Annotated in this window: 52 protein-coding genes (2 of these 52 cut by a window edge); 30 read left to right on the top strand and 22 right to left on the bottom strand. The window is 61.4% G+C overall.

All coding sequences use genetic code 11. From position 1 onward, the window contains the following. The 6 genes from LMTR21_RS38015 to LMTR21_RS37990 all read left to right on the top strand — a co-directional run. Positions 1–27: the 3' portion of a LysR family transcriptional regulator gene (locus LMTR21_RS38015; protein WP_065752351.1), read on the top strand. It extends 909 nt beyond the left edge of the window; only the last 27 of its 936 coding nucleotides appear in the window; its start codon lies beyond the left edge, outside the window; the stop codon is at positions 25–27. Next, positions 24–758, top strand: coding sequence for a peroxiredoxin-like family protein (locus tag LMTR21_RS38010; RefSeq protein WP_065752350.1), 735 nt, complete (start codon positions 24–26; stop codon positions 756–758). The genes LMTR21_RS38015 and LMTR21_RS38010 overlap by 4 nt, the downstream gene beginning before the upstream one ends. A gap of 15 nt (positions 759–773) precedes the next feature. After that, the gene (locus LMTR21_RS38005) at positions 774–1,055 is read left to right on the top strand and encodes a GNAT family N-acetyltransferase (RefSeq protein WP_246174985.1); all 282 of its coding nucleotides are present in this window, start codon (positions 774–776) and stop codon (positions 1,053–1,055) included. 226 nt (positions 1,056–1,281) lie between these two features. Continuing rightward, positions 1,282–1,857: a cytochrome P460 family protein gene (locus LMTR21_RS38000; protein ID WP_065752348.1), complete on the top strand. Its 576-nt coding sequence runs from the start codon at positions 1,282–1,284 to the stop codon at positions 1,855–1,857. Positions 1,858–2,024: 167 nt separating this feature from the next. Continuing rightward, entirely contained in the window at positions 2,025–2,570 is a 546-nt protein-coding gene (locus tag LMTR21_RS37995; protein WP_084030556.1) for a DUF1993 domain-containing protein, read from the top strand. Between the two features lie 243 nt (positions 2,571–2,813). Beyond that, positions 2,814–3,140, top strand: coding sequence for an MFS transporter (locus LMTR21_RS37990; RefSeq protein WP_141688242.1), 327 nt, complete (start codon positions 2,814–2,816; stop codon positions 3,138–3,140). A 360-nt stretch (positions 3,141–3,500) separates the two neighbouring features. On the opposite strand, the gene LMTR21_RS37985 is transcribed toward LMTR21_RS37990, so the two are convergent. Next, positions 3,501–4,832, bottom strand: coding sequence for an MFS transporter (locus LMTR21_RS37985; protein WP_246174984.1), 1,332 nt, complete (start codon positions 4,830–4,832; stop codon positions 3,501–3,503). Between the two features lie 512 nt (positions 4,833–5,344). Between LMTR21_RS37985 and LMTR21_RS37980 the strand changes: the two genes are divergently transcribed. The 5 genes from LMTR21_RS37980 (at position 5,345) to egtD (ending at position 10,073) form a co-directional block, all read left to right on the top strand. Further along, positions 5,345–5,869, top strand: coding sequence for a hypothetical protein (locus LMTR21_RS37980; RefSeq protein ID WP_084030555.1), 525 nt, complete (start codon positions 5,345–5,347; stop codon positions 5,867–5,869). A 133-nt stretch (positions 5,870–6,002) separates the two neighbouring features. After that, complete coding sequence (locus tag LMTR21_RS37975; protein WP_065752346.1) at positions 6,003–6,920, top strand: NADP-dependent oxidoreductase; 918 nt, start codon at positions 6,003–6,005, stop codon at positions 6,918–6,920. 171 nt (positions 6,921–7,091) lie between these two features. After that, entirely contained in the window at positions 7,092–8,528 is a 1,437-nt protein-coding gene (locus LMTR21_RS37970; protein ID WP_065752345.1) for an MFS transporter, read from the top strand. A gap of 90 nt (positions 8,529–8,618) precedes the next feature. Further along, positions 8,619–9,026: a cupin domain-containing protein gene (locus LMTR21_RS37965; RefSeq protein WP_065752344.1), complete on the top strand. Its 408-nt coding sequence runs from the start codon at positions 8,619–8,621 to the stop codon at positions 9,024–9,026. A 33-nt stretch (positions 9,027–9,059) separates the two neighbouring features. After that, positions 9,060–10,073 carry an L-histidine N(alpha)-methyltransferase gene (egtD, locus tag LMTR21_RS37960; protein WP_246174983.1) on the top strand — a complete coding sequence of 338 codons (1,014 nt, stop codon included), beginning with the start codon at positions 9,060–9,062 and terminating at the stop codon, positions 10,071–10,073. A 90-nt stretch (positions 10,074–10,163) separates the two neighbouring features. On the opposite strand, the gene LMTR21_RS37955 is transcribed toward egtD, so the two are convergent. The 6 genes from LMTR21_RS37955 to LMTR21_RS37930 all read right to left on the bottom strand — a co-directional run bounded on the left by LMTR21_RS37955 (position 10,164) and on the right by LMTR21_RS37930 (position 14,871). Beyond that, positions 10,164–10,445 carry a DUF427 domain-containing protein gene (locus tag LMTR21_RS37955; RefSeq protein ID WP_065752342.1) on the bottom strand — a complete coding sequence of 94 codons (282 nt, stop codon included), beginning with the start codon at positions 10,443–10,445 and terminating at the stop codon, positions 10,164–10,166. Positions 10,446–10,692: 247 nt separating this feature from the next. Beyond that, entirely contained in the window at positions 10,693–11,238 is a 546-nt protein-coding gene (locus tag LMTR21_RS37950) for a carboxymuconolactone decarboxylase family protein (RefSeq protein ID WP_065752341.1), read from the bottom strand. 34 nt (positions 11,239–11,272) lie between these two features. Continuing rightward, positions 11,273–11,908, bottom strand: coding sequence for a nitroreductase family protein (locus tag LMTR21_RS37945; RefSeq protein ID WP_065752340.1), 636 nt, complete (start codon positions 11,906–11,908; stop codon positions 11,273–11,275). 183 nt (positions 11,909–12,091) lie between these two features. Then, positions 12,092–13,009 (bottom strand): NADP-dependent oxidoreductase, encoded by a 918-nt coding sequence (locus LMTR21_RS37940; RefSeq protein ID WP_065752419.1) that lies wholly within the window; start codon positions 13,007–13,009, stop codon positions 12,092–12,094. Positions 13,010–13,650: 641 nt separating this feature from the next. Beyond that, on the bottom strand, positions 13,651–14,142 hold the full coding sequence (locus LMTR21_RS37935) for an OsmC family protein (RefSeq protein WP_084030554.1): 492 nt from the start codon (positions 14,140–14,142) through the stop codon (positions 13,651–13,653). Positions 14,143–14,229: 87 nt separating this feature from the next. Beyond that, positions 14,230–14,871 (bottom strand): hypothetical protein, encoded by a 642-nt coding sequence (locus tag LMTR21_RS37930; RefSeq protein ID WP_141688241.1) that lies wholly within the window; start codon positions 14,869–14,871, stop codon positions 14,230–14,232. 130 nt (positions 14,872–15,001) lie between these two features. On the opposite strand from LMTR21_RS37930, the gene LMTR21_RS37925 reads away from it, so the two are divergent. The 7 genes from LMTR21_RS37925 to LMTR21_RS42120 all read left to right on the top strand — a co-directional run bounded on the left by LMTR21_RS37925 (position 15,002) and on the right by LMTR21_RS42120 (position 24,591). Next, positions 15,002–16,162 carry an efflux RND transporter periplasmic adaptor subunit gene (locus tag LMTR21_RS37925; protein WP_430642613.1) on the top strand — a complete coding sequence of 387 codons (1,161 nt, stop codon included), beginning with the start codon at positions 15,002–15,004 and terminating at the stop codon, positions 16,160–16,162. Beyond that, positions 16,159–19,338 carry an efflux RND transporter permease subunit gene (locus tag LMTR21_RS37920; protein WP_065752336.1) on the top strand — a complete coding sequence of 1,060 codons (3,180 nt, stop codon included), beginning with the start codon at positions 16,159–16,161 and terminating at the stop codon, positions 19,336–19,338. Before LMTR21_RS37925 ends, LMTR21_RS37920 begins: the two co-directional genes overlap by 4 nt. Positions 19,339–19,497: 159 nt before the next feature. Continuing rightward, the gene (locus tag LMTR21_RS37915; RefSeq protein WP_065752418.1) at positions 19,498–20,010 is read left to right on the top strand and encodes an isoprenylcysteine carboxyl methyltransferase family protein; all 513 of its coding nucleotides are present in this window, start codon (positions 19,498–19,500) and stop codon (positions 20,008–20,010) included. Positions 20,011–20,061: 51 nt separating this feature from the next. Next, the gene (locus LMTR21_RS37910) at positions 20,062–21,096 is read left to right on the top strand and encodes an adenylate/guanylate cyclase domain-containing protein (RefSeq protein ID WP_065752335.1); all 1,035 of its coding nucleotides are present in this window, start codon (positions 20,062–20,064) and stop codon (positions 21,094–21,096) included. Positions 21,097–21,697: 601 nt separating this feature from the next. Continuing rightward, positions 21,698–23,293: a GMC family oxidoreductase gene (locus LMTR21_RS37900; RefSeq protein WP_065752417.1), complete on the top strand. Its 1,596-nt coding sequence runs from the start codon at positions 21,698–21,700 to the stop codon at positions 23,291–23,293. A 222-nt stretch (positions 23,294–23,515) separates the two neighbouring features. Further along, positions 23,516–24,031 (top strand): Dps family protein, encoded by a 516-nt coding sequence (locus tag LMTR21_RS37895; protein WP_065752334.1) that lies wholly within the window; start codon positions 23,516–23,518, stop codon positions 24,029–24,031. Positions 24,032–24,279: 248 nt separating this feature from the next. Then, positions 24,280–24,591 (top strand): DUF3095 family protein, encoded by a 312-nt coding sequence (locus LMTR21_RS42120; protein ID WP_084030551.1) that lies wholly within the window; start codon positions 24,280–24,282, stop codon positions 24,589–24,591. Here LMTR21_RS42120 and LMTR21_RS37885 read toward each other — a convergent pair. The 4 genes from LMTR21_RS37885 to LMTR21_RS37870 form a co-directional block, all read right to left on the bottom strand. Continuing rightward, positions 24,528–25,457, bottom strand: a complete 930-nt coding sequence (locus tag LMTR21_RS37885) for an AraC family transcriptional regulator (RefSeq protein WP_246174982.1) — start codon at positions 25,455–25,457, stop codon at positions 24,528–24,530. The genes LMTR21_RS42120 and LMTR21_RS37885 overlap by 64 nt on opposite strands. A gap of 639 nt (positions 25,458–26,096) precedes the next feature. Further along, positions 26,097–28,304, bottom strand: coding sequence for a xanthine dehydrogenase family protein molybdopterin-binding subunit (locus tag LMTR21_RS37880; RefSeq protein WP_065752332.1), 2,208 nt, complete (start codon positions 28,302–28,304; stop codon positions 26,097–26,099). Next, positions 28,297–28,764, bottom strand: coding sequence for a (2Fe-2S)-binding protein (locus tag LMTR21_RS37875; protein WP_065752331.1), 468 nt, complete (start codon positions 28,762–28,764; stop codon positions 28,297–28,299). Before LMTR21_RS37875 ends, LMTR21_RS37880 begins: the two co-directional genes overlap by 8 nt. 348 nt (positions 28,765–29,112) lie before the next feature. After that, complete coding sequence (locus LMTR21_RS37870) at positions 29,113–30,090, bottom strand: LysR family transcriptional regulator (RefSeq protein ID WP_065752330.1); 978 nt, start codon at positions 30,088–30,090, stop codon at positions 29,113–29,115. Between the two features lie 230 nt (positions 30,091–30,320). Here LMTR21_RS37870 and LMTR21_RS37865 point away from each other — a divergent pair, with 230 nt between their 5' ends. The 6 genes from LMTR21_RS37865 (at position 30,321) to LMTR21_RS37840 (ending at position 37,872) form a co-directional block, all read left to right on the top strand. After that, the gene (locus tag LMTR21_RS37865) at positions 30,321–31,550 is read left to right on the top strand and encodes an ABC transporter substrate-binding protein (protein ID WP_065752329.1); all 1,230 of its coding nucleotides are present in this window, start codon (positions 30,321–30,323) and stop codon (positions 31,548–31,550) included. Next, positions 31,526–32,254 (top strand): nitroreductase, encoded by a 729-nt coding sequence (locus tag LMTR21_RS37860; RefSeq protein WP_065752328.1) that lies wholly within the window; start codon positions 31,526–31,528, stop codon positions 32,252–32,254. Before LMTR21_RS37865 ends, LMTR21_RS37860 begins: the two co-directional genes overlap by 25 nt. Before the next feature lie 14 nt (positions 32,255–32,268). Next, positions 32,269–32,808 (top strand): 4-hydroxylaminobenzoate lyase, encoded by a 540-nt coding sequence (locus LMTR21_RS37855; protein ID WP_065752327.1) that lies wholly within the window; start codon positions 32,269–32,271, stop codon positions 32,806–32,808. 611 nt (positions 32,809–33,419) lie between these two features. Beyond that, on the top strand, positions 33,420–34,409 hold the full coding sequence (locus LMTR21_RS37850) for an AAA family ATPase (protein ID WP_065752326.1): 990 nt from the start codon (positions 33,420–33,422) through the stop codon (positions 34,407–34,409). A gap of 7 nt (positions 34,410–34,416) precedes the next feature. After that, positions 34,417–36,678: a S8 family peptidase gene (locus LMTR21_RS37845; protein ID WP_084030550.1), complete on the top strand. Its 2,262-nt coding sequence runs from the start codon at positions 34,417–34,419 to the stop codon at positions 36,676–36,678. Between the two features lie 48 nt (positions 36,679–36,726). Beyond that, entirely contained in the window at positions 36,727–37,872 is a 1,146-nt protein-coding gene (locus LMTR21_RS37840; protein WP_065750743.1) for an IS630 family transposase, read from the top strand. Between the two features lie 610 nt (positions 37,873–38,482). On the opposite strand, the gene LMTR21_RS37835 is transcribed toward LMTR21_RS37840, so the two are convergent. The 4 genes from LMTR21_RS37835 to LMTR21_RS37820 form a co-directional block, all read right to left on the bottom strand. Further along, positions 38,483–39,583 carry a L,D-transpeptidase family protein gene (locus LMTR21_RS37835; protein WP_065750871.1) on the bottom strand — a complete coding sequence of 367 codons (1,101 nt, stop codon included), beginning with the start codon at positions 39,581–39,583 and terminating at the stop codon, positions 38,483–38,485. Between the two features lie 45 nt (positions 39,584–39,628). Next, a complete protein-coding gene (locus tag LMTR21_RS37830; RefSeq protein WP_065750870.1) occupies positions 39,629–40,306 on the bottom strand; it encodes a nitroreductase in 678 nt (225 codons plus the stop codon). Between the two features lie 355 nt (positions 40,307–40,661). After that, positions 40,662–41,300: a 2-dehydro-3-deoxy-6-phosphogalactonate aldolase gene (locus tag LMTR21_RS37825; protein WP_065750869.1), complete on the bottom strand. Its 639-nt coding sequence runs from the start codon at positions 41,298–41,300 to the stop codon at positions 40,662–40,664. A 113-nt stretch (positions 41,301–41,413) separates the two neighbouring features. Further along, entirely contained in the window at positions 41,414–42,328 is a 915-nt protein-coding gene (locus LMTR21_RS37820; protein WP_065750868.1) for a 2-dehydro-3-deoxygalactonokinase, read from the bottom strand. A 269-nt stretch (positions 42,329–42,597) separates the two neighbouring features. Here LMTR21_RS37820 and LMTR21_RS37815 point away from each other — a divergent pair, with 269 nt between their 5' ends. Next, the gene (locus LMTR21_RS37815; protein ID WP_065750867.1) at positions 42,598–43,590 is read left to right on the top strand and encodes a Bug family tripartite tricarboxylate transporter substrate binding protein; all 993 of its coding nucleotides are present in this window, start codon (positions 42,598–42,600) and stop codon (positions 43,588–43,590) included. Between the two features lie 48 nt (positions 43,591–43,638). On the opposite strand, the gene LMTR21_RS37810 is transcribed toward LMTR21_RS37815, so the two are convergent. The 3 genes from LMTR21_RS37810 to LMTR21_RS37795 all read right to left on the bottom strand — a co-directional run bounded on the left by LMTR21_RS37810 (position 43,639) and on the right by LMTR21_RS37795 (position 50,399). Beyond that, positions 43,639–46,185, bottom strand: coding sequence for a VCBS domain-containing protein (locus tag LMTR21_RS37810; RefSeq protein WP_246174980.1), 2,547 nt, complete (start codon positions 46,183–46,185; stop codon positions 43,639–43,641). A gap of 204 nt (positions 46,186–46,389) precedes the next feature. Then, the gene (locus LMTR21_RS37805; RefSeq protein WP_246175988.1) at positions 46,390–49,605 is read right to left on the bottom strand and encodes a VCBS domain-containing protein; all 3,216 of its coding nucleotides are present in this window, start codon (positions 49,603–49,605) and stop codon (positions 46,390–46,392) included. A gap of 152 nt (positions 49,606–49,757) precedes the next feature. Further along, on the bottom strand, positions 49,758–50,399 hold the full coding sequence (locus LMTR21_RS37795) for a hypothetical protein (RefSeq protein ID WP_148636048.1): 642 nt from the start codon (positions 50,397–50,399) through the stop codon (positions 49,758–49,760). A gap of 261 nt (positions 50,400–50,660) precedes the next feature. Between LMTR21_RS37795 and LMTR21_RS37790 the strand changes: the two genes are divergently transcribed. Together LMTR21_RS37790 and LMTR21_RS37785 are read left to right on the top strand one after the other, a co-directional pair. Next, positions 50,661–51,317: a FecR family protein gene (locus LMTR21_RS37790; protein WP_065750864.1), complete on the top strand. Its 657-nt coding sequence runs from the start codon at positions 50,661–50,663 to the stop codon at positions 51,315–51,317. Between the two features lie 5 nt (positions 51,318–51,322). After that, the gene (locus LMTR21_RS37785; protein ID WP_246174979.1) at positions 51,323–52,285 is read left to right on the top strand and encodes a tetratricopeptide repeat protein; all 963 of its coding nucleotides are present in this window, start codon (positions 51,323–51,325) and stop codon (positions 52,283–52,285) included. A gap of 56 nt (positions 52,286–52,341) precedes the next feature. Here the strand turns inward: LMTR21_RS37785 and LMTR21_RS37780 are convergent, their stop codons facing one another. The 3 genes from LMTR21_RS37780 to LMTR21_RS41680 form a co-directional block, all read right to left on the bottom strand. After that, complete coding sequence (locus tag LMTR21_RS37780; protein ID WP_246174978.1) at positions 52,342–53,322, bottom strand: Bug family tripartite tricarboxylate transporter substrate binding protein; 981 nt, start codon at positions 53,320–53,322, stop codon at positions 52,342–52,344. 235 nt (positions 53,323–53,557) lie between these two features. Next, positions 53,558–54,799 (bottom strand): glycosyltransferase family 87 protein, encoded by a 1,242-nt coding sequence (locus tag LMTR21_RS37775; protein WP_246174977.1) that lies wholly within the window; start codon positions 54,797–54,799, stop codon positions 53,558–53,560. Between the two features lie 574 nt (positions 54,800–55,373). Further along, the gene (locus LMTR21_RS41680) at positions 55,374–55,607 is read right to left on the bottom strand and encodes a hypothetical protein (protein ID WP_347339152.1); all 234 of its coding nucleotides are present in this window, start codon (positions 55,605–55,607) and stop codon (positions 55,374–55,376) included. Between the two features lie 26 nt (positions 55,608–55,633). On the opposite strand from LMTR21_RS41680, the gene LMTR21_RS41675 reads away from it, so the two are divergent. Further along, positions 55,634–56,323: a S1C family serine protease gene (locus LMTR21_RS41675; protein ID WP_347339151.1), complete on the top strand. Its 690-nt coding sequence runs from the start codon at positions 55,634–55,636 to the stop codon at positions 56,321–56,323. Between the two features lie 94 nt (positions 56,324–56,417). Here LMTR21_RS41675 and LMTR21_RS37765 read toward each other — a convergent pair whose 3' ends face one another. Further along, a complete protein-coding gene (locus tag LMTR21_RS37765) occupies positions 56,418–56,723 on the bottom strand; it encodes a hypothetical protein (protein ID WP_065750861.1) in 306 nt (101 codons plus the stop codon). Between the two features lie 255 nt (positions 56,724–56,978). Here LMTR21_RS37765 and LMTR21_RS37760 point away from each other — a divergent pair, with 255 nt between their 5' ends. Beyond that, complete coding sequence (locus LMTR21_RS37760; protein ID WP_141688094.1) at positions 56,979–57,179, top strand: hypothetical protein; 201 nt, start codon at positions 56,979–56,981, stop codon at positions 57,177–57,179. Positions 57,180–57,198: 19 nt separating this feature from the next. Next, positions 57,199–57,357: the 5' portion of a hypothetical protein gene (locus tag LMTR21_RS37755; protein ID WP_065750859.1), read on the top strand. It continues 111 nt past the right edge of the window; the window shows 159 of its 270 coding nt (coding positions 1–159); it begins with the start codon at positions 57,199–57,201; the stop codon falls past the right edge of the window.

Below are 57,357 nucleotides of genomic sequence, written 5' to 3'. Positions count from 1 at the left end.
CCGGAGGTGGCGAGAGCGCCCGCATGACCACGACACGCACGCCGACCGCCAACCGCTTCCAGCCAATCGATCAGCAGCTTGACGACGCCCCACCGATGCCAAACCAGACCGACAAGACACTCGCCCAGATTCGCACCGAGCTGTTGACGACGTTCAGCGCCGCGGATTGGGAGTCATACAACCACCTCGTGGGCTGGCTCCGCGATACAGACGTGGCATCGCATGCATTGAAGGTCGGAGACGACGCACCGGACTTCCTCCTGCCGGACGCCGATGGCCGTCTCCACTCCTCTGAACAGCTACGCCGCAACGGCCCCCTCGTCCTGAGTTTCTTCCGAGGCGGCTGGTGTCCGTTCTGCACCGCTGAGCTGTGCGCCCTCCAGGCCGCGAAGGAAGAGTTCGAGAGCGTCGGCGCGACCCTCGCAGTGGTGACACCCGAGACGAGGGACTTCCCGCGGCAGCTCAAGCGGAGCCTGGGCTTGGACCTGAAGGTGCTCTCCGACGTCGACCACGGCGTTGCCATGTCGTATGGCGTACTATTCCGGGTGCCCTACGAAACCAAGGCGCACTATTCCGGGCTAGGCTTCGACTTCGGCGCCCGGCACGGGTCACCGGTCTGGATGCTACCCATTCCCGCGACCTACGTGATCGACGCAGAAGGCCGGATCCGCAGCGCGTTCGTCGAGCCTGACTTCACGATACGGGAGGAGCCGGCGCAAATCCTGGCCTCGCTGCGGCAGGCCGCTTCCACGCCCTAGTGAGGGAGGCGGAAGGTGGAAAGCGACATCCGGGACAGTCCGGCAATGAGTCGGTTTGAAATGCCCCTCGGCGACAGCGCGCTCGCAGTCGCCTACTACAAGGTCGAAGACGGTCGCGTCGTCCTGCTCCACACCGAGGTGCCACAAGAACTGTCCGGCCTGGGGTACGGATCGACGCTGGCGCATGGCGTTTTCGAAGCGTTGCGAAGCGACGGGAAAAGAGTAATCGCGAAGTGCCCCTTCATGTCTTCCTACGTAGCCCGGCACCCCGAGTACGGCGCACTCCTCGACGGCTGATCGCGGACGGATGGGACGCCGGCGCGCATAGCGCTCTTGGACGATGATACCTCGTGCCTATCGAATGCATGTCCAAAGGGAATTTCTAATTTCGTCGGCGGCGTCCGATCCTTGGGTCTGCTAGGCCGGCCGAGCGCACGCGGTCGCCTCCACAGCGATTGAAACAGTGATTGAAGCCGCTGCGCCAAGTCACCGTGCCGCGCGCGAGCAGCAAAGGAGACCCCACATGAAATTATCGAGGACTGTCGGACTGGTTGTCGCGGTCTCGCTGGTCGCTGGCGCCGTGGCGGCGCTCGCTCAGATCAGCGGAGCGGCTCCGGCCGGCCCGACCGCGAACGTGGTGGACGGCGCCGGGCATCTGCGCGTGCCGGAAGACTACCGAACCCTATACCAAGCGCTCGGCACCTGGGCGATTGCCGCCGACAGCGGCCAAGGCTCGAAGGAAATGCACACCGTCTACGTATCCCCGGGGGCGATCGACGCCTACCGGAAGACGGGGCACTTCCCGGACGGCGCCGTCCTGGTGAAAGAGGTCTTCGAGACCTCGACGAACGAGTTGACCACCGGCACAGTAAGCCACGCCGACAAGCTCAAGGGCTGGTTCGTCATGGTGAAAGACAGCAAGGGAACGCACCCCGGCAACCCGTTGTGGGGCGACGGGTGGGGATGGTCGTGGTTCGACGTGGACAAGCCGTTCAAAACCACCTCGACGGACTACCGTTCCGATTGCCAGGGGTGCCACGTGCCTGCCCAGGCCACGGACTGGATTTATGTGAGTGGATATCCCGTCCTGCGTCACTAGGCGACCGTATGCGCGGGCGCTCTCCTCTTGCCGCAGTTTCGCGGAGGCTAATGTCGAATCCCGCAAGCTGGTACTGCAAGCGGGAAGACTGAAGAGCTTATTGTGACCGTTCGTTTTCGGTTATCGACCTTTCGGGGCCGACCGACGTTCAGAGTACAGACGAGCGCATGGAGTTTGACGTGTCCTTCTCGGTCTATGACATCACGGTCCCTGTCATGGTGCACGGACTGAATGTGATGGACGACTATCTCGACCACGCCCAAGCGCTCGAGCGGACCAGGGGGATTGAGCCTGGGAGGATCCTTGGCGAGCGGCTCGTGCCCGACATGCTGACTTTCGGAGAACAGTTTTCCGTAAGCTGCAACAAGGTCGATGCGCACATGGCGAAGTTGATGCAGCGCGACGCGCCAGCACCGCACAACACCCCCATGATGTACCCGGCATTGAAAGAGCGGCTCCTTGAGACCCGCGGCTTCCTGCAAAACGTGCAGCCGGACGAGATTGCCGGCGCGCAGTCCCACACATATGAGCTGACGCCGCCCATCGTGCGCGGGTGGTTCGGCGGCGACGACTACATCCGGCACCTGGTGCTACCCGACTTCTTCTTCCACATGTCGATTGCGCACGCGATCCTTCGGCACCTCGGAGCGAAGATCGGGAAGCGCGACTACCTCGGCAACCTCAGTCAGCAAAGCGGCGGCGACTACTCGTGAGAGGCGGGTGCGCGACACGGGCCGAGGCCTTCAAGATTGTTGCTGTCATGGCCGGAATCACTCGGGCGCCGCACCTGTTCTAACGAGAGGGCTAATGCTGAAGAGAATAGCGGTCGCTGGTGTGCATTCATGGCCAACACAACTCAACTGTTCGCTCAACATCAAGTATCGGTCTATAGAATCTGCTACTGAGAGTACGCGCAAAGTCGGCCGCCCAAAGTTCGCGCCGGAGATTGCATCCTGATGGACGGCGTCGAATGTTTAACGGCGTCGAAGCGCCGCTGGGTAATGCTCTGCATCTTGCTTGGACTTGGTCTAAGTTCCCTCGGAAGCGCGATCGTGAATATCGCCTTGCCGAATATCTCGCGTTCATTCGAAAGTAGTGACGCGGCAACCGTTTGGGTCGTGAATGCCTATCAGCTTTCGGCAACGGTCTGCTTGTTGCTCGTTGCAAGTCTGGCCGAATCACTCGGTCTAGGCGCGTTTATGCCGCCGGTCTGGCTATTTTGTCCTGGCGTCGTTGGGTTGCGCTTTCGCTCCAACATTGCCGATGCTGGTGAGTGCGCTTGATTCAGGGTGTCGGAGCGGCCGGGGTTTCCGTGGCCGGCGTTGCATTTGTACGCGTGATCTATCCGCACCGCATGATCAGTAAGGGCCTCGCGTTGGTCGCATTAGCGGTGGCGATACCTGGAGCATTGGGGCCTACCATCGCGGCGACACTGCGATGATGACGGCTGGACCCATAGGGCGTAGCGGGGCCGCAGGTGGAATGAATGCTGCGGCTCGCTACGTCGGATGGTCACTTGGTTCCGCCTTGGTCTCACCGATCTTCGGCTTGGGCGGAGATCATGGCGCGGTCTTTTGTTTGGTCGCCGGAATGGCCTTCGCTCTGATGGGAGCCGCTACCAGCAGCGCTCGTCGGTTCAGATTCTAAGCCCCTCCCGAGCCGCCCGCTTTCGCCGCGGCCGGCGTCGGGGTTATTGCAGCAGTAAAAGCGCCGCCGATCGAGGCCGCAGCGGCTACGGCAAGACCGACCTCGTAGCCGGACTCGAATGACGCGACACCGGCGGCCAGTGCCACGCCGGCAAGCTGCGCAATCCGGCTTGCCGCATTGTTGATGCCGGAAGCGAGCCCTTCGTCCGTCTGGTCAACGCTCGACAGGACGGACGCGGTGAGCGGTGCCACGAGCACTGCGAAGGACAGGCCAAGCAGTGTCATGGGCCCGATCACGCCGAGCATCAGGGATTCTTCCCGGCCGAGCGCCATCCAGACATAAGCAAGCGCCGCACCTGCAGGCCCCGCGATGAGCATGGCCCGCGCTCCAATCTTGTCCGCCAACCCGCCGAACACGCCCGACAGGAGTCCGACGCCGAGCGCGAACGGCAAGAACGCCAAACCGGCACCGGTCGCCGGCAGGGCGCGGCGGTCGACGAGATCGAATGGGAGCAGGAAGAACATGATCGAAACCGCCCCATAGATCATCAGGGTCGCGACGTTCAGCCCGAGGAAGGCGCGGTTCTCCACCAGGCGAGGTGGCGTCATCGGGTGTTTGCTTCTGCGCTCCCAGAACGCATAGACGGCGAGACCGACAATGCCGAGCCCGGCGACGATAGTGAGCACGGTGCCCATTTGGGCCGGTGCGTCCGCTGCGGCCTGAGCTTCGCCGGGGCCGATCTGGCTGAGCGCCCAGGCGAGCGCGCCGAGCGCGGAAGCCAGGATCGCGGCGCCAATCACGTCGAACCTGCGCTGGATGCGGCCATCTTTAGGTGCGAAGACCAGCAGAGCTCCTACTGCTACACCCGCGATCGGCGGGTTGATCCAGAACACCGATGGCCAGCCAAAGGTCTCGGTCAGCCAACCGCCCAGGACAGGACCTCCGGCCGTGGTGAGCGCCGATGCCGCGGCCCATATGCCGATCGCCCGGTTCCGCTCCGCGCGCGGATAGGTGGCCCCGATCAGGGCGAGGCTGGCGGGGGTGACGATCGCCGCGGCCGCTCCTTGCACGACGCGGGCAGCGATCAGCCAGGTGGGCGAAGGCGCCATCGCGCAAGCCGCGGATGCCAGACCGAACAGGATGCAGCCGAGCGCGAGCATGCGCGCCTTGCCATAAACATCCGCGAGCGCGCCGCCGATCAATGTCAGTGAGGCGAGCGCCAGCATGTACCCGTTGAGAACCCATTGAACGGAGGCGAGGTCCGCACCGAAATCGGCGCGCAATCTCGGCAGCACAACGGGCAGCGCTGTCGCATCGATGAACGCCATGGAGGACGCGAGCACGCAGGCCGTCAGCACCATGCCCCGCCGAGGCGGCGCTTCCCGACCGAGCTCTCGCGGGCAGGGTTCTGCATCGATAACACCGCGGCCGCAAGGTTCTACAAACGGTTGCGCCACGTGGCGACAAGTTCGCTGTCTCCAGTTTGTAGGAGGGGGCATTTGCAGTCTCATCTTGGGTTGTAGTCGCTTCTGACAGCGGTCTCACACTGTGGCCGTCGAACCCCGGCGAGGGAAATCACCTCTCGCCATAGAATCGATAGACGATCGCTATTGCCTCGCTGCGCGGCGTGATGCCGTCGCGGCCTGCGCAACTTGCCTTGGCTTACGAACGGCAGAGGACCGTCGCGGCACAATTCCCGGCCGCTATGAAAACTATATGCACCGGCTATTGGAAAATTTTGTCCCGCGCTGCGATCAATGGGTGCCACCGTCATAGATTTCATCGAGTAACGCCCAGGGCAACTTGGGACGAATATTACTCAATTGCGTGGGAAAAAGGTATGGCCATGATGGCAACAACCGAAACGCTTCGCAGCGTCCTGCGCACTTCGCGTAGCCAACCCATCCTCAAGCTGCAATCCGCGGACCAACGAGCTTCTCTTGCCCTCGATCTTCTTTCGCTCGGAAGCCGCGCGGCACTGGGAGTCTCATTCTTGTTGTCGGTCAGCGACCGGCTCGGGTTCTACGGCAATCCAGGCGAGCGCGGGGTTTCCTGGGGAACATTCGAGCGATTTTTGGACTACGCGGCCAAGGTAAATGCGTTCGCACCAGCATGGATGATGCCCTTTCTCGGCACGGCCGCGACGGTGCTGGAGCTCCTATTTGGCGTTACGCTGGTACTCGGACTCGCGCTGCGGTGGGCGGCTTTCGGTAGCGCGGGCCTGCTCTTCCTATTCGGTGCAGCCATGGCGATCTCGTTTGGGATCAAGTCGCCATTCGACTACTCTGTATTCGCTGCGATGTGCTGCGCCCTGTTTCTGGGTCTCGCCGGCTCGAATCGATGGACCGTCGACTCTTTACTATGATGCTCCACTGGCAAAGCACTCTTCTACCTTCGGCTTCGGAAGCTACCCATGGCCGCTGGCATGAGATGTCGAACGGGCTTTTGTCGCTGGAACATATCCAGCAAAGAGGCAAATGACCGAGGAGACAATTCACATGAAGGCGATTGTTGTAACGAACCAGGCCGCGGGAACGGCCGGGATGAAGCTGGCGGAGCGGCCCGAGCCGCGGGCGGCGATCAACGACGTCGTCGTTCAGGTTCATGCATCGGGATTCACCTGGGATGAGCTGACGTGGCCCCCGACCTGGACCGATCGCCTCGATCGAGACCGAACACCGACGATCCCTGGGCACGAGTTGGCCGGCGTTGTCACCGCGCTCGGCTATGGCACGACGGGGCTGTCGGTTGGGCAGCGGGTGTTCGGCCTCACGGACTGGACTCGCGACGGCGCCCTAGCCGAGTATGCGGCCGTCGAGGCGCGCAACCTTGCGCCGCTGCCGGGCGATGTCGACTTCACGGTGGGCGCGAGCTTGCCGATGCCGGGTCTGACCGCGTGGCAGGGACTGATCGTGCACGGCCGCCTTCGGGCAGGGCAGAGCGTCCTCGCGCACGGTGCGGCCGGCGTAGTCGGTTCGATGGTGACGCAACTCGCACGTGAGGCCGGCGCCTACGTCATCGGCACCGGACGCGCTGCCGACCGTCAGGCGGTGCTCGACTTCGGCGCGAATGAGTTTGTCGACCTTGAGAACGACGCGCTTGAAGACGTCGGCGAAGTCGATCTGGTTTTCGATGTATTCGGCGGCGACATCGGGAAGCGGTCCGCAACCCTGATTCGAGCCGGAGGAACGCTGGTGACCATCGCCGGCCCGGCCGCTGCACGGCCCGCCAATGGTTTGGCGGTCGATTTCGTGGTCGAGTCCGATCGCGCCCAACTGAGTGAGATCGTCCAGCGGGTGCGGGACGGACGACTGCGGACGAACATCGGCACCATCGCGACCCTCGACGATGCCGTCGCCGCCTTTAATCGGACCGAGCGACGCAAGGGGAAGACAATTATTCGCGTTCGCCCGTGAGGACTTGGGTGCGGAGAACGGTTCTGCGCTCCTTGCCGGCTCGGCGCGCATCCAGGCGGAAGATCGGCCATGTCCCTACAGCTCGGCCGGCTCATCTAGGAGCAAGAAAGTGACACTCGATCATCAGATCTTCACGCGCTGGCCGGCGCCGTACCCATGAGGGGTTAGGTCGTGAGCAGCGCGTCCCTGATCCTGACCGACGCTGGCCTGGCGCTCTCTGAGCCTAAGGCCGTCGGCGCGCAGGGCAGCACCAAGGTGCTCGCCGCGTCGAGCCTGGGCGGCTGCCTCGTGTTCGTCAGCAGCGCCGTCGTCGCGGTCGCGCTCGCGGCGATTGGCCGAGACATGCGCCTGTCGCCGCTCGAGCTGCAGTGGGTGATGAACGCCGAGCTCTTGCCGCTCGCGGCCCTGACCTTGGTCGCTGGCGCTCTGGGTGACCGGTTCGGACAGAAGCGGATCTTCCTCGGGGGGATCGCTCTCTACGGCCTTGGCGCGGCCGCGATTGGTTTCGCACCGAGTTTCGCGCCGCTCATCGTCGGCCGCTTCCTGCAAGGCTTGGGCGAAGCCGTGATTCTGCCCAACGGCCTTTCCGTGCTTGGGCGGGCCTTTCCCGCCGACAAGAAAGCCCGTGCGGTCGGCATCTGGTCCGCCGCCGCGGCTGTCGCCAGTGGCGTGGCGCCCGCGATCGCCGGCGCAATCCTCGATCACGGGTCCTGGCGGACGACCTTTCTGATGCTCCTCCCCGTCGTCGCCAGCGCGCTGGCCGTCGGCGCCATGTGGATACCCAAGGACGCCCCGACCAGCCACGCCCGGATCGACGTCGGTGGGGCAGTCCTTTCGGCAGTCGGGCTCGGCGGGCTGGGCGCAGGGCTGACCAGCCTGACCAACGGTTCCGGTCTGAACCTTTGGGTGCTCGTCACCGTGATCGTCGGTCTGAGCGGCTTAGCCGGCCTCATCGTGACGCAACGGCGATTAGGCGACAACGCCATGTTGCCGCCGTCTCTCTTCGCCTCGCGGTCGGTCGTCGGCGCGAACCTGTTCACCGCACTCCTCTACGGGCCGTTCACGGTCATGCTAACCTTGATCCCGTTCGTGATGATCCGGGGCGCGCACCTGCCGACGCCGGTGGCGGGCCTGGCCTTCATTCCCCTGCAAGTGCTGATTACGGTCGTCTCGCCGCTCGCCGGCATGCTCTGCCGCCGGTTCGGCCGGCGCTTGCCGTTGTTCGCCGGCGGCGCCGTCGCCGCTTCGGGATGCACCATGGCGCTCCGCGTCGGTCCGAACGCGAGCTATTGGGCGGACATCTTCCCCAGCATCCTGTTGCTGGCGCTGGGCATGAGCCTGGTGATCGCACCGTTGACGACCCTCGTCCTCACCTCCGTCGAGCTCGATCGCGCCGGAACCGCGTCTGGCGTCAACAGCGCTGTCTCGCGCGCCGGGTCGCTCTTCGCCATCGCTCTGCTCGGCGGCGTCCTGCAGCAGGGCGGTCCTCAACTGTTCTCGGGATTCCACATGGCGATGGCTGTCGCCGCGGTCGCCTGCGTTCTCGCCACGCTCGCGGTGTTCATTATCGAGCCGGGGCCCCACGTCGACTTCATCCCGCGAGACTGACCCGTTCGGTGTCCGTAATCAGCAGGCCGGCAAGGCCGGGAGGAAACAATGAAGAACGAAGACCAACCTATAGGCAGAAGGAGAAAGCCCGTGAAGATCCGAACCATTATCGCCGCCACCTGCGCCGCCTTCGCCTTCTCAATGGCCGCCCATGATAGCGAAGCGCAAACCGTTACGAAGAACTTCGAGGCGGTCATTCCCAATATCCCTGGCAAGTCGCTGCTCGCCCTGGAGGTCGATTACGCGCCGGGCGCGGCCTCTCCGTCCCACACCCACGCGAAGTCAGCTTTCATCTACGCCTACGTGATCTCGGGCGTGATCGAGTCGAAGGTGAATGACGGCGAGAAGCGCATCTATCGGGCAGGTGAGAGCTGGTCGGAACCGCCGGGCGCGACCCATTCGATCAGCCGCAACGCGAGCAAGACAGAGCCGGCAAAGCTGCTCGCTGTCTTCGTCCTCGACACCAATGACAACCCGCTGACCACGCCCATCAAATAACCTACTGGCTGCGCCAGCCGAGAATCTGCGGTGATGACATCGGCCGCGAGTTTACCGCGGCCGTCATCCGCCGTGTCACCGAAAGCGGAAAATATGCTTCATGCAAATAACAGCATCTGCCGTGTTGAAAATGCATTTGCCCGAGACGTCGTCTGCGGATTATCCGCTGATGTGAAGACACTGCCGAGCCGTTGGTTATACGACGAGCGTGGGTCTGCACTTTTTGAAGAGATAACGAGGCAGGATGAGTATTACCTGACTCGAACCGAAACGTCGATCCTGCGAGAGCGGCAGAGTGACATCGCCGATTTTGTAGAGTCTGGCGCGATTCTCATCGAGTATGGTGCGGGAGCCGGCGTCAAGACGGAGCTTGTGCTGGCGGGGCTGCGCGACCCGCGAGGCTACGTGCCGATCGATATCGCCGACGGCTTCCTTGCAGAAACGTCGAAGAGGATCGCTTCGCGCTTTCCATCGCTCTCGGTTCGGCCCATCGAGCGCAATTTTCTGGATGTATTTGAGGTTCCGTTTGATGGCGCCGGCGGCGGCAGGACTGGATTTTTCCCGGGCTCGACGATGGGGAATTTGAACGCGATCGAGGCGAAGACCTTGCTTATGCAGATGGGGCGACACCTGGGCGACGACGGACGGGCAATCATCGGTGTCGATCTCCAGAAAAACGTAGATACGCTCCTGCGTGCTTACGACGACAGCGCGGGTGTGACGGCCGCTTTTAACCTCAACCTCCTTGAGCGGATCAACACCGAACTGGATGGCGACTTCTGTATCGAGCAGTTCAAGCACGTGGCGCGCTGGAACGAGATCGAGAAAGCCGTAGAGATGCACCTGGTCAGCTTATGCGATCAGCGCGTTACACTCTGTGGCCGCACGTTCCATTTCAGAACGTCGGAAACCATCCACACTGAGAGCTCCCGAAAATATACTGCCGAGAGCTTCGAGCGGCTTGCCCGCTCTGGCGGATGGAGGGTTGCCGAGGCTTGGCAGGATGCGGACGGGCTCTTCGGCCTGTTCGGACTCATTCGCTACTGACAGCCTATCGTCGAATTGCTGCACATTTCATGTGCAGGCTGAATACATCATACTTGGGCGGAAAGTCGGGTGATGACGGCGGTCAGGCGATTACCTCACATCCACACCTTTCCAGAACGCGATGTAGCCTTTGACGGCCGCTGCTGCATCGGAGGGCTTGGCGTAACACCATGCTGCGTCTTCATTAATTTTGCCATCGACGATTAGCGAATAGTAATTGGCAAGGCCCTTCCATGGACACCGGCTGGTCGTCGTGCTCGGCTTAAGATGTTGCGTATTGACGGACTCGGGCGGGAAGCAGTGGTTGCCTTCGACGACAACGGTCTTCTCCGATTCCGCTATCACTGTTCCGTTCCATGTCGCGACTGCCATTTCTCGTTCCTTTCCATGCTATGAGTTCGAACCGATACGACCCGGGCTCGAATCGTTCGACTCGATAGGTCGTCTGGTAAGGGGCGCAGATGATCTCGATCGCCTCAATGAAGCGGAGGGACGAGGAACTCATGCAGTATCCTAACCTTGTCGGCGCATACCAAAAGCTCGGACGCGTTCCCAAGAATCTTTCCTGGGTGCAAAGCTCCAAGCACCCTCGGAGATGGTCGATGCGACCGGATAGAGTTCAGATCGAGCCAGCCGGCGCTACGGCGGGAAAATCCTTCTCGGGATCGAACACGTTATTGAAAAAGTTCGTCAGGGAGTACATGGCCACCAGCGCGACGATCTCGATGACGTTCGCATCCGTGTAGCCGGCATCGCGGACGGCTTTTAGATCGGCGTCACTGACCTTGCCGCGGGTCTCGATGACTTTGCGCGCAAACTGGATGGCGGCGTCCCGCTTCGGGTCGCTGGCATGGCCTTTCCGAGCGAGAATGATTTCATTGGCCGGCAGCTTGGCCATATGATCGGCCGTAAAGCTGTGTACCGTCAGGCAGTAGTTGCAGCCATTCACTTCGGAGACAGCGAGGCCGATGCTGTCACGCGTCTTCACGTCGAGCGCCTTGCTCAAGGAGCCGAGCAGGGTGGCCCATGCGTTGAACGCGATCGGACTTGCCGCGAAGGTCGCCATCATATTTGGAGTGAACCCGACGTTCTTGGTGAACATATCGAGGGTCGGTTTCGAGTCGGCCGGCACCTGTTCCGGCTTTAGAGCTGCACATCTTGGCATCGTAGTCTCCGCAAGTTACCGGTTTAACTAATAATCAAATGAGATCCAACACATCGGCCACCGGACGGCGCGGCTTCTGCGGCCAGTTTCCCGGACGCTCCGCCCCTATTGACAACAGCATGACCGGCACTTCGCCCTCGGCCAGTCCGAACTGGCGGTGCACCGCTTCGTCATCGAAACCGATCATCGGCGTTGAACCCAAGCCCCATGAGCGGGCCACATAGATCATCGCCGCCGCGCCAAAGGTGGCGCTGCGTACTGCCTCGTCGCGCTGGCGCTGCGGATAATCCTTATACAGACCGCGTGCGGGGATCTCCCATTCCGGCACCATCTTTGCCGGCATGATGCCCGCTTCCACCACCGATGCCAGGCGCTCCGGTACGACGGCGGAATCGGCCAACTGGCCGCAGACGATGAACGTAACGGCCGCCTCAGTGATCGCGGGCTGATTCCAGGCGATCGGACGTAGCCGAGCCTTGGCTTCGGGCGTGCGTACGGCGATGAAGCGCCAGTTCTGTAAGTGGAAGGATGTCGGCGCAGTGGTTCCGATTCGCACCAGCTCGCGGATTTGGTCGTCGCTCAAGGTGGCGGCAGGGTCGTAATACTTGGCGGCGGCGCGGCTCAGGATACATTCGATGACGGCGTTGGTCATGGTGATTCCGTTAGTCATGGTAATTGCTATGGGTGAACTGATAGGTTGAGGTACGAGGGTGCTTTCGCTCTCTTTGCTGGAAATGCTGCAGCGATGGAGCCCGTTCGACATCCCGTGCCACGGTCCATGGGTAGTTTCCCAGGTTGCCGTGGGGCGCCTGATGGGACGCAGCCGGCCGCGTGCATCAAAGGTGCGTGTCGTTCACGGACGAACGCGGATGATCGTCTTCCCGCCGATCCGCTTGGTCGGATTGAAAGCAGCGACGGCATCGTCGAGGGTCGCGATGTTGCCGATGTTCGTCCGCAGTCGTCCGTCCCGCACCCGCTGAACGATCTCACCCAGTTGGGCGCGATCGGACTCAACAACGAAGTCGACCGCCAGGCCGGCGGCGGGCCGCGCCTCGCTCGGCCCGACGATGGACACCAGTGTCCCTCCAGCTCGAATCAGGCGCGCGGAACGCTTCCCGATGTCGCCGCCGATGATATCGAACACCAGATCGACGCCGCCGACGTCTTCGAGGACGTCTTTCTCGAGGTCGACGAATTCCCGCGCGCCGAAGTCGAGCGCCTTCTGACGATCGGCGGCGCGTCCGGAGCCGATGACGTAGGCGCCGGCCAATCGTGCGAGTTGCGTCACCATCGACCCGACTGCGCCGGCCGCGCCGTGCACGAGGACGCTCTGCCCTGCGTGAAGGCGGCCGTGCACGAACAGTCCCTGCCACGCGGTCAGGCCCGAGATCGGCAGGCTCGCGCCCGCCGTGAAGTCGACGTCACCCGGAAGCGGCGCCAGGTTGCGTGCTTCGACGGCCACATACTCCGCCAAGGTGCCGTCGCGAGTCCAGTCCGTGAGGCCGAACACTCGCTGTCCCACCGACAGCCCCGTCGTGCCGTAGCCGAGGGCGGTGACCACGCCGGCCAGCTCGTGCCCGGGAATCGACGGTGTACGGTCACGGTCGAGACGATCGGCCCACGTCGAGGGCCACATAAGCTCAGTCCCAACGAATCCCGATGCATGAACCTGAACGACGACGTCGTTGATCGCTGCCTGCGGCTCGGGCCGCTCCACCAGCGTCATCCCGGCTGTTCCCGCAGCCTGGTCCCTCACAACGATTGCCTTCATCGCCACCTCCTTGTGTGTGGTATATCGTCATCTTCCGAATTCCTTTGCGGGCGAAAAAAATACGACCGCGAAACTCGATGGTCCAATGACGGGTGGCTATGGAATCGATGCCATGCGGTGAGCGAAAATCAAAGCGCGTCAAACGCGGCGGTGAACCGGATCGAATGCCCCGCGAGGGCATGATTTCCGGGCGCTGAGGACGCAAGTGAGAACTGGAACGCGCGGAAGAAAACCGGTGCTGTTGGCTAAGATCAGGAGTCAGCCGGATTGTTGTCAACGAGCCGCTAATGGATAAGATCAACCACTTCTGCGACGTTCCCAAGGCCGTGGTAGGCAGGTCAAATTACGCGTCAGTCGGCGGCTAATATCGGCGTACTCGGCGATCTCTTCTGGGCTTGTTACGTACCGAGCTGGCATCGTCAGTGCCGAGCTCGACTCGCCGTTCACGACGGCAAGGTCGAGACCACATTCTATTTCACCGGCGCGCAACTCTCGGGATAGCTTTCAACGCAGGCCGAACGCGCGAGCGACGATCGCCAGTCAGTGGAGAAACCAGAGTCACGGGTTTACGGAACTTGAGAGCTCGCGGGCATGACAGGCTGCTGGTGCCCCGGTGCAGTGATCGACGGTACGAGAGATGCTCAATCCGGATCGATATACGGGATCTGGAGTTCAGCCAGATCATCCTCGTAGCTGGCCTGAGTGCTTGCGTTGTGGCCCGAAGTAGTGGTGTCCGGGCGTGTGTGTATATCCGCGCTAATGCCGAGAATTTCGCCAACGGGGCAGAGGTTTGCGGCTTCCAGCAAGAATGCGCGCTGTTGCGCGTCGAGTTCTCCCTCCAGCACGAGAGTGCGCTCGAACGAATCTCGTTCGCCCCGGGCGCCGTGGTGGAAGCTGACGCTCACTTCTACCCGCTCCAACGGAAATTCTCGGCGCCGGGCGTGAAAACGAACAGTCATAGCGGTGCATGCAGCGAGAGACGCGCCAAGAAGGTCGTAAGGATTGGGACCGGGAGATATGTGGCCGGCTCCATCTGGGCCGCCGATGGGAAACTGAGATGCGTCGACACGACCAACAAGCGCGCCATGATGGGTGGGATCGCTCGCGACGACAACTTCGCGGATCTTGGTCATGATTAGGTCCCGATCGTTCGAATGATTAATCCGCCGGCTTCGACGAGTGTGTAGCGCAAAACGAGCCTCAGAGTTTTGTGCGAGATCTCAGCGCCGCGTCCGCTTCAGCCAGTGCGTTGAGCAACTAAATCCGGCGACCATTCGGGTAAAGCTATCATATCCATAATCGCCCGGAATGCTCAGTGAAGTCAGTGTCGAAGCTCCACGACTAGGAAAATCCGTGAAGGCACATGCAGCGGGCTTGATGGTCTTCCCGCTCACGAACGGTGCATTGACTTCCAGCGAGCCGAAGTCACGCTCGTGCGGCGAGCGGCGATAACGACCGTTTATCGACTCCATGGCGAGAGGTGATTTCCGTCGCCGGCGTTGCGAGGTCATTCTCCAAAGCATCGTCGAGCCGACACTTGCGGTTCCGCGATCGATAAGCGGAAAACGATAGAAGATCAAAAAGGGCAGTGGGTCGATATGCAAAGCAACGACGTAATTGAAATCGTCGCGCCATGGGCACGCTGACATTACGAGAAAGTGCTTTGGCAAGCGTTCGACTCCAATTTGACGACGAAGCGGTTGGGCCAAGGTTCGAGTCTCGGTCTCGGCCAGGTTCAGCGATTTGTCCGAGAGAGCGGCCGCGCCATTGAAATCAAGTTCGAGATCGTCATCGGAAACTGCGGTGCGAATGCTGCTGCCTGTATTGAGACCGGCCGGCGGTAACAGTGCGACCTGGTCCAATTTAATCGCAACATTCTAGGTCCTTGGAGAGACGGAAGTGAGTACGACTGACAGAACGGAGCATCCCGCTCCGGCGACCCGGCTTGATCGCGGTTCGTTTCGTCGCCTTCCACGATGCGGCGGCGCACCGATCGGCATGCTGTTCGCGCTGGCGCTCGCCGGCTGTAACGAGAAGGCGCAATCGCAGGCGGCCGCGGCCCCGCCGCCGGTGACAGTCGCGCAACCGGTCAAGCGTACGGTCACCGACTGGGACGAGTTCACCGGCCGCTTCGAGGCGATACAGGAGGTTCAGGTCCGCGCCCGCGTCGGCGGCTTCGTCAACAGTGTAGAGTTCAAGGATGGCGCGATCGTCCATGCCGGCGATCTGCTCTACACCATCGACCCGCGTCCGTTCGAGGCGGTGGCGCTGCAGGCAGAGGGACAGCTTGCGGATGCGCGCGCCAAGGCGGAGCTTGCCAAGCGCGAACTCGACCGTGGGCTGACTCTGGTCCAGACCAGTGCAGTTTCCGAACAGGTCGTCGACCAGCGCCGTCAAGCCTTGCAGGCGGCTCACGCGGCCGAGACGCAGGCCGAGGGTACGCTGAAGGCCGCGCAGCTCAACGTCGAATTCACCCACGTGCTGGCGCCGATCACCGGCCGCGTCAGCCGCCATTTGGTGACCCTCGGTAACCTCGTGCAGGGCAGCGAGGGCGGTGCGACGCTGCTCACCTCGATCGTATCGCTCGATCCGATCTACATCTATTTCGATGTCGACGAGGCGACCTATCAGCGCAATAGCCGGCTGTGGTTCGAAGGCAAGCGGCCGAGCTCGCGCGACACGCCGAACCCGGTGCAGGTGACACTGACCGGCGAGACAAAGCCCTCGCATGAGGGGAAGATGGACTTCCTCGACAATCGACTGGACGTCTCGACCGCGACGCTGCGCAGCCGCGCCGTGATCCCGAACAAGGATCTTTCGATCCTGCCCGGGCAGTTCGGCCGCGTCCGAATCATCGGCTCCGCGCCGTACGAGGCGCTGCTGATTCCGGACACCGCTGTGGCCACGGACCAGTCGCGCAAGATCGTGTTCGTGGTCAAGGAAGACAACACGGTGGAGGCAAGGCCGGTTGTGCTCGGGCCGCTCGACGAAGGGCTGCGCGTGATTCGTGAGGGCCTCAAGGCTGAGGATCACGTCATCGTCGACGGGCTGCAGCGTGCCCGCGTCGGCGCCAAGGTGACGCCGAAAATGGTGCAGGCGCCGGCAGCCGACAAGGCTCTGGCAGGCGACAGGCCAGCAGGTGCCAAGCCATGAATCTCGGAAGGCTCTCCATCAACCAGCCCATCCTGGCGATGGTGCTGTCGATCGTGCTTTTGATCGTCGGCGCGATCGCCTACCAGACGCTGCCGGTCTCGGAATATCCGCAGGTGGCGCCGCCGACCGTTACCGTCACCACGCAATATCCGGGCGCCTCGGCGCAGACCGTATCCGACACCGTCGCCGCCCCGATCGAGCAGGAGATCAACGGCGTCGAGGACATGCTGTATCTCTACAGCCAGGCGACCTCGAACGGCCAGCTCACCATCACCGTCACCTTCAAGCTCGGCACCGACCTCGACAAGGCCCAGGTGCTGGTGCAAAACCGCGTCGCGATCGCGCAGCCGCGGCTGCCCGAGGAGGTGCAGCGCAACGGCGTCGTCACCCGCAAGAATTCGCCCGATATCCTGATGGCCGTGTTCGTGCTGTCGCCCGACGACACGTTCGATCAGCTCTACATTTCCAACTACGCGTTGCTGCAGGTCCGCGATCAGCTTTTGCGGCTCGACGGCGTCGGCGACATCCAGATGTTCGGCGCGCGCGACTACTCAATGCGGTTGTGGCTCGATCCCGACCGGATCGCCAATCTCGGTCTGACATCGAGCGAGGTGCTGGCAGCGATCCGCGCCCAGAACCTGCAGATCACCGGCGGACAGATCGCGGAACCGCCGATCGCCGATCGTGCAATCCAGCCGAACCTCGTCTTCACTGGCCGTCTCAAAGATATCAGGCAGTTCGAGGACATCGTGGTGAAGGCCGGCTCCGACGGCCGTACTGTGCGGCTGCGCGACATCGCCCGGGTCGAGCTCGGTGCGCTGTCCTACGCCACCAGCAGCCGCATACTGCGCAAGTCGGCCGTCGCAATGGTGGTGACGCAACGGCCCGGATCGAACGCGCTCGCCACAGCGAGGGCAATCTCCACCACCATGGCGAAGCTGAAGGAGAGTTTTCCGAAGGGGCTCGACTACAATATCGGTTACAACCCCACCGAATTCATCGCCCAATCGGTCCATGAGCTGATTAAGACGGTCTACGAGGCGATGGCGCTCGTCGTCATCGTGGTGCTTGTGTTTTTGCAGGGGTGGCGGCCTGCGATCATCCCGATCATCGCGATCCCGGTGTCGCTGGTCGGCACCTTCGCGGTGATGGCGGCACTCGGATTCTCGATCAATAATTTGACGCTGTTCGGTCTGGTTCTCGCGGTCGGCATCGTGGTCGACGACGCCATCGTGGTCGTCGAGAATGTCGAGCGACATCTCCAGCTCGGTATGAGCCGGCGCGAGGCGGCGCTCAAGACCATGGAGGAGGTCGGCGGCGCGCTGGTCTCGATCGCACTCGTGCTCTGCGCGGTGTTCGTGCCGACAGCCTTCCTGGGCGGCATCTCCGGGCAGTTCTTCCAGCAATTCGCCGTCACCATCGCGGTCGCGACCGCGATCTCCTGCTTCTGCTCGCTGACGCTGTCGCCGGCACTGGCCTCGCAGATCCTTACTCCGCACGAGGAGAAACGTCCGCCGGCGCGCTGGAACATCATTGCGCGCGGCTGGGACGGCTTCACCGCGCTGTTCAACCGCATCTTCGATCGCCTGGCGCATGGCTACGCGGCCGCCGCCGACTTCGTGATCCGGCATACGGTGGTGATGCTTGTGATCTATCTCGCGCTGATCGGCAGCGCCGGCTGGCTGCTCGCCACCACCTCGCAGGGCTTCATTCCCGCGCAGGATCGCGGTTACCTCATCATCTCGGTGCAATTGCCAGGCGCCGCGTCGCTGGCGCGGACCACCGCGGTGGTGCGCGAAATCGAGCGGATTGCGTTGGATACGCCAGGTATCGTCCGTGTCGGGGCGTTCAGCGGCTTCTCCGGCGCGACGCGCACGCAGGCCGGCAACGCCGCGGCGTTGTTCCCGGTGTTCGACGAGCCGGAGGCACGGCAGAAGAAGGGATTGTCGGCCAACGCGATCACGGCCGATCTGCGCAAGCGGCTGTCGGTGATCCAGGGCGCTTTCATCATCGTCATTCCACCGCCCGCGGTGCCAGGCATCGGCACCGGCGGCGGCTTCACCATCCGCATCCAGGATCGACAAGGGCGCGGTCCCGAGCGGCTCGCAGCCGCGACCGACGAGCTCGTTGCCGCCGCGCGGAAGTCGCCAAACCTGACCTCGGTGTTCTCGCCGTTCACGGCGAATACGCCGCAGCTGTTCATCGATATCGATCGCGTCAAGGCGCAGAAGCTCGGCGTCCCCATCGCCAACATCACCGACACGATCGAGACTTACTTCGGCTCGACCTATGTCAACGACTTCAACCTGTTCGGACGCACCTATCACGTCACCGCGCAGGCCGATCTCCCATTCCGCAAGGAGACCTCCGATCTCGCGCGGCTGCGTACCCGCAACGCGGCCGGCGACATGGTGATGCTCGGCAGCATCGTGGACTTCAAGGACACCTCGGGACCCGATCGTGTCGCGCGCTACAATCTCTACTCGGCGTCCGAGCTGCAGGGTGAGCCGGCACCGGGCGTGAGCTCGACGACGGCGCTCAACACCATCAAGCAACTGGCCGACGAAACATTGCCGAGCGGCTTTTCCTTCGAATGGACCGATCTGTCCTATCAACAGGTGACGGGTGGTAATGCTGGCCTCTATGTGTTCCCGATCTGTGTGCTGTTCGTCTATCTGGTGCTGGCGGCGCAATATGGTAGCTGGACGCTGCCGTTCGCGGTGATCCTGATCGTGCCAATGTGCCTGCTCGCAGCGACCATCGGCGTGCGCATCATGGGGCAGGACGTCAACATCCTGACCCAGATCGGCTTCGTCGTGCTGGTGGGACTGGCGGCCAAGAACGCGATCCTGATCGTCGAGTTCGCGCGCGATATCGAGAACGAGGGCAAGCCGCGGCTGGAGGCTGTCATCGAGGCCTGCCGGCTCCGCCTGCGGCCGATCCTGATGACCTCGTTCGCCTTCATCCTCGGCGTGCTGCCGCTGGTGGTGTCGACCGGTTCCGGCTCGGAGATGCGCCAGGCGGTCGGCGTCGCCGTGTTCTTCGGCATGCTCGGCGTCACGCTGTTCGGCCTGATCTTCACGCCGATCTTCTACATGGTGGTGCGCAACCTCGCGGAAGGCAAGAACGAGGGCAAGTCGACCCAGACGACGGCGGCCACGGCCGCGGCGGGGTGAGTTGCGGGCTGTGAGGAGACCATAAAAATGAAATCGGGCAACCGGAGGTCGTTGTGATCAAATACCGCCGGGAGTGTTTGCACGAATGGTTGGGCACTAATCTCAGCAAGCGCGGACAAACACTCCAGCCTTATGTCAGTAAACCTCATGGATGTCCGTATGCTTTTCCTGTTCATCACTGCAGCCGTCGTGTTTCGCGTCGCCATGCTCGTGGTTTCGATGCGGAACGAAAGGGCGCTTCGAAAGGACGGGGCCGTCGAGTACGGCGAGAGGAACTCGCGTTGGCTCGCCTTGGCGCATATCGCCTTCTATGTCGCAGCTTCAATTGAAGGCATCGCCCGTGCGGCCTCTTTCGACCCCATCACCATCATGGGACTAGTTCTCTACGTCTTCGGGGTCGGGATGCTGTTGGTTGTATCGCATCTGCTCGGCCGCCTGTGGACGGTGAAGCTGATGATCGCCCGGAACCATGTGCTGGTGAAACACCCGCTTTTCCGGTGGGTTCGCCACCCGAACTACTATCTCAACATTCTTCCGGAGCTGGTCGGTTTCGCGCTTGTGCAACACGCCTATTTCACTCTCGTGGTCGGGTTGGCGATCTATGCCGTTCCGCTGGCCATACGCATATTTCAGGAGGAAAAGGCGATGCGCGAGCACTTCCCCGGTTACTGACCAGAGTGCACGGCAGCAAATGGCCGAGCGGGCCCTTAACGAGCCAGCCAGATGATCCCTGCAAACAAAAAGAGACCTAATCATCCGCAGCTTGCTGCATTCGCGCTGGCTCTCGGCATCTTCGTCATCGATACGCTCACCCCTTTCGAGTTTGCCGTCGCGGTGCTCTATGTTTTCGTCGTGCTGGTTTCGACAATCGGTCTCAACCGTCGTAGCGTCATGGTCGCCGCCGCGGGATCCACAGTGCTGACCATATTGAGCCTGGTGCTGGTGCATGGTCCGAGGTTCCCGGATGCGGCGATCCTCCGAGCTGCCATGGGTCTTGCGGCTATCGGCATTACCACGTTCCTCGCCTTGCAGAATATTTCGGCGAATGAGCGGCTTTCAGCGAGCCAGCGACAGCGTGCGAATCTGGCACGATTCTTTGCACCGGAGCTGGTGGATGAAGTTGCGGAGATGGACACGCCGCTTTCCCTTACCCACCATCAGCCGGCAGCCGTGCTGTTCGTCGACATGGTAGGCTTCACAGCATATTGTGCGAGGCTGGCACCGGAGAATGTGATCGCGTTTCTGCGCGACCTGCAGGCGCTGCTGAGCAAGTGCGTTTTCTCCGAGAATGGCTACATCGACAAATTCCTCGGCGACGGGCTGATGGCGGTGTTCGGTGCGCCGCTGCCGTGCTCGACCGATGCCACCAACGCAGCTCGCGGCGCGCTCAAGATCCTGCACTCGATCGCCGACTGGAATAAGCGACGCCTTCAATCCGGTGATGAGGAGATACGCATGGCTGTCGGAATTCACCACGGTCCGATCGTGCAAGGTGACATCGGCAGCGAAAGCAGGCTCGAACTGACCGTGGTCGGCGATACGGTCAATATCGCCAGCCGAGTCGAAGCGTCCTGCCGCACTCTCGGCTTCGACTTGCTCGTCACAGCCTCATTCATCGATGCGCTCCATGCGGAGGGTAGCGGCGATCTAGCACGGATGTTTGCCGACCTGGGTCGTCATGCGCTGCGTGGTCGCGCCGAGCCGATCCATCTTTACGGGATCACGTGGCCTGTGTCGGGAACTGACTCGCAACGATAGACCCGCAAAAGGTTGATTAAAAGCGCGAGCTGTTCGGCATGCTGGACGCCGGAAATGACCACCGCTATCGCGATTGCCCTGGTGCGGGCTGCCGAAACCTGATGGCCTCCGGCCGAGTTGAGAAAGGCGTTAACCGCTGGACAACACCCCGGAGCTTCTGTCAGCCCAATCAAGACGGCGCAAAATCCTCGTCGGCGTCGATGCTGCGCCGCGGTCCGCTCCTTTTAATCTTCTATTGCGGCAGTTGGTGTCCCGCATGCAATCTCGACTTAAGGGCGCTCGAAGAGGTTCGCCCGTTAATCTAGGCACGTGGCGGTTCGCTGATCGCCATCTCGTCTCAGACAATTGAAGAGAATAAAAACTCGGTTTCGAGGTGCGATGCGGCTGGTGGCATTCCTCGCTACGGCATCATGCGGCGCGGCGAGCGACAATAACGATCGGCTATCGACTCTATGGCGAGAGGTGATTTCCGTGGCCGGCGCTGCAAGGTCACTCTCCAAAATCAAGGTCCAATCAATCTCTGGATCGGGCGCCGCGATGGCGCTCCGCCGACTACGGGTGTTCATTGAACGATAAAATGGTGCGAAAGAGAAAGACGCTGATGTCTCAAGAGGGGTACGACATTGTCATTGTTGGCGCAGGCGCGGCCGGCTGCGTCGTCGCGAGTTATCTCGCCGAACACACCAATGCGTCGATCGCGCTGATCGAAGCGGGCGACATGGATCGCGATCCGTTCATCCACATTCCCGCCGGCTTCGCCAATATACTGGTCCACGACCGGCATGTCTGGAAATACGAGACGGTTCCCCAGCACGGCACCAAGCGAGCATATCGCTCAGGCAAGGTGCTCGGCGGCGGCTCCTCGATCAACGCGATGTGCTACGTCCGTGGTCAGATACGCGACTTCGCCGCGTGGCAAGACGCGGTCGGCGACACCGGCAAATGGTCGTATGAAGACCTGCTTCCCGTCTTCATGGCGCAGGAACGCAACGACACCTTCCATGACGAATATCACGGCATCAATGGTGGTCTGGCGGTCCAGTTGCCCAAGGGCATCAACGAGCTGAACCAATATTGCCTCAAGGCCTTCCAGGAATATGGGATTCCCTATAATCCCGACTATAACGGCGAGAGCCAGATCGGCGTTTCGCCGGTGCAGTCGACGGTCGGAAATCAGCGCCGGTGCAGCGCGGTCGACGCTTATCTGCGTCCGCACCTCGCCTCAGGCCGCGTCACGCTTCTCACTGGCAAGACCGTCGTTCGGATTCTTATCGAAAACAAGCGGGCTGTCGGCATCGAGCTGAAGGACAACGGCCTCGAGAGGATCATGGCCGGCGAGGTCGTGCTGTCGGCCGGGTCCGTCCATAGCCCGAAGATCCTCATGCACTCGGGCATTGGACCGGCCGAGCACCTTCGCCAGCGCGACATCGCGGTGATCGTCGATTCTCCGGAGGTGGGCGAAAATCTCCAGGACCACCCGATGGTACCGGTCCGTGCCTACGTAGAGGGCGATCTTGGCTATCAGGCGGCCGCGCAGGGCCTCGGCACCGTGAAGGCGGGCCTGCGTTATCTCATCACCAAGGATGGCCCGGCGTCGGGCAACGGCATCGAGACGGTTACCCACTGGAATCCATCCGACTTCTCCGCCGAACCCACGATCCAATGCTATCACGCTCCCATCGTCTTGAACGAGCAACTCGGCCCGGCGGGCGACCGCTCGGGCGTCACCTTCGAACTCGTGGTGCTTCAGCCCAGGAGCCGTGGCTGGGTGCGGCTGGCCGACAGCGACCCGACGTCGATGCCTCTGATCAACCCGAACTTCATCGGTGAGGAGGAAGACTTGAAGGCCGCGGTGGAATCGGTACGCGCGATCCGCAAGGTCATGGCCCAGGAGTCGTTGGCGTCGGTGATCGAGGAAGAGATGGATCCCGGCCCGCATATCCAGTCGGACGCGGAGATCGGCGAATGGGTGAAGCGTGTCGTGACGACGATGTGGCACCCGGTCGGAACGTGCCGGATGGGCCAGGATGCGCGAGCGGTGGTTGACGCAAGGCTCAGGGTCCGCGGGGTCGACGGCCTCCGGGTGATCGACGCCTCGATCATGCCGAACATCACCAGCGGCAATACCAACGCCCCGACCCAGGCGCTCGCGCGCCACGCCACGGCGATGCTGGTCGAGGATCTGAAGCGGACCTAGTAAGCTCCGGCGCAAGCCGGCGACGACGCTGGCAGCAGTCTCCCGACCTCGCTCGCCGGGGGCGGGGTGGGAGTTGTCTATACTCTTGTCAGAACGAGTAGGCGAGCGGGGTGTTCGTGATCGTAACCCACTGCCACTCGGTGAACGGTTTCGCAAAATGCTTGTTCAGAGCAATTCCCTTGCGAACGGCAAGACTGCATCAACCCTGAAGGAGGCATCAAAATGAGTCTAGAAGACGCGAGAAAGCGCCGCGAGGCACCGCTCGACACGCCGAGCAATCTCGGCTCCAATGCCACCAAGGATATTTCGGCCGCCCTCACTGTGCTTCTGGCGGACGTATTCGCGCTTTATGTCAAGACCAAGAACTTCCATTGGCACATATCGGGCCCGCATTTCCGGGATTATCACCTCCTTCTCGACGAGCAGGCCGAGCAGATCTTCGCGATGACGGATGAAATCGCCGAAAGAGCCCGCAAGATCGGCGGCACAACGATTCGCTCGATCGGCCACATCGCCAGGGTGAAGCATATCGAGGACAATGATACGGATTTTGTTACACCCGAAGGCATGCTGGCCGAGCTGAAGGAAGACAACTTTGCGCTCACCCAGCGCATGCGGCAGACTCACAATGTCTGCGACGAACATGGCGATGTCGCCACGGCCAGCCTGATCGAAAACTGGATCGACGAGGCAGAGCGCCGCACGTGGTTCCTGTTCGAAGCGACTAGGAGAGCTTAATCCCGAGCGCACGCCTGTTGCCCGCCGAAGGCCCGCTCCCCGCATGGACCGACGACCATGTTGATCATGCCATCAAGAAAGGCAGTCGAAAGATGCCCTTTGCGGCTTGGGTCGCGAAGTGCTTGCGCGGCAGGCTGGCGCGGATGGGCACCCCTACTGGGAATTCCTATTGGTGACTTTCATGAAGCTCGGTTCCGACGAGAGCTTGTGGAGAATACAGAGTTCCGAAAATTCAACGACGGCTACGTATGACAGTGGACTGCTCGTCTGAACTCGCCGACGTCATAGACGCACGCTTGGAGGAGGCTCAGCGACGAGGCGCATGCCTTTTTGGAACGCATCGACAATTGGCCGCCAATCTTACGTGCTTTGTACGATCGCCCACCCAAGCTAATCACGTGCACTTCGTTGAACACTGCGGTCAACTTGAAGCGAAATGTTGCAAGCAGCCCCGATACACAACGAACTCGTGCTTTGGCTGCGCACGTCCAACCCATCAGACACTCGGTTTAGGGTGCTTACCCTTCTGGGCTTTGCCCTCCTTGGCTATCCGCCGATAGTCGCTGGGATCTCGATTGTACGCCTTTCGAAAAGCTCGCACAAAACTTGAACGGCTCTCGTACCCCGCATTATGAGCAATGACGTCGATCGACATCGTCGTTGTCGTCAAATTGATCGCAGCCTGGCGCATTCTCAAGTCTCGCAAGACGACCATCGGGGATTGTCCAAAGATGTCCGAGAATCGCGCCATGAACGCCGAACGACTCAATCCTGCACTATGTGCCAAGCTTTGAACTGAATGGGCGGCTCCTGGCCGCGCCACCATATCTGCAAAAGCACGAGTGACCTGCCTGTCGGAAAGTATCGAGAATCGCTCAGTCCAACGCTGGGATGACCTGAGGGACCGTCGCACCAATGAGACAACGATTTGCTTGAGCAGAGACGCTGTCATGGCTCCAACGCCGACCTCTTGCTGCAGCAACTCGTCCATAGCCTCGCGAAGCTTCAGATCGATCTTGTCCGCCGGCTCGAACTGCTCGATCACTGGTTCGCTGAGTTCTCCGAACAACCTCACAGACTGACCAAAGGATGCATTAAAAAAGCCGCATACCTGAACGATTTCGGGTTTCTCATTCGGCACTGCGACGCGGAGGATGCCGTCTTGACGAGTCCAGCAGTCTCTCGAAATGAGCTTCGGTGGGCCACTTCCACCGTCGACCTCGATCGCGAACGGAGTGTTTGGCGGCACGATGATGAGCAAATGAGGGCTCAACGGCATCTCGGGTCCGCCGTTGATCGATATGCGACCCACGCCACTCAAGTTGTAGTGGATCCCGGGTGCGTCAATCATTCCCATTTCGACTCGATGACCGTGCGGCACCAGAATCTCAGTCAGCGCGATGACATCGATGTCGAGCGCCTGCATCAAGTTGTCGAGGTCTGTTGTAGACAATTTGACAGTGGAGCCCGTGGCCAGCGAAACGTTCTGCCCGAAGAGAGCCTGTGTTGGGACCGCTTTCGAAGTGTGCATGACTGTAGTAGCCCTTTGCTGCTCGGCTACCGGTGCCGATAGTGCTCCGAAGCCCGTTCTCCGAAGATCAGCGAGGGCGTCGCCATGCTCGTTCGCCACTGACTGACCGTCTTCCCGGAACTAAATGGGGCAATCATGATCAGAACACCGTAGTATGGAAGTGAAATTCTCGCAGATCAATCCTGAGCCGCCTTCAGATCGAAGCTGACAACAATAAGGTCTTGGACGCCGTCACGCAGCGTGCTGCGGGCAAGCCAAAAAGTTGTACTGAGCCACTTCGTCTCTCGCCAATCGAGTCTCGCGACGTCTCGAGACGAAATTGGGGCACTGAACGGACCAAGCCGTACTTCGGTTGCCGGCACCACACATTACAGCTTCGAAGTGGATCGAGTTTGCAATCCGAGACGGCGTCCTTCTGAGAGGCGACTTTTCCGAGCAGAGACCGCGAACGCTCCCGTAGTCATTATGCTCCGGGGCTTTAGTCCTGGACCGTCATCCCGTGCGCGCAGCGACGCGCGGGATGACGGGAGAGGACTAAGACGACGACTTCAGCGAATTTGTATCGATTGGCAGGCTGCGCACACGCTTGCCGGTCGCGGCGAAGATCGCATTGGTGACCGCCGCACTGACAATAGCTGTCGGAGCTTCACCAACGCCACCTGGAGCTTCTGCGTTCTTGATCAGGTGCGTCTCCACCAGCGGCACCTCGTCGATACGCATCGGCAGATACGTGTCGAAATTGCTCTGCTCGACGCGTCCATCCTTGAAGGTGATCGAGCCATGGAGCGCGGCGGTCAGCCCGAAAAGCGTTCCACCCTGAACCTGTGCTTCGATCGTATCGGGATTGACGTACATGCCGCAATCAATCGCACAGACGATCCGCTTGACTTTGACAGAGCCATCGGCCGCCACTTCGACCTCGGCGACCTGCGACACGTAACTTCCGTATGCGAATTGTACCGAAATCCCGCGGCCATGCCGTGAGGGAGGTGGCGATCCCCACCCTGCTTTTTCTGCAGCAAGCGACAGAACAGCAAGCGCTCGCGGATTGTGGCCAAGCAATTCCTTTCGATAAGCGACAGGATCCTGCTTCGCGGCATGAGCGAGCTCATCCATGAAACTTTCGACCACAAAAACATTGTGAGTCGGTCCGACGCCGCGCCACCAAGACGTCCGGACACCAGGGGGCTCGACCCGGACAAAGTCGACGAGGATATTCGGCAGCGCATAGGGCGGTTTCTCCGCCGCCTCTACGGCATCGGGGTCCAATCCGTCCTTGAAGTAAGGGGGATAATAGCGAGCCATGACTGAGGAGCCGGCGATGCGATGCGTCCAGGCAACCGGCTTGCCGGCCGCGTCAAGTCCGGCCGAGAGCCGATCGAGATAGTACGGCCGATACATATCGTGCTGGATGTCTTCCTCGCGGCTCCAGATCACCTTCACCGGGCCATGGACGTGCTTGGCGATCTTGACGGCCAGCACCGTGCCATCGGCCTCCAGCCTTCGGCCGAAGCCACCGCCAATCAGATGATTGTGAATTTTGATCGCATCCTTTGGCAGGCCGGTGAGTTCGGCTACCAGAGACTGCGTGATCGTAGGCGCCTGTGTCCCGACCCAGATGTCGCAACGATCCTTCTGCAGATGAACGGTGCAGTTCATCGGCTCCATCGCCGCATGGGCCAGGAAAGGCACCTGATAGATAGCGTCAACCCGTTGCGCCGCCTCCGCAAGAGCCTTCCGTGCATCGCCATCGTTACGAGCAACTGCGCCCGGCTTTTTGGATTCCTCCTCCAATTGCTTGACGATACCGGCGTTGCTGACCTTGCCGTTCAGCCCGTCGTCCCACGTGATGGCGGCGGCCTCGAGCCCCTTCTTCGCCGCACCCGTATGATCCGCCACCACGGCAACAGCTTCATCGATATTGACCACCTGCCGGACGCCCTTCACCGTCACCGCGGCCTTCTCGTCCACCGTTTTCGCTTTGCCACCGAGCACGGGCGAAATAGCAACCGCTGCAACCTTCATACCCGGCAGCCGCGTATCGATGCCGTAGAGCGCGCGCCCATCGACCTTTATCTCTGAATCCACGCGCTTGGCACGCGTGCCGATCAGGGTGAAATCCTTCGGATCCTTCAATTTGACGTTTGCCGCAGGCGGCACAGGCAATTTCGCCGCGGCCTTCGCCAGTTCGCCGTAGCTCAGATGCTTCGAGCCTGATGCATCGAACACGACGCCGTCCTTGGCGCGGCAAGTCGCTGGATCGACGTTCCAGCGCTTTGCGGCTGCCGCAATCAGCAGATTACGACCCACCGCCCCTGCCTGACGCAGCGGCGTCCAGAAGGCGCGGACAGAGGCGGAACCACCTGTATTTTGAATGCCTATGATAGAGTTGGCGTAAAGCGCATGATTTGGCGGCGCATGCTGAACCTGAATCTGGTCAAGCTTCACTTCCAGTTCTTCAGCGAGAAGCATCGAGAGCGACGTGTAAACGCCCTGTCCCATCTCGATCATCGGAATGATCAGGGTCACGGCGCCGGTCGGATTGATCCGTATAAATCCGTTCGGCGCGAAAGTACCCGTGACCTCGTTTTCGACCACCTGCGAAGCAGGCACCGCGAAGACGGACTCCGTGCTTGCACCGGTCACCGCAAAACCAAGCAGCAAACCCGTGCCCTGAAGAAAGGCGCGCCGCGACATCGCTGTTTCATCGGCAATCTGCTCTTTCAGAACGAGCTTATCCATGATTTAAAACTCCCGCAGCGTGCTTGATCGCAGCGCGGATGCGCTGATAGGTGCCGCATCGGCAGACATTCCCCGACATGGCGGCGTCGATGTCGTCATCCGTCGGCTTCGGCGTGTCCTTCAGGAGCGCCGCCGCCGACATGATCTGGCCGGACTGGCAGTAGCCGCACTGCACCACCTCCAGCTCCAGCCACGCCTTCTGCAAGGCCGCGCCCTGCGGCGCCTGGCCGATCGCCTCGATCGTGGTGATCGCGCTGTCGCCGACGCTGTCGAGCGGCGTCTGGCAGGAGCGGACAGGCTGACCGCCGACATGCACAGTGCAAGCGCCGCAGAGCGCCTGGCCGCAGCCGAACTTGGTCCCGGTCATGCCGAGCACGTCGCGCAGCACCCACAAAAGCGGGATGTCGCCGTCGACATCGACCTGATGGGGTGTGCCGTTGATCTTTAATGTGAAAGCCATGGATACCTCTTGAGCGCGTTGGGAGTGAGCGGTGAGCCGACGAACACCTACGCATTGAGTTTCTTCGGCAGGATCAAGTTGTCCGATGCGGTATATTCGGGGAGATTGGATTCGGACTGAGGTTGCCTTGGGCGTTACTCGATGAAATCTGCGACACTGGTATCCACTGATCGCAGCGCGGGACGAAATTTTCCAATAGCCGACATGTATAATTTCCATAGCAGCGGGGAATACCGCTGCGACGGTCCTCTCTGCCATTCTATGGCGAACGCTGGGTTCCGATGCCCGGCACCACGGCCGCGCGATGAAGCGCCGGCCGGTGATTGCAGCTGAGGTGCAGTCGGCAAGCTAACGCCTGTGCCTCAGCTCTTCGGTGGCGCGCCGGAGCACCTCGTGAAGCCATTCGTGCGAGGGTTCGTCCTCGACGCGTTCGTGCCAGAGCAGCCGAACCTCCACGGGCGTCGTGGTGTAGGGCAGTTCATGGGTCGTGATCGCATGCGCTTGTTCGAGCACACGCGCCAGGGGTCGCGGAACGATAGCCGCCAGCTCGGAATCGACCAGCAGCGCGGGCAGGGCAAGGAAATGCGGCAGCGAGACCGCGATCCGTGGCGGCCGGTCGCTGTCGGACAGCGACCGTTCGAGCGCGGGGCGATCGTACATCTCCGAGCGTCTGGCAAGTCCGCGCTCGAAGATGAAACCGCCGATCGCGCCCTCCTGCTCGCCGCCAAAGGACACGACGACCAGCGGCAAGGTCGCGAGCTTTGCCTTGTCGAGCCGGCCAAGCTTGCGCTTTCTGCCAACGATCAGCACATCGTCATATTCGAACAGCAGCGCCGTGCGGAAGCGGCTCGGCGGAGACGAGAACACGCCGATCGCGACGTCGATGCGGCCGAGGTCGATTTGCTCGGCAAGATCGATCCGCGTCACCGGCTTGATGGTGAGGTCGATCGACGGAGCCTCCCGGCTCAAGATCTTCAGGAGTGGCGGCGCCAGCACCATCGTCGTGAAGTCGTTGGCTGCGAGCGTAAACGGCTTGGTCGAGACCGCCGGAGCGAAGGTCGGCAGTTCGACCGCGGCCTCCAGCGATCGCAGCGCCTGGCGAACCTGCGGTGCCATCGTCAACGCGCGGGCCGTCGGCTGCATTCCGGTGGCAGTGCGCACGAACAGGTCGTCGTCCAGCATCTCACGCAGCCGCGCGAGCGAGTGGCTTACGGCGGACTGACTCAGCGCGACCTTCTGGCTGGCCCGCAGCACGCTGCGCTCTTCCATGACGGCGTCGAATACTTTGAGCAGATTCAGATCCAGGGTCTTGAAGGAAACGGACACGCTGAGAGTCCTGTCTGTAGCGGATCGCTCGCTTCGGCAAAATTCCACGATCGACGGCAGTTAAGGCCAGTCGATTGGCGGATGCAACCAATCGGATCGTGCGGAGCGCATCGTCCTCTCGCGGCCGCCGGCTAGCTGAAGCTGGCTCAGGATCACTCTGCAAGACTTTCACTTCCGCAACGCAGCGTTCTGGCCAAGATTGCCGGCACCGGGTTGGGAGGAGAAAAGCGATGAAGGCCTGGGTGATGTCGGCCCGAAGTGGCGCGCGTAAATCGATCGGACTGGCGTTGATGCTCGTGGCGACGGCGACGTCGGCGGCTGCACAGAACGGGCCGGTCAGGCTCGGCGTGCTGACCGACATGTCGTCGCTCTACGCCGACAATGGCGGGCGGGGCTCGGTCGTCGCGGCGCAGATGGCGGTCGACGATTTCAAGGGCAAGGTGCTCGGGCGTCCGATCGAGATCGTTGCGGGGGATCACCAGAACAAGGCGGATATCGGTTCGGCGATCGCCCGGCGGTGGCTGGAGAACGAGAACGTCGAGTCGATTCTCGACGTCGCGAATTCCGCCGTCGCGCTGGCCGTGCAGGGCGTTACGCGCGACAAGAACAAGCTGTTTCTCGCCACCGGTGCGGCCACGTCCCGGCTGACCGGCGATGAATGTTCGCCGACCGGTATCCACTGGACGTACGATACTTATGCGCTGTCGCAGGGGACGACGAGGGCGATTTCACGTCTCGGTGCCAAGAGCTGGTTCTTTCTTTCGGCAGACTATTCGCTCGGTGCGCAGCTCGAGGCCGACAGCCGCAAGGTGATCGATGCCGCCGGCGGCAAGGTGGTCGGCGCCGTGAAGCATCCGATCAATACGTCTGATTTCTCGTCGTTCCTGCTGCAGGCGCAAGCCTCCAAAGCGGACGTGATCGCCCTCGCCGACGCCGGCGGCGACTTCATCAACGCCGTGAAGCAGGCGGGCGAGTTCGGCGTGACGCGCGGGCAGAAGCTTGCTGGCCTGATCGTCTTCATCGCGGACATTCACAGCCTCGGGCTGCAAAGCGCGCAAGGCCTGATGCTCAGCTCAGCGTTCTACTGGGACCTCAACGATGAGACGCGTGCATGGTCGAAGCGCTTCATCGAGAAGACGAAGAAGGTGCCCACCATGATCCATGCCGGCACCTATGGTGCGGTGATGCACTATCTCAAGGCGGTCGAAGCCGCAGGCACGCTCGATGGACCCACTGTTGCCGCCAAGATGCGCGAGCTGCCGGTAAACGATTTCATGACCCGCAACGGCAGGATCCGGCAGGACGGCCGACTGGTCCGCGATATGTATCTGTTCCGCGTCAAGTCGCCGGAGGAGTCGAAGTACCAGTTCGACTACTACCAGTTGCTAGCCACGATCCCGGGGGAAGAGGCCTTCAGACCGATGGAGGAGGGCGGATGCTCGCGCGTGAAAAAGCCGTGATCGACCGGGACGCGGCGTGCGGAGTTGCGCGCAGTCCGATCGACGAGGCGATCGCTGGCCGGCTCTCGTGCCGTGAGTTCTCCGGCAGTCCCGTGTCGCGATCGACCATCGAGCAAATCCTGCGCGTGGCGCGGTTCGCGCCGAGCGGTGCAAACATCCAGCCGTGGCACGCCTACGTGCTTGCAGGCGCAGCCAGGGCCGAGGTGTCCGCTGCGCTTCTGCATGCATATGAGAACGAGCCGAGCGAGCACGTCTCCGAATATCAATACTACGCCAGCGCTTTCCCCGAGCCGTATCTCAGCCGCCGCCAGGAGTTCGGGCGATTGTTCTATGACTCGCTCGGTATAGCTCAAAGCGACGTTGCGGCGAGGAGCCGGCAGACTGCAAAGAACTACGCGTTCTTCGGCGCGCCGGTTGGATTGATCGTCACCATCGACCGCCGCCTGGCCATGGGAAGCTGGCTCGATCTTGGCATGTTTATCCAGAACGTGATGTTGGCTGCGGTGGGACGCGGGCTGCAATCCTGTCCGCAGGAAACCTTCGCCAAATTCCACCGGATATTGCGTCCGCTGTTGTCGATCCCCGCCGAACAGATGGTGGCCTGCGGGATTTCGATGGGCCACCCCAAGGAGCGGTCGCGAGCGCGGCTGATGCCGCGCGCGGATGTGGAGGCGTTCGCCTCCTTCAAGGGTTTCGAGGAATAGAACAGGAGAAAGTCATGGGAAGCCGTGAACAGCTGATCGAACGCAGCATTCCGTTTCTGCGTGAGGTCAAGGACATGACGCCGGGCGCGGCGATGGAGCGATGGCTCAACGAGACTTATGGAGAGGACAGCGCGCTCTACCGGGATCTCGCCCGTCTCATCAAAATGGGGGTCGAGGAGGGCTGGGCGGCGAACCAGGAGGTGGATGGCCCGAACTATCGGCGCAGCCGCATCCTTGAGCCGGTCCCCGAGACGTTCCAGTTCAGCATCACTGCGGTCTACATGAACAGCACCGATCCACGCCGCTTCAAGGACGAGGACGATCACGACGTGCTGCGCGGGCAATATCACGGCCATCCTTATGGCGAGCTCAACCTCGTCGTTCCCCTCGACAAGGGCGCGCAACTGAAGGGATTGCAGGGCTGGCAGGGGCCCGGTTGGACGGCGCCGGATCCCGGCAGTCGGCATTATCCCGAGGTCAGGGGTGGCGCGGTGATCGCCCTGTTCTATCTGCCGGCCGGGCGCATCTCCTACGATTTCAAGGCGCCGGCCTGACGTTCGGCGCCGGCAGTCCGATTAGCAGCTATGCCGCGAGCCGTGGGATTGCCCTTGGACCAATCAAAGGGAATCGAGTGTTGCACCCCCCGCGGCCAAGCGCTCTGCGAAACAGTGTTATGGCCCGTCCTGCGGCCCATCGAGTGCCGACGGAAAACGAACGGCCGGGCCAGAGGTGCAGTGGTGCGACGGCAATTTGCGTTTCGCTAGTCGCTTGATGGCAGTGTTGTCGGCGGGTCATTGGACGGGACAGGTTTTGTCGAATGCCGAATTCCATTTTCCGCCGGTAGCTCAAACGGTGGGTTTTGGTCCAGGAAGGTCGAAAATGCTTTATCTTTCAATGGGGATTGACTGACACTCTCTCCGCCAGTCAGTCGGGACAACCCTTTTGTATATTCTAGGAAAGTTCATAATTTCGGAGGGACGTTCCCCAATCTTCCCGACCCTTCTGGACTGTCTTGGCGTTCCCACGTTGCGTGGAGGGCGGTTAGATCGCGGTGGCGAGTAACGTGGGTAGTACACAACTTCATTGCTCTACGCCGATGTCGGCCATTTTCGTCGCTGGGCAAATCAGGCTAGTTTGATCGCGTTTCCCTCGCTCCGGTGCGTTCATGGCTAAGGCCGACCACATCAAGAAACTTGTCGGCAGCTATGGCCGGTCGCAGGAGTTTCGCGCGGCGGCGCTTCGGATCATTGATGAAGCGGCGAACCAAGGTAAAAAACCCTTTGCTGACGCACTCCGCAAAATTCTCGATGCTAACGTCAGCCCGGACTATCAAGCCTCTCAACCGCGCTTAACGTCGCTAGGGTCGCAGGTCGATCCCGCCACGAGCTTGGTTGATGAAATCAATGTCACTCGCGGCCTACGGGACATAGTGCTAAACGCCGATACACGGTCACTCGTTGAAGGCATTATTGAAGAGCGCCGGCGAAGTGAAGAGCTTAGGCGTCATCGGCTGCCGTTATCGACGCGCATACTTTTCGCGGGGCCACCGGGTTGCGGAAAGACATTTTGTGCGGAAGTCTTGGCAAGAGAGTTGTCTCTTCCCTTATTCGCGGCGCGTATTGATGTTCTCGTTTCATCCTTCTTGGGTGAAACTGCCAGTAATCTCCGCCGCCTGTTTGAATTCGCAGGGCGTCGACCCTGTGTGTTGTTTCTGGATGAGTTTGACGCGTTAGCAAGAACTCGTGCCGACACCACTGAACACAACGAATTGCGTCGTGTTGTGAACAGTCTGCTTCATATGATTGAACGCTTTCGCGGGCCAGGATTGGTTATTGCCGCGACTAACCTGCCGCAGTTCCTTGATGAAGCAATATGGCGTCGCTTTGACGAAGTTGTATCTTTCGATCCGCCGGGAGAAAAAGAAGTTGCGCTTTTGCTAGCTCGCCAGTTCGCGAACTTTCCACCGCATTTCAATATTGAGAGCATAAGTCCCAAGCTCATGGGCATGTCCTACGCTGATATTGAGCGCATTTGCGTTGATGCAATTAAGAAAGCAGTGTTGAAAAAACGCAAATCCGTCAGCGAAACAGAGTTTGCCTCTGCTCTTAGACAGGAAATGCGACGGAAGGGGCTAACTTCGCTCGGGAAAATGTAGCGGGCGAATGGCTACTTTTCCCCATCTGCCGCTTGAACGTTTGGTGGGCGATATCGACCGGCGTCGGGTACCTAATCCCGTGGGGCCGCCTCAGAGGTCGGCCCCAGCACATGCTGCACAAATCCAAGCGAAAGTAGATACTGCCGTAGCTGAGCAAAGGGTGGTTCCGCCAGTCGAGGGAATTAACCCTGAACTTATCCTCAAGGTGTCGCTTGCCCATCCGGTCCAAGAGGATAGTTGGCGCACTGCGGGGCTGAAAGTGCTTGCGCAGGAGCCTAATGATATTCTGGTTCTATTCTCTGATGACGTCGAGTTACGCGAATTCCGCACGCGGCTCGGCCAATATCAGGCTGATACACCGGAAGGCCGCCAAAACCCCGCTTACAATTCGTTGTTCGCATCAATCGAAGATATCGGAAGTATTTCCCCGAGCGATAGGATTGGTCCCCGGCTGCGCAACGATGGCATAGTTCAATTGAACGACATCAGGGTTGATGCTGACTATGGTATCGATGTCGAACTTTGGGATGCGCCTACCCAAATGGACAGGGAAGTCCGTGTCCAACTCCTAGTGCAACACATCCAAAATGAGGGTGGGGAGGTCCAATCCCGGTACATCGGGACGGCCGGGCTGATTGTTCTACGCGCACGCATGAGAGGCTCGCTCTTGCGCGCCGTCCTCGAAATGTCAGCCGTATCGTGCGTCGATTACCGGCCGATCCCTGATCTCGGCGAACGTGACGTTCCATTGATCCACTTGGAGCGGCAGCCAGAAGCAACGGCTCCTCCTGCCGACGCGCCGATTATCGGCATTGTTGATAGCGGAAGTGTTGATCATCCGCTGCTTACTCCAAGTCTCATCGAAGCAATCGGAGTGCCCGCTAATTTGGGTACAGCCGACATTTGGGGGCACGGGACGAAAGTGGCAGGAATTGCAGCTTTCGGGGACGTGCGCGAGTGCGTTGATCAGCAATCCTTTCAAAGTCCGGTTCGCATCATTTCTGTTAAAGTCGTCAATGACCAAGGTCAGTTCGATGATGTCGAAACCATTCCCCATGTCATGAAGCAGGCGATCACGGCACTCCATGAGCGCGGGTGCCGACTGATAAACGTATCGCTCGGTGATAAATACAAAATTCCCTATGATGGAGGACGCGTCTCGCAATGGTCCGCGACGCTCGATCAACTCGCGCGAGAGCTTGATGTAGTAATTGTCGTATCGGCCGGGAACTCGGCCGGTGGCGCACAAGCGCCATGGGGTGTTCCGGCTGAGAACATCATCGGTGCTTATCCAAATTACCTTGTCGCTCCCAACAATCGGATTGTTGAACCGGCGACGGCGGCGATAGCATTGACCGTGGGAAGCCTAGCCCACGCTAATGGTCTCCCGGCCGACTTTGGAGGCGCTGAACTGCGAGCGATAACCTCAACGAACACCCCAACACCGATCACACGATCCGGACCGGGCATCAACGATGCAATCAAGCCGGACCTCGTTGATTTTGGTGGTACCTGTGTATTCGATGGAGGCACTCAACGAGTTGCTGCGGGCGAAGATTTTGCGAGTTCCGGCATGCTCACTCTTCGAGCGGACTATATCCAAGGGTTGTTAGCCTCCGCGACGGGTACATCGATGGCTGCCCCGCGAATTGTCTACAAAGCGGCGTTGCTCCTTCGAGCGCTTCCGGATGCATCAGCGAACCTAGTAAGAGCATTGCTTGCAGTGTCTGCGAGCCATCCGTCCGAAGCGATACAAGCCTTGTCACCATTGGGCGACAAAGCGATGAGGCACTGCTTGGGTTACGGGATACCAGATCTATATCGCGCGCTGAATTCCGAAGAGGCGCGCGTCATCATGTTTGCAGATCGGCAGGAATTGCCCATCGACCAATTCGCGCTTTACCGCGTACCATTGCCGAAGGATTTTCAATCAACAAAGGGAAAGCGAGCCATCAAAGTGAGCTTAGCCTTTGATCCACCCGTCCGTCATAGCAGACTCGAATACCTCGGATTGAGGATGAATTATCATTTGCTTCGTGGAATGACACCAGAGGCAATCATTGAACATTTCCGGCACCGGAACAAAGATGAAGCTCCCTTTGAGGATTTGCCGGGCACAGCCAAGTGCAGCCTGTTACCGTCACGTGACGTGCGTGGAACGAGTACGCTGCAATGCTCAGTATTCAAGATGGCGAAGAACATTGATAGGTATGGCGACGATTACTATCTAGACGTTCGATTCCAAGAAACCCGCACTGGAACTGATTGAGTGTTGGCGGATTCCTCGGTTGCGGCTGGCGCGACGAGGAACAGTATCATGGCAGGATGGCGGCAAGCGATCGAATTGGCGATGACCGACGATGAGGTTGAGACGTTGGCGGCTCTTTCGCGGTCAAGAACCGAGCCAGCGAGCCGGGTCTCGCGGGCACAGATGCTGCTGGCCTACCGGGATAATCCGTCGTTCTGTGCCGTGGGGCGCAGACTTGGGGTCCATCACCAGACCGTCGAGCGCTGTGTCGAGCGGGCGCTGGCCCATGGCCCGCTGGGGGCCCTCGACGATCGGCCGCGGCCTGGCAGGGAGCCCACGATCACGCCGGAGGCCAAAGCTTGGCTGGCGTCGCTGGCGTGCGACAAGGCCAAAGACCACGGCCATCCGCATGAATTGTGGACGACGCGATTGCTGGCACGCCATGCGCGCGTGCATGGACCAGCGGCAGGGCACAGGTGTCTGGCCAATTTGGTCCAGGGCACGGTGTGCAAGATCCTCGGCAAAGAGGAAATCAAGCCGCACAAGGTGCACTACTATCTGGAGAACCGCGACAGCGAATTCGAACAGAAGATGGCCGAGGTCCTGTGTGTCTATCGTGAAGTCGAGGTTCTGAAAAAAACCTCTACCGGATCGAAGAGGCGAGGCAAGCCGGTGGCAATCGTCTCCTGCGACGAAAAGCCAGGAATCCAGGCTATCGCAACGACGGCGCCGGATTTGCCGCCCGTGCCTGGGGCTCACGCCACCTTTGCGCGGGATCACGAGTACAAACGTCATGGCACGCTCAGTCTGTTGGCCGGGATCGATCTGCTGACCGGCAAGGTCCATGCTCTCGTGAGAGACCGCCATCGCAGCCGGGAGTTCGTTGAATTCCTCAAGTTACTCGATGCCGCTTATCCGAGAGGCACTGCAATCAAGCTGATCCTCGACAATCATTCCGCGCACATATCGAGAGAAACCACAGCGTGGCTTAACGCCCGCCCCGTCGGACGCTTTGAACTCACCTTCACTCCCAAGCACGGCTCCTGGCTCAACCTGATCGAGGGCTTCTTCTCCAAGTTTGCCCGCTCGACGTTGCGCCACATCCGGGTGACCTCAAAACACGAGCTGAAGGAGCGCATCATGGCCGGCATCGACGACGTCAACCGCCATCCGGTCATCCATACTTGGTCCTACAAACTTGCCGAGGCCGCCTGATTATGATTCGAACCAAGGAAACGCTCGACTAGCTGTGTTCGCTGAACGGCGGTGGGCCGGAGAGGAGATCACCCATCAACGCTTCTCGGTGGCCGTTGAGTTGGAGCATGAGGCTGAAATCAACCTCTACAACCAACTCCGAGTGCGTGTTCGCGTTTGATGGCGAGTTGTGTCTTCTCGGCCGTGATAGGGCTCTAGGCGGGACCGGATGAGATAACGCTACGTTGGCAAATCACCAGGGAAGAACATTGATTGGGTATTTATACCATCCTCGTTGCGGTAGCGCTGGGCACGCTGGCAGAGATCAGTTTTGCTATCCGCAAGTGGTCACCCTAACGGGAGTGGCTATGTTTGCATGTAACCCGAAGCGGAAATGTCCGTATGTCGCATTATTGGACCGCGCGCTGAACTTCCTTATATGACGAGATGATTTTGGAGGTGGCTCAATGGTCAAGTCTACAGCGGCACTTGCCGAGACGGACGAGAGAGACAGAGTCCTTCTGAACGCCGTTGCCTTGCGACGCTTGCATTGCTGTCCGACAGTGAGCAGACGCAATGTTGATGCCAGGCGTGGTCTGCCGATGATCCATCGCTGACGTCGCACAAGTGTTTAGCACCGGCCCGACGGGAAGCCGGCCCGGCCCGCATCACACACAACCGGCTTGGAGAACGAACTCCCAAACCACTTGCTCGTCAACGAGCCATCATTGTCGATCCAGGGGATCGGCGGCAATTGCGGCAAATAAGATGCATACGGCATCACTTTCGCAAGCGTCACTCTGCCCGGAAATTTTGCGACGAACGCCTTGTTCATTCCGCCGTCGAGTCCGCTGTAGATCGGGGCAGCCGGCACGTCGTCTTTAACCAATTTCGCGTACGCGAGCTCGTCGGCGCGCCGCTTCTCCAGTGCCCGCCGCGCGATTTCCGGATTGACGACGAAGGGGGGACATTTTTCGTTCGGGTTGAACACGAGAGGATGCGGCGAATTCGCAGGCGGTTGCGCATTGAATACATAGCGGCGGTTGCACACATCCACCTTGGGTTCGAGTTGCGTCGTCTCGAAATGATCGTTGCCGATCTTGAGCATTTTCCAGAAGGGGAGGTTCGGACTGTTTCGATGCCGCGCCAGGTTCGCCGGCGTCAGGCGGAACGGATAAGCCTGCACCTGGAACGACGGCCGGCCGCTGAGCGAGTCGCGCGCCAGCGAATAGATTTCGCTGATCTGTTCGTCGGTCATGGCATAGCAGCCGCTCGACCAGCAGTCGCCGTGGATCATCAGGAAGCTGCCGTTGCGCTTGTTCGCCTTGTCGAAGCTGTTGGGGTAGCCGAGGTTGATCGACAGATAGAAGTTGGAGTTGGGATTCATCAACTCAGGTGTAATCGTATAAAACCCTTCCGGCGCCTGCCGGTCGCCCTCGTACAATTTCGGCCCGAGATCGCCCGACCAGCGGCAGATCGGATAGGTCTTGAGGATCTGGAAACGGCCGGTCGTGTCCTGTTTCCAGACTTCGAGCTCCGCCTCTTCCTTGAAAACACGCACGACGATCGGCGAATATTTCGGCATCTTCTTCTGCTCGAGCAGTGCGAGCAGTTCGGGCGGCAGTTCCTGTGTGGCCTTGGCCGGCAACGGCTTTGTGGTTTGGCCAAGGCACGTAACCGGCGTCAAGGCCGCGGCAACAGCCGCCGCCAGCACAAGTGCGCGTCGGACCATGGCGGGGATCACTGTTGCACCTCCAGCCACTTCGTCCGCTCGCCGCTACTTCTCGAACCCGACGAACACCGTAGCCTCCTCCACGGACTTCCGCTCCGACACCACCGCATTCGCCGGGAACGTCTCGTCCGGCCAGCCCAGCGCGATGCTTTTCATGATGACCTGATCGTCTGCGATCCCTGCGTGCTCGCGCACCACGGGGGATTGCATGATGCCCTGGCTGTTGATCACAGCGCCCAGCCCGCGAGACCAGGCGGCATTCACCAGCGCGGTCGCCACGGCGCCGCAATCGAAGGGCGTGTCGTCGCTGCCGTCGAGCACGCGGTCATAGGTGATGATCACGCAGACGGGCGCGTCGAATTGACGGAAGCCGCGCAGCACCCAGTCGTGGCGCTTGTCCTTGTTGTCGCGCTCGATGCCCATCGCGGAGAACAATTGCTTGGCGACGCCGATCTGCCGGTCGCGGTGCTTGCCCGCAAAGGGCTGCCCCGTGCGGAATTCGCGCGACTGCGGAATGCCCGCGACCATCCTTTCCGTGTTGCCGGCGCGGATCCGGTCCAGCGGTTCGCCTGATATGACGTAGAAATTCCAGGGCTGGGTGTTCATCGACGACGGAGCGCGCATCGCCAGACCAATGATTTCCGCAATCAGCGCCTTGGGTACCGGATCGGGCTTGTAGCCGCGGATGCTCCGGCGACCGAGAATGACGTCATCGAACTGCATCTGTGCCGAATTCCTCTGACAAGTTCTGAAACAGCCGGGATTTTCGCGGTTTCTGCACGCTCGCGCAAGCGCTGGCGGCGTGTCTTCGGCGGTCCAGCGACGCGGAACATGATTGCGTCGCCATTGCGCGCACGCCGTCGTTTAGCGAATTCCGGGATGATCAGATTGTGCCGCTGATTTGCCCGGCGTGTCAAATTTTCGGTCCAGGTTGCTGGTTGCGGCGGCCGCCGGCTACTTTGCATGGGGTTGTTTTCGATATTTTTGGCATGGGTAACGGCACGTACCTGAGACATGGGTGACGTACGCTTCGGCGCGGCATGCCCGCGACGAGAGCATGCGACGGCGGGCCGCGGTCCTACCCGACCTCTCGAACCGCCGCGTCATACGCCTCGATCGTCGCCTTGGCGCGATCCGCTACTTCCGCCGCCGTCATGCCGGGCTTGTAGAGGCTGCTGCCAAGGCCGAATGCCATGATGCCGGCCCTGACGTAGTCCGCAAAATTCTTGTCGGAGACGCCGCCGACCGCGGCGATCATCAGGTCCGGGGGAAGCACGGCGCGGATGGCGGCAATGCCGGCGGCGCCGAGCACGCTTGCGGGAAAGAATTTCAGACTCGAGGCGCCCGACTTGGCGGCCAGCAACGCCTCCGTCGGGGTAAAGACGCCGGGCATCGTGACCATGCCGAGCGCCCGGGCGCCCGCTATGATTTCCGGATCGACATTGGGGCTGACCAGAAGCCGACCGCCCACGTCGTGAAGCCGCGCGACATCGTCCAGCGTCAACACGGTGCCGGCACCGATCAGAATTCCGGCAGGGGCCTTCTTGACGGCGATCTCGATCGAACGGAACGGATCTGGCGAGTTGAGCGGGATCTCGATTGCCGTCATGCCGCTGTCGATCAGCGCGGCGACGATATCGCCCGCCTCGTCGGGCTTCACGCCACGCAGGATCGCGACCAGCGGGCGTTTCATCGGGGGGAACGGGGCGACGCGCATTCGGGTGATCCTCTAGAGCATGATCCGGAAAAGTGTGTAGCGGTTTTCCGAAAAGATCATGCTCAAACAAAAAGATAAAGCGGGATGACGATTCGAAGAAAAGTCATCACGCTTTAGACATTCCAGATCGATTGCGCGGCCATCGAAAGGCCGCGACGGACCGCATCCTCGGCGCCGATTGATCGGATGGAAACGGCGACCGTGTCAAACGCCAATTCGTAGAGCGTCTGGAGCCGCCCTGAGGCCACCAGCGTGATGCCGTTCTCGGGCATTTGTCCGGCAAGCCCTCCAGCCAATTCGAGGCCAATCAAGGTACCCGATATTTTCTCGCGGGCGGAAGATGGCGTGCCGCCGTAGAGGAGCTGGCCCGATCGCACCTGGAACAGCAGATTGGCGGCGTTCGCGGGCGTCTCGAATGCGCTGATGACTGCGGACTTGAAGGCGTCGATATCTGGGGCTTCATCGGCGCCGGCCACCGCGTGGGACAGGATCGTTTCGCGCGATATGACGTCGAACAGCTCTCCCGTCATGAACGTGGCGAAGCCTTCGACGGTGCCTCCATTCGCCCTGACCCATTTCGAATGGGTGCCCGGCATGCAGACGAGCGCATCCCCCGCAGCATCCATGCCCAGGACGCCGAGCAATTGTGTTTCCTCGCCCCGCATGACATCGGGCGTTTTGGGGTCTCGTTGTGCAATTCCCGGGAGGATGCGGATGTCACGGTTCTGTCCCGGCACCGCAACGGCCTGCTTCAGGATCGATGCGAGCGGCGCCGGCGTGTCGACATATCCGGCTTCGACCCATCCCTGCCGGGCGCCGGCCATGCCGCAGATGATAACGGGCAGCCCATCCGCGGCGCCGACAGCGTCCAGATGCGATTGCAGCACCGCCGGAAAGCCCAGTCTGCCCGCCGTCGTCATGCCCTCGTGGCTGCGCCGTTCCCCGAGGATGTCGCCGGTTCGATCGACGAGCCAAAGCCGAAAACTGCTCGTGCCCCAATCGACCGCGACAAATGCAGGCTGGCTCATTTCAAGTTCGTTCCGATGCTATCTACGTCTCAGCGGCATGATACCACGCCGGTCTGCCCGCTGTCGCGGTGCTGGACCGACGGCGCAGCGAAGGACCAAATGCCGCTTCGCCTGCGCGAAATACACTCGCTTTGCAGTTGATTTGTAGAAATGCAATCAGCATGATCCCGGTTCATGCGGGGTCGCGCTGCTAGCCGGCGGCGGAGCCTCGCCAATGAATGCGCATCGCAAAGAATGCGCCATAACAACAAGACTTGGGAGGAGCTCTCATGATCAACCGGTTTGGTAACAGCGCGCTGATCGGCCTTGGCCTCTTGATCGCGGCGCTCACGCCGCAGGCCCACGCTCAATCGACCGCGAAGACGGTGACGCTGGTGGTGCCCTTTGCGGCCGGCGGCGGCACGGATACGGTCGCCCGCCTGATTGGCGAGCGGATGTCGAAGACGCTCGGCCAGACCGTCATTGTCGAGAACGTGGTCGGCGGCGGCAGCACGCTGGCCAATGATCGCGTGGCGCGATCGGCGCCCGACGGCTCCACGATCCTGATCAATCACGTCGCGCTGCTGGCGGCGCCCAGCCTGTTCACCAACCTGCGGTACGATACGAAAACGGCGTTCGAGGCGGTCGGCCTCGTCAACAATGCGCCGATGGTTCTGATTGGCCGGAAGTCGATCCCCGGCGAAAGCCCGAAGGACCATGTGGCGTGGATCAAGGCGCAACGCGACAAGGCGAACTTCGCGCATGGCGGCCTCGGGACCAACAGTCACCTGTGCGCCGTGATGATGGGTAACGTGCTCGGCTTCAAGCCGACGGTCGTGGCCTATCGCGGATCAGCTCCCGCGATCGCCGATCTGCTGGCAGGGCAGATCGACCTGCTGTGGGATCAGGTCACCAACGCGCTGCCGCAAATTCAGGCCGGAACGCTGCACGGCATCGCCATCACGTCGCCGCAACGGCTCGAACAGTTGAAGAACGTGCCGACCACAGCCGAGCTCGGCATGCCCGAGGTCAGTTACTCGATGTGGCATGGGCTTTACGTGGCGAAAGGCACGCCGAAAGAAACCATCAATGCGCTGAATGCCGCGCTCCGCGCGGCGCTGTCGGAGCCGGAGCTTGTAGAGAAACTCAAGCAGCTCGGGACCTTGCCATTCCCGGCCAACGAGTTGACGCCTGAGGCACATGCGCGCCTGTTCGCCGACGACTTGCCGCGCGTGGCAAAGCTCATTGAAAGTTCAGGCATCAAGGCGAGCGAAGCGAAGTAGGGCGTCTCGTGCGGCGCGGGCCGGCTGCGCTGAAAGCGGCGCAGTTCGTCACACGATCAGATCCTGCGGCGCATGGGGCTGATTCCAAACGAATGCAGGCAGCTCGATCGCCTCTGAAATCGCCGGCGGTCCGCTGGTTTCCGCAGCGTTTGCGGTCGAGCCGATGGGCGCCGGGTTATCCTCCGCAAGGTCGATGACGTCAGAAGTGCTGACGTTGGACATCTTGTCCTTGAAGTGGAAGCTGTCGTCGGCACCGTTGATGGTGATTGTCACCACCTGTGCGGTGCCGTCGATGGTGGTCACCGTGAAAGTGTCGGTCAGCGTGTCGCAGTCGTTGAGCGCCTGCACCTCGCAATTGGCGTTGTCGAGCTTGTAGGTCCAGACGCCATCCGCCGTCATCGTGAAGCAGCCGTAGCCGCCATCGCTTGCCTTCGGCGAGCACACGGCGGTGAAGGTATTGGGCGTGTTATCGACGTCGGTATCGGTGAGCGTGCCTTTCGCGATCGGCGTACCGTAGGTGCAAGCGCCGGCTTCGGTTACCGAGCCGGTCGTGGTGCCACAAATGACGGCAGCGTCGTTGGCGCCGTTGATGGTGATTTTCACCTCCTGCGGGGTGCCGTCGATGGTGGTCACCGTAAAGCAGTCGGTCAGCGTGCCGCAGACATTGAGTGCCTGCACTTCGCAGTTGGTGTTGTCGAGCGTGTAGGTCCAGATGCCGTCCTTCGTCATGGTGAAGGTGCCGTAGCCGCCCGTGCTCGCTGTTGGCGAATCGATCGCCGTAAAGGTGTTGGGAGCGTTGTCGACGTCAGTGTCGGTGAGCGTGCCGGTCGCGGTTGGTTTGCAGGATGCGGAATTGGCCGCGCCGCCAGCCTCGATGACCGAGCCATGCTTGGTTCCGCAAATGATAGCGGCGTCATTGTTGCCATTGATGGTAACCGTCACCAGCTGCGCGGTGCCGTCCAGCGAGGTCACCGTAAAGCAGTCGGTCAGCGTGTCGCCGACATTAAGTGCCTGCACCGCGCAGTTGCTGTCGTCGAGCGTGTAGGTCCACGTGCCGTCCTTCGTCATGGTGAAGGTGCCATAGCCGCCATCGCTAGCCGTCGGGCATTTGACCGCCGTAAAACCGGCCGCGTTGTCGACGTCGGTAGCGGTGAGCGTGCCGGTCGCCGTCGGCGGCTCGCACTTGGCGCCACCGTCCTCGGTCACGGAGCCGGCCGTGGCGCCGGAAATGACCGCTGCGTCGTTAGCGCCCTTGATGATGAGTGTCACAACCTGCGCGGTGCCGTCGATGGTGGTCACCGTGAAGGAGTCGGTCAGCGTGTCACCGATATTGAGCGCCTGCACCGCGCTGTTGGAATCATCGACCGTGTAGGTCCAGACGCCGTCCGTCGTCATCGTGAAGGCGCCGAAACCGCCTGCGCTCGTGGCCGGAGTGTCAACAGCCGTGAAAGTATTGGGCGCGTCATCGACATCGGCGCTGGTGAGCGTCCCGCTGGCGCTCCGCGCACCGCTGGCGCTCAGCGCGTCGAGCGTGGTGTTGGCGGCGACGCCGGCCTCGATCGCCGTGCCATCGGTGGCGCCGGAGATGATGGCATGGTCGTTGACGCCATCGATGGCGATCGTAAATGGCTGACGGGCCGAGAGCGTGCCGTCGGATACGGTGATCATGAAATCCGTGGTGGTCGGCGCAGTCAGCGCATTGATCGCGTCATTGTCCGGAACGAAGGTGTAGTCGCCGGTTGTGCTATCGACGAAAAGCGTGCCGTAGGGACCAGTCTTTGACACATCGTAGGTTACGCCATCGATCACGGTGCTGCCGGCGGTTCCTCCGTTGATGCCGAAGGTCAGTGTCGGGCTGTTGGGGCTGCTGGCTACGAAAGTGCCGCTTGTTGCGGTGAAGAGGTCAAAGATGGAGGTGTCGATTTCGGTCGGCCCGATTATCGCGTTCAGCGTCGGCGGTATTGGCGGGGGAGGCGGAATTTTTCCAACGATCATCTCCTGGACCGATGCCTGGATCACCGTCGGCAAAGCAGTCGCATCCTGCTCCGGGGCAGAATCATCCGTCTGGATGAAATTGATCGGTTGCACCGGCAGCGGCTCGAGGGCAGGAGGCGTGCTCGATCCGGTCGACCCCAATCCCTTCTCGTAGATGGCGAGCGCCTCCTGCTGGGCCGCCTGCAATTCGGCCATTCGCGCAGCCGAGTTCGTGCTCTGAGTAACGCTGACCGAGGATCCCTGCGAACGCAGGATGACGGTCTGTCCGGGATCCTCGACGAGCAAGTGCCGCGGGATTGCCTCCTTGGTGATGAGCTCGAACGCGCCGTGCTCGAGGTGTCGGTATGTGATGCTGTCGTCGTCAAGGAATGTGACATTCGGGTCGGCGGCCTGGACCTTCGTCGTCATAGAGAAGGTGAGGGCCGTGAGCCACAGCATGCCGAACCTGCCGGCATCGGCCCGGCTTTTGGGATCGTCAACCACGACCTGAGCGGCAGTTCCGTTCGCACGCCCGAGCGGGCCGCGGCCGGCCGTCGCCTTGAGGTTCCCGATGACACGAGAAACCAGAGCCGCCGGCTTGCGTTCGTTGCCAGTGAGCATGGTTGATCCCTCAGCCACTTGCTTGGTGTGCATTTCTTCTTGTTCAGGCTTCACGCGCACGTGATATCCCGGCGCGCCCGGCGCCGAGACCTCCTGTTCCAAAGTAGACCAATCCATGTGCGTCAGGCTTTAGGCCCAAAAGGAGTAATCCTTTTGGGCCGAACTCGGGATGCCCGAGGTGGCAGCGCTGCAATCAGCGGCCCCTCACACCATCAGTTCGTGCGCCGCATGGGCCGCGGCGTGCCCCATGTGGCCCCAGGCGTGGCCGAAATTTGCGTGGTCCGTTGGTGAGGACGGTTCAATTGGTTGGGCTATCTCCGAAACCGCCGATAGATCGTTGGGGTCCGTCGCTCCTGCGGGATGACCGATCGACACTGCGATGTGGCCCACCTCCGTGTCCTCGACGACGGTAGGGGCTCCAGCGGCAGAAATCTTTTCCTTGAAGTGGAATGAGCCTCCAAGCCCATGCATATGGGCCGCCGCTGGGGCAGGAGTAGCAGCGGTTGTCGTTGGTTCGAACTCAGCGGCTTCATGCTTGGACGCCGTTGCGTGCTTGTTCGGTTCGTCTGAAGCCGAATGGTGGCTGTTTGAGTTCGCATGGCTTGCATGGCCGTTAGGATCGTCATCGATCGCGACGTCATTCGCCACTGGCGGCTTGGCACCGTGGCCTTGTCCCTGATTTTCGTTGTTCCAAGCAATGTTGGAGTGCGTTGCGGAATGCGACGGCGCCTCAGTGTGCGAGTGCTCGGCACGGCTGTTCTCATGCAGGGGGCGGCCATCGTCGATCTGTTGCGACGTGGCTATATCGTCGTTCATCGCGACGACATTCGTGCCGTAGAGGGCGGTGTCGATCACCGCCTGCTGGTTCAATGCGAAGTTCTGCTCCGTCGGCGTCGTGGTGTGGACGGTCTTCGTATCGATTGCTGCTCCACTCGCCGGCGCAACTGACCCGTCATCGGTTGCTTCGGTCGGCTGCGTCGGGACTTGGTCGAAGCTGAAACTGGCAAACTTGGAATAATCGATCGAATCGTTGTGATTTCGAGCGGCCTCGTAGCTGCCGTCCACGCCGGTCGTTTGCGGCGTCCAGTTCCCATTAGCGACGAGCGTGCCGTCATTGAGAGGCGAGTCCGGCAGTATTTCGGCGGTGGTGGCGACAGCCGCCTCTTCTTCCGTAACGGTAGCGGTCAGCTCGGGGCTGATCAGCTCCTCGGCTGCCACGACGGGTGCGGCCGCCGATTGCGTGATGAAATCCGAAGGCTGAACGGTCGCGATCCCCTGCAGGTGGATTTCCACCAGGCTGGAATCGCCAATGCTCAAGGTTTGATCCGTCGGATTGACGTATACGATTGTTTCGTTGCTTGCACTGTCATAGCGCCACGCGACAGTATGCGCCGGCACGGACGTGCTGGTGGACGTCAGCGCCAGGAACGCAAGTGCACCCAATGCCGTCAAATCGATCTTATCGGCTCCCGATCTGAAATCGGAAATGATGTCGAACTGTGCCCTGTTGGAGTCCACTGCGGACAGATAAGCGAAGGTGTCGTCTCCATTGCTGCCGGTGAGAAAGTCCGCTCCAAATCCGCCGATGATAGTGTCATTTCCATTGTTGGCATTGATGGTATCGCTTCCCGAGCCGCCGTAGATCGTGTCATCTCCGTCATTGCCCTTGACCGTGTCATTGCCGGAGCCTGCGTAGATGATGTCCGCTTTGCCGGTGCCGTTGAGGGTGTCATCACCGGCGCCCCCATAGATGATTTGTCCCTCATCGCCGCCTCCTGCGATGGAGTCATGTCCAGGAGTTCCATGGACGATGTTCGGCGGTTCGAAGCTTACGGCCGTCCCGAGGGCCAGATTGTCGAAATCGTTGGGGTCCGCGTCGCTGGCGCCGTGGATGGCGATCGTCACCATTCGAGCGGTGCCGTCTATGGAGGTCACCGTGAAGGTGTCGGTCAGCGTGTCGCCGACATCGAGCGCCTGCACCACGCTGTTGGCGTCGTCGAGCGTGTAGGTCCACACGCCGGCCGCCGTCATCGTGAAGGTGCCGTAGCCGCCGTCGCTCGCCGCCGGCGCACTAACTGCCGTGAACGTGTTTGGCGCATTGTCGACGTCGGTGTCGGTGAGCGTGCCGGTCGCTTTCGGCACGCCGGGCGTGGCGCCAGCCTCGATCACCGAGCCGGTCGCGGTGCCGGAAATGATGGCGGCGTCGTTGGTGCCGGTAATGGTGATCGTCACGACCTGCGCGGTGCCGTCCACGGTGGTTACCGTGAAAGTGTCGGTGAGCGTGCCGCCGACATTAAGCGCCTGCACCGCGCTGTTGGCGTTGTCGACGGTGTATATCCACACGCCGGCTGCGGTCATTGTGAAGCTGCCGTAGCCGCCCGCGCTCGCCTTTGGCGAGCTAATCGCGGTGAAGCTGTTGGACGCATTATCGGGGTCAGCGTCGGTAAGCGTGCCGGTCGCGGTCGGGGTGCCAAGCGTGGCATTGGCCACGCCGCCGGCCTCGATCACCGAGCCGGTCGCTGTGCCGGAAATGACGGCCGCGTCGTTGGTGCCGGTAATGGTGATCGTCACCACCTGCGCGGTGCCGTCTATGGTGGTTATCGTGAAAGTGTCGGTCAGCGTGTTTCCGACATTGAGTGCCTGTACCGCGCTGTTGGCGTTGTTGAGCGTGTAGGTCCACACGCCGGTCGCCGTCATCGTGAAGGTGCCGTAGCCGCCATCGCTCGCTGCCGGCGCGCTAACTGCCGTGAACGTGTCGGACGCATTGTCGACGTCGGTGTTGGAAAGCGTGCCCGTCGCAGTCGGGGTGCCCGCTGTAGCATTGGCGACGCCGCCGGCTTCGACGACTGAGCCAGTGGTCGTGCCGGAAATGATGGCCGCGTCGCCGGCGCCGTGGATGGTGATCGTCACCACTTGCGGCGTACCGTCGGTCGTCGTCACCGTGAAGGTGTCGGTCAGCGTGTCGCCGGCATTGAGCGCCTGCACCGCGCTGCTGGCGTTGTTGAGCGTGTAGGCCCACACGCCGGCCGCCGTCATTGTGAAAGTGCCGTAGCCTCCCGCGCTCGCCTTTGGCGAGGTGACCGCCGTGAAAGTATTGGGCGGATTGTCGACGTCGGTATCGGTGAGTATGCCGGTCGCGGTCGGTGAGCCGGGCGTGGCATTGGCGACGCCGCCGGCTTCGATAACTGCGCCGGATATCGCGCCGGAAATGATGGCCGCATCGTTGGCGCCGTTGATGGCGATCGTGAAGGTTTGGCTGGCCGACAGCGTGCCGTCGGATACCGTGATGACGAAGTTCGTGGTCGTGGGTGCGGTCAGCGCGTTGATGGCGTCACTATTCGGAACGAACGTATAGGCGCCGGTCGCACTGTTGACGTAAAGCGTGCCGTAGGGACCGGTTCTCGATACATCGTACGTCACCCCATCGAGCACGGTGCTGCCGGTGCTTCCTCCGCTGATGCCGAAGGTCAGTGCGGCGTTGCTGTTGGAGCTGCTCGCAACGAAGGTGCCGCTGGTTGCCGTGAAGACGTCAAAGACCACGGTGTCGATTTCGGTTGGCCCGGCCGCGGCGTTCAGTGTCGGCGGCAGAGGCGGTATCTTTCCGAGAATGTCCTCGGGGGCGGAGTGAAGAGCAGCGGGGGCATTGTGAGCGAATTTTGCGCCGGGATGGCTTCCTCAATCTGAATGAAATTGATCGGTTTCACCTGCAGGGGGGCGAGGAAGGGAGGCGTGCTTGATCCGGGTGCCCCCGGTCCTTTCTCGGCAGTGGCGAGCGCTTCCTGCTGAGCCGCCTGCAACTCCGCCATTCGCGCAGCAGAATTCGTGACTGCGTTCACGCTGACCGAGGACCCTTGCCGGTGCAGGACGATTGTCTGACCGGGATCCTCAACGAGCAAGTGCCGCGGGATCGCCTCCTTGGTTACAAGCTCGAACGCGCCGTGCTCGAGGTCCTTGTATGTGATGAGGTCGTCGTCCAGGAATGTGACGTCCGGGTCGGCGGCCTGGACCTTGTTCGTCATCGAGAAGGTCAGCGCTGTCAGCCACAGCATGCCGAACCTGCCGGCATCGGCCCGGCTTCGGGGATCGCCAACCACCACCTGAGCTGCAGTGCCGTTCGCACGCCCGAGCAGGTTCCGCATGGCCGTCGCCTTGATGTTGCTGATAACACGGGGAACTAGGGCCGCCGCCGGTTTTCGTTCGTTGCCAGTGAGCATGGTTGACCCCCTCTGCCACTCGCCTTGGTGCGCATTCCTCCTGTTCCGCCTCTGCGCGCACCATGATATCCCGGCGCTTCCGGCCGACGGCCGACCGCCGAGACCTCCGGTTCCAAAATAGACCAATCCATGTGCATCAGGTTTAGGCCCAAAAGAGGTAATCCTTTTGAGCAAATGCCGGATGGTGCGCTGCCCCGAACCGGGGTTTAATGTCGCCCTGGCTGGTGCTGTTACGAAGATCTCTCAACAAGAGGGGCGATCATGTGCACGCATGCGATTACCGCATTGGTGGCAGGTTTGGCTCTGGCAGCGGCAGGGTTGTTCCCCGGTTCGGCTCAAGCGCAACGCGGTCCGGCAACGCCCGCCGTTCAGGATGTCGCATCAAAACCCATTGGAAGAGTTGTCGTCGCCACAGGTTCGGTCACAATTGAACGTGCGGGTGCTGTGGTCGTTCAGGCCAGCACCGCAGGCCAGGCCGGTCAGGCAAAAGTTGGCGATCTCGTCTATCAGGGCGACGCGGTTGCGACCGGCGCCGACGGTCGGGTCGGTATCAACTTCACCGACGGCACCTCGTTCAATCTGGCGAACAACGCGCACATGGTCTTGAACGAGTTCGTTTACGACCCAAACGGGACGTCCAATTCCAGCCTGATCAATCTGACCAAGGGAACCTTCACCATCATCGCCGGCAAAATCGCGAAGACCGGGGATATGAAGGTCGACACCCCGGTCGCGACCATGGGCGTTCGCGGCACCACGCCACGCGTCGAAATCTCGGACGATGGGACAGTCAGATTTTCAACGCTCATCGAAGAGGGCAAGAGCAAGCCTGCGGGAAAGCCGGCGGCACCTGCAGCACAGCAACCCGAACGAAGGGCTTTTCCAAAATCGAACCTGAACATCTGTCGGGGGTGCTAGCGCCGTTGTGGGAGGCGAGCCGCTCGCGCCACTCGCAACCTGAGACGTCCGGGCGTGGGGAGTTGAAGTCAACGGCGGCTTATGACCCAGCGCAGAATCGAGAAGGCTCCGGTATGAAGTTTTGTGCGAGCGGCGGCGCCGCAACCCTTCTTGGTTTGCTGCTGTTCGGGACGCTGGCTGCGGCGCAGAGCCCCAAGAAGGATGACTATCTCGCGAACATCGAACTGTGTAACGGTACCGGCCGCATGCCGCTCGCCGCGCGGATTGATGGTTGCACGGCGCTCATCGAGTCCGGTCAAGGCAAGGCGGCCCTTGCTATTGCCTACAACAATCGGGGCAACGCCCATGCCGCAAACGGAGACTTTGACCAGGCGATCCCTGATTTCGACCAATCGATCAAGCTCGATCCAACTTCCGCCAAGGCTTTCAACAACCGCGGCGCGGCCTACCTGAAGAAGGCCAAGTACGACCTCGCTATCAAATCTTTCGATCAGGCGATCAAGCTCAATCCGAACTACGGCAGGGCATTCGCCAACCGTGCCGGAGTCTACCTGAAAAAGCACGAGTACGATCGCGCGGCGCGGGACTACGACGAGGCGATCCGCCTCGAGCCCAATCTGGAAGCCGCGTGGAGCGGACGCTGCTGGACCCGGGCCATCCTCGGCTCGTTGCAGGCAGCGCTCGAGGACTGCAACAAGGTGCTGCAGTCGTTGCCGAACGACGCCGCCACCCATGACTCGCGTGGACTGATCCACCTGAAGATGGGGCGAGCCGATGCGGCAATAAATGATTTCAGTTCCGCGCTGCGGCTCGATCCGAAGCTGGCGAGTGCGCTCTATGGGCGCGGGCTCGCCAGGCTAAAGAGCGGTGACAAGACCGGTGGCGATGCCGATATCTCCGCGGCAAGGACGATCCAGGCCGGGATCGATGACGACTTCACGCGCTATGGCGTACGCAACGGCAATTAATCAGCGAGCGCGGCGCGGCAACTCGTCGTGAAACGGTGCCGCGCCCAGCTGCCAGCTTAATCCAGCTTCACGTTCGCCTCGGTCACGACCTTGCGCCAGCGCTCGACCTCAGCGGACACCATTTTGGCGAATGCGGGACCCGTGACGTCAGGGACATCGGAGCCGTTGCGCTCCCAGGCTTCCTTGATGGCAGGAGTCTGCATGGCCTTCTGTAACTCCTTGACCATCTGCTCGACGATCGCCGGCGGCGTGTTCTTCGGCGCGAACAGGCCGTACCAGGTCGACACTTCATAGCCGGCCAGACCCGCTTCCGCGGCGGTCGGAAGGTCGGGGAATGCCGGTACGCGCTTCGGTGCGGCGACGGCCAGCGCCCGCAACTGTCCGGCCCTGACCGGGGCTGCCGACGAACCCAGCCCGTCGAACACGACAGGCACGTGGCCGGCGATGAGATCCTGCATCGCAGGTCCTGCCCCGCGATAGGGGACGTGCTGGATGTTGGTCTTGGTCAGGATCTTGAACAGCTCACCCGCAAGATGGTGCGTGGTACCGGCTCCGGCGGAGCCGTAGTTCAGCTTGCCGGGATTGGCCTTGGCATAGGCGATGAACTCGGCCAGCGTCTTGGCGGCGACCTTGTCCGGATTGACGACCACCACCTGCGGCGGCCGCGCGACCAGCGCCACCGCAATGAAATCCTTCTCGAAATTGTAGTCGAGGTTGGGATAGAGCGAGGGGGCGATGGCGTGATGCGCCGCGCCCATGAAGAAGGTGTAGCCATCCGGCGCAGCCTTTGACGCGAGCGATGCGCCGACGGTGCCGCCGGCGCCGGCGCGGTTTTCGATCAGCACGCGCTTGCCCAGTTGCGTGTCGAGTTGGGCCGCCAGCGGGCGGGCAAAGGCATCGGTGCCGCCGCCGGCCGCGAACGGCACGATGAAGGTGATCGGCTTTTCCGGCCATGATTGGGCCTGCGCCTGGCCGGCCATGGCGGATACGACCGCCAGAAGTGTAAACAGGGCGGACCGGACAACTCTTGGCTTCACGGCATTTTCCTCCGATTATTGAAGATTGGCGTCCGCCAGCGGCGGCGCGATTGATTTTTGCCTTCCTAGTTCCGGCGTTGGCCCGGAATGGATAAGGCAATGGGGCCCCTACCGTATGCAAGATGCCAGACCCGATCCATCAAAATGATCGGCCGAAAAGAGGGCGGCACCGGGGCGTTTGGTCGCTGCCGACGGACATTTCCGCGCCATCGTTCCGGAGAGGGGCGCGCAAGGGCTATCCGGCGGGAACCGGCGCCTTTACGCCCTCGACGGGGCCTGCGGGACGAAGCAGAAGCCCGATCAGCAGCACGGGGAAAAGCGGAGCGGTTCGGCCCACGGGAAACACCAGCGGCGGGCTCAGCATCGGCAGCAGCCAGATCATGAACGCCAGGGTCCAGCACCACAACGGCAGGGGAGCGGCCCGCGCCATCAACCAGAAGGCTGCAGCGATCACCAATAGCGTCCCGTCATAGGGACCGGAGTGCGGCGCGGCGAGGACGGTGGCAGCCAGAAAAACCGCGATCTTATCCCGTACTCCCAATCTCGACCGGAAGGCGACAACGACGGATATGGCCGCGCCCAACGTGGCGAGCAGTTGGGCCCACGATGCCAGCTGCTGCGGCGCGCCGAGCAGAACCGCGCAGGTATAGACGCTGTGGCCCCACATGCGGCCGTACTCGATCCACTTCTCGTTCGGGCTGACGAGATTTTCGATAATGAGGGGAAGCCAGCGCAGCCACAGGTCCCATCCGAAAATCAGTCCGCTCGCGATCATCATGACGAGCGCAGACAGGCCCGACGCCAAAAGCGCGCGCCATTGCCCGGCCGCGACGAGTGCGATCGGGACCAGGATGCAGAATTGAGGCTTGAACGTCAGCAGCCCCAGCACCAAACCGGCGAGATAAGGCCGCCGTTCCAGAAGGGCGAACCCGCCGACGATCAGGGCTGCGACCAGAAAGACGGCCTGACCGTTGATCACATTGATGGCCGACGCCGGACAAATTAGTACGGCCGCGAGCAGGGCACCCGATGGCAGGCTGTTTGCCGCAAACGCACGCAGCGCTACCACCAATACGGCGGCGGTCACGATCTGAAATGCCACATAGGAGCCGAAGAAACCCAACGGCGCGAACGGCAGCAGGATCAGGAGAAAGCTCGGCGGATAGGCCCATGGCCGGAATTCCAGCGGCGCGGAGAGCCAGCCTGCAAACGCGGTGTTGATGTAGTCGGTGAAGCGATCACCGTCGAAGATCAACGGCGCGTTGCCGTCGAGCACCGAGCGGATCGCGCCGTAGAACACCATCCAGTCGGTGCCGAGGGTATTGTAGTCGAGCCCGATCTTGCCCGGGTAGGGAATGGTCGTGACGAGAATCAGCCAAATGTAAAACGACATCGCCAGGGCAGGGATCAGCACGACCGCAGGCGGACGCAAGCCTGCCCGGTGCTCGAAGTGGCCTCCGCCGTATGCCAAGTCCATGCGTTGTCCTGCCAAGCGATGAGCCGCCATGCGACGGGCGGATGCGAATCGGTCTCGACCTTACGACGATCGGGACGATGGACGGAGTATCCGGCAAAGAACTTAACGAAGTGGGTTTCAGGCCGCCGCTGCCGCACCGCGCGTGACCGGCGGCGAGCCTGCTTTCGTGCTGCCGCGGAAGAATTTTCGCCCCCGTGCCGGTCCAAATAGACACCGGTTGCAAAGGTAAATATGCTCACCTTGGGAATGTGGGGGAAGTGCTTATGAAATGCCGTTCTGCTGCAGTCGCAGCTTTGTTGTGTATGATTTTTGCCGGTTCGAATGCGCAAGCGCGCGGGCCCTATGGTTCGATCAGTGTCGGCAATTGGAAGGGCGGGGCCTACACCAACGACCAGACCGGATCCTTCTCGCACTGTGCGGCAGGCGCTTCATATGCCAGCGGCATCTATTTTCTGGTGATGATCGATCATACTGGCGGCTGGAGCCTCGGCTTCATGCATGAAGAATGGCGACTGACGACCGGGCAGGCTTTTCCGCTGACCCTGACATTCGACGGCCAGCAACCGTTCAACGTTCACGGCATCCCGATCGCCGACAAGCTGGTTCGCGTGCCGATGCCGAGCAACTCCTCGCTGATCAGCCAGTTCCGGCGTGCGAAGGCCATGACCGCCTTTACGCGGGGACAGCTCTTCCAGTTCAACCTCGACCAGACCGGACAGCTATTGCCGGTACTGGTGAACTGCGTTGCCAGGATCAAGCAGTCGGGCTTGGCCAGTGCCGGCGATTTCTCGGTTCTTCCCGTGGCCAAGCCGGTCGCCGCAGCGGCGGCGCCGGATGCTGCGCCGGGCAAGCCCGACAGACTTGTTCGACCAGACCGGCACCGGCTTTCTGGTGAGCGCGAATGGCCACCTCGTCACCAACGCCCATGTCGTGCAGGGATGCGTCGGCGATATCCAGGGCAGTCTGTCCGGCGAGGCGCCCGCCAAATTGCGCCTGGTGTCGAGCGACGAGACCAACGATCTTGCGCTGCTGCAGGTGACGGGCTCGTTCAAGGACGTTGCCAGGATCCGCGACAAGGCGATTCAGTCCGGCGACAGCGTGGTGGCGATCGGCTATCCCTTTCACGGATTGCTGACGTCCGATTTCACGGTGACGACGGGGATCGTGAGCTCGCTCAGCGGCATCCTCAACGATACGCGCTTTCTCCAGATCAGCGCGGCCGTTCAGCCCGGCAACAGCGGGGGGCCGTTGCTGGCCTCGAGCGGCGACGTGGTCGGCGTCGTCGCCGCCAAACTGAATGCACTCAAGTTTGCGCGGGCAACCGGCAACATTCCCGAGAACATCAATTTCGCCATCAAGACCGGCGCTTTACGGGATTTCCTCGACAACAGCGTGGTGCCGTATCAGATCTCCGACGCCAAGGCCGAATTGAAGACGACCGATATCGCGCGCAACGCGCGGGCGTTTACGTTTCTGATTTCCTGCAAAGCCAGGGCGAAGGAGAAAGAGACGGCAAAGAATTAGGTACAGAGGTCGCCCGGCCCCAAGCCATGGGCGGAAGAGTCGTTGCCGCTGTGCCAGCCGCCGGAATGCCGGCGGCCTTCGGGATACGCGGCAATTACCGCGAATTGCCCCGGCCGTGCGCCGTCTGGGCGGTCCAGCTACTCCAGCTCACGCTGGCGAGGCTGCGCTGGTCTGTCGCCAGCGGCCGCCGGGTCTGGCGCTCGTAGGCGGCGATGATGTGTTGCGACTGCCGGATTTTCTGCTCGAGCTCGGCAATCGTCTTCTGGGTCCTGCCGGTCCTGCTTGCCTGGGCGGACTCGCCCACCATGAACCTCGTGGTCTCGATGCTCCTCAAGGTCTCGCGAAGCTTCTTGAGCTGCGCCCGGTGCCACGCAATGGCGCTGTCACTGTCTACAGGCATGCAAACCCTCCTGATTCGCGGCCGAATCTAGCACGCAAGGGGCAAGTTCGGCCAAGGGGGCCACCGGCGGGTTCCTCGAGGGCCATTGGTTTCGCACGGAACGATTCGAACCTTCCCGATTTCGGCCCGTTTTTGCCATCGAAGCGACCGCGGGCGAGCCTTCAAACAACAAACTTGCATGGCGATCTGTGCTCAGCGCGGTCCCCTCTTATCGTCCTGGCGGCAGAATGCCGGCCTGGCGCAATGGAGCGTGCGATGAGCGAAGTTGAGTTCGATCGGATTGTCGATGCCGTGCGGAAGGAAGTCGCGCTGGCACCGGTGGTGAATTTGCCGACAGGGTTGCGGGCTTTCGAGTGGCGGACCAAGGCCACCGCCGACGACAAGCCGGTGTCCCGGCACCACGCTTCCTTCGCCAGGATTCGCCGGGTCGGCGAGGCGCGGAAGCGATACAGGTGAAACCGATGCAGGAGACCTGATGGAACGATCGGTGTTCGAAGTCGTGAAGGCCCCGCTGGGCTGGTCGGTGTTTGCAGATAACATCAAGATCGGCGGCGTCTACGATTCGCGCGGCGCCGCCCTCGAAGCCGCCGTGCTGGCCGCGTCCGACACCGTCACGGACGGTGGCGGCGTGCAG

Source organism: Bradyrhizobium paxllaeri (genome assembly GCF_001693515.2).
In the GTDB taxonomy this organism is placed as follows: Bacteria; Pseudomonadota; Alphaproteobacteria; order Rhizobiales; family Xanthobacteraceae; genus Bradyrhizobium; species Bradyrhizobium paxllaeri.
Note: the sequence above shows the minus strand (reverse complement) of the source record. Positions and strands in the feature narration are given on the sequence as shown.

What these genes read in the sequence shown, in the direction of transcription:
- LMTR21_RS37915 (WP_065752418.1), top strand. Translation starts at nt 19,498, where the DNA reads ATGCTTTTCCTGTTCATCACTGCAGCCGTCGTGTTTCGCGTCGCCATG.
- LMTR21_RS37940 (WP_065752419.1), bottom strand. Translation starts at nt 13,009, where the DNA reads ATGAAGGCAATCGTTGTGAGGGACCAGGCTGCGGGAACAGCCGGGATG.
- LMTR21_RS37995 (WP_084030556.1), top strand. Translation starts at nt 2,025, where the DNA reads ATGGAGTTTGACGTGTCCTTCTCGGTCTATGACATCACGGTCCCTGTC.
- LMTR21_RS41675 (WP_347339151.1), top strand. Translation starts at nt 55,634, where the DNA reads ATGCTGCGCCGGGCAAGCCCGACAGACTTGTTCGACCAGACCGGCACC.
- egtD (WP_246174983.1), top strand. Translation starts at nt 9,060, where the DNA reads ATGACATCGGCCGCGAGTTTACCGCGGCCGTCATCCGCCGTGTCACCG.
- LMTR21_RS37840 (WP_065750743.1), top strand. Translation starts at nt 36,727, where the DNA reads ATGGCAGGATGGCGGCAAGCGATCGAATTGGCGATGACCGACGATGAG.
- LMTR21_RS37945 (WP_065752340.1), bottom strand. Translation starts at nt 11,908, where the DNA reads ATGACTAACGGAATCACCATGACCAACGCCGTCATCGAATGTATCCTG.
- LMTR21_RS37860 (WP_065752328.1), top strand. Translation starts at nt 31,526, where the DNA reads ATGCTCGCGCGTGAAAAAGCCGTGATCGACCGGGACGCGGCGTGCGGA.
- LMTR21_RS37885 (WP_246174982.1), bottom strand. Translation starts at nt 25,457, where the DNA reads ATGCAGGCGCTCGACATCGATGTCATCGCGCTGACTGAGATTCTGGTG.
- LMTR21_RS37795 (WP_148636048.1), bottom strand. Translation starts at nt 50,399, where the DNA reads ATGCTCACTGGCAACGAACGAAAACCGGCGGCGGCCCTAGTTCCCCGT.
- LMTR21_RS37950 (WP_065752341.1), bottom strand. Translation starts at nt 11,238, where the DNA reads ATGCCAAGATGTGCAGCTCTAAAGCCGGAACAGGTGCCGGCCGACTCG.
- LMTR21_RS37760 (WP_141688094.1), top strand. Translation starts at nt 56,979, where the DNA reads ATGAGCGAAGTTGAGTTCGATCGGATTGTCGATGCCGTGCGGAAGGAA.
- LMTR21_RS37875 (WP_065752331.1), bottom strand. Translation starts at nt 28,764, where the DNA reads ATGGCTTTCACATTAAAGATCAACGGCACACCCCATCAGGTCGATGTC.
- LMTR21_RS37775 (WP_246174977.1), bottom strand. Translation starts at nt 54,799, where the DNA reads ATGGACTTGGCATACGGCGGAGGCCACTTCGAGCACCGGGCAGGCTTG.
- LMTR21_RS37920 (WP_065752336.1), top strand. Translation starts at nt 16,159, where the DNA reads ATGAATCTCGGAAGGCTCTCCATCAACCAGCCCATCCTGGCGATGGTG.
- LMTR21_RS38010 (WP_065752350.1), top strand. Translation starts at nt 24, where the DNA reads ATGACCACGACACGCACGCCGACCGCCAACCGCTTCCAGCCAATCGAT.
- LMTR21_RS37830 (WP_065750870.1), bottom strand. Translation starts at nt 40,306, where the DNA reads ATGCAGTTCGATGACGTCATTCTCGGTCGCCGGAGCATCCGCGGCTAC.
- LMTR21_RS37835 (WP_065750871.1), bottom strand. Translation starts at nt 39,583, where the DNA reads ATGGTCCGACGCGCACTTGTGCTGGCGGCGGCTGTTGCCGCGGCCTTG.
- LMTR21_RS37820 (WP_065750868.1), bottom strand. Translation starts at nt 42,328, where the DNA reads ATGAGCCAGCCTGCATTTGTCGCGGTCGATTGGGGCACGAGCAGTTTT.
- LMTR21_RS37910 (WP_065752335.1), top strand. Translation starts at nt 20,062, where the DNA reads ATGATCCCTGCAAACAAAAAGAGACCTAATCATCCGCAGCTTGCTGCA.
- LMTR21_RS37990 (WP_141688242.1), top strand. Translation starts at nt 2,814, where the DNA reads ATGGACGGCGTCGAATGTTTAACGGCGTCGAAGCGCCGCTGGGTAATG.
- LMTR21_RS37825 (WP_065750869.1), bottom strand. Translation starts at nt 41,300, where the DNA reads ATGCGCGTCGCCCCGTTCCCCCCGATGAAACGCCCGCTGGTCGCGATC.
- LMTR21_RS37810 (WP_246174980.1), bottom strand. Translation starts at nt 46,185, where the DNA reads ATGCTCACTGGCAACGAACGCAAGCCGGCGGCTCTGGTTTCTCGTGTC.
- LMTR21_RS37900 (WP_065752417.1), top strand. Translation starts at nt 21,698, where the DNA reads ATGTCTCAAGAGGGGTACGACATTGTCATTGTTGGCGCAGGCGCGGCC.
- LMTR21_RS37895 (WP_065752334.1), top strand. Translation starts at nt 23,516, where the DNA reads ATGAGTCTAGAAGACGCGAGAAAGCGCCGCGAGGCACCGCTCGACACG.
- LMTR21_RS37790 (WP_065750864.1), top strand. Translation starts at nt 50,661, where the DNA reads ATGTGCACGCATGCGATTACCGCATTGGTGGCAGGTTTGGCTCTGGCA.
- LMTR21_RS37845 (WP_084030550.1), top strand. Translation starts at nt 34,417, where the DNA reads ATGGCTACTTTTCCCCATCTGCCGCTTGAACGTTTGGTGGGCGATATC.
- LMTR21_RS42120 (WP_084030551.1), top strand. Translation starts at nt 24,280, where the DNA reads ATGACAGTGGACTGCTCGTCTGAACTCGCCGACGTCATAGACGCACGC.
- LMTR21_RS37765 (WP_065750861.1), bottom strand. Translation starts at nt 56,723, where the DNA reads ATGCCTGTAGACAGTGACAGCGCCATTGCGTGGCACCGGGCGCAGCTC.
- LMTR21_RS37815 (WP_065750867.1), top strand. Translation starts at nt 42,598, where the DNA reads ATGATCAACCGGTTTGGTAACAGCGCGCTGATCGGCCTTGGCCTCTTG.
- LMTR21_RS37955 (WP_065752342.1), bottom strand. Translation starts at nt 10,445, where the DNA reads ATGGCAGTCGCGACATGGAACGGAACAGTGATAGCGGAATCGGAGAAG.
- LMTR21_RS37865 (WP_065752329.1), top strand. Translation starts at nt 30,321, where the DNA reads ATGAAGGCCTGGGTGATGTCGGCCCGAAGTGGCGCGCGTAAATCGATC.
- LMTR21_RS38000 (WP_065752348.1), top strand. Translation starts at nt 1,282, where the DNA reads ATGAAATTATCGAGGACTGTCGGACTGGTTGTCGCGGTCTCGCTGGTC.
- LMTR21_RS37880 (WP_065752332.1), bottom strand. Translation starts at nt 28,304, where the DNA reads ATGGATAAGCTCGTTCTGAAAGAGCAGATTGCCGATGAAACAGCGATG.
- LMTR21_RS37855 (WP_065752327.1), top strand. Translation starts at nt 32,269, where the DNA reads ATGGGAAGCCGTGAACAGCTGATCGAACGCAGCATTCCGTTTCTGCGT.
- LMTR21_RS37985 (WP_246174984.1), bottom strand. Translation starts at nt 4,832, where the DNA reads ATGGCGTTCATCGATGCGACAGCGCTGCCCGTTGTGCTGCCGAGATTG.
- LMTR21_RS37975 (WP_065752346.1), top strand. Translation starts at nt 6,003, where the DNA reads ATGAAGGCGATTGTTGTAACGAACCAGGCCGCGGGAACGGCCGGGATG.
- LMTR21_RS37980 (WP_084030555.1), top strand. Translation starts at nt 5,345, where the DNA reads ATGGCCATGATGGCAACAACCGAAACGCTTCGCAGCGTCCTGCGCACT.
- LMTR21_RS37935 (WP_084030554.1), bottom strand. Translation starts at nt 14,142, where the DNA reads ATGACCAAGATCCGCGAAGTTGTCGTCGCGAGCGATCCCACCCATCAT.
- LMTR21_RS37850 (WP_065752326.1), top strand. Translation starts at nt 33,420, where the DNA reads ATGGCTAAGGCCGACCACATCAAGAAACTTGTCGGCAGCTATGGCCGG.